Below are 57,671 nucleotides of genomic sequence, written 5' to 3'. Positions count from 1 at the left end.
TTCTTTAAGATTTCTCCATTTGGCTGCAGGTCCTGTCTAGTAAATTTGACCGGGAACGGTTTTCCCACATACATCAGCAGATATACTGTCAGGGAAACCATCTGGCCGATCCCCGTTGCGATCGCCGCCCCGGTAATCCCCATTGCCGGAAAAATGCCGATTCCAAAGATCATCAAAGGGTCCAGGATAATGTTAGCGATACAGCCGCAAAGCAGGCTTGTCATGGCAACCTTCATGCGCCCTACCGCCTGAAAAAGCTTCTCAAAAAATAATCCCACCATGATCACCGGTGCAAACGAAAAAGCAATGGAAGCATAGCGGATTGCCAGCGCCTTTACGTCTTCATCACCCGTAAACATATTTAAAAAATGCGGCATGACCAGAAGGGAAAGCACCGCCAGAACGACACCGTGGACCAGGCAGCAGAAAAGCCCCTGCCCCGCTGCATTTCCGGCTTTTTTCTTATTTCCGGCACCCAGATACAGCGATACCAGTGCATTGATGCCCACGCCAAAGCCAATGGCAGCAGCACTGATAAAGTTCTGCACCGGATAGACCAGGGAAAGGGCCGTCATGGCGTTTTCACTGATCTTTGCCACAAAAAAACTGTCGATAATGTTGTAAAGGGAATTGACCAGCATAGACACTACCATCGGCAAGGCCATCGACAACAGCAGTGGGAATACCGATTTTTCTTTCATATATGTATCTGTCATAGTAAACTCCTTTCGAAATTATAAGAGTACGCGCCACTGGCGCCTCCTCGATATACAATGCAAAAAAACGCCACACAGCATCCTCCCGTACGGGAAGGAGCTGTGTGGCGAAAATAGCTTGGCTTTACTAGAAAAGTCCACACCAGGTTTTAGGGAATCTGGCAATATTTATTTTTTAAAGGATGCTCTCTTACGCATGGTCGGATCCAGGATCTTCTTGCGGATACGCAGGTTCTCCGGGGTTACCTCAAGAAGCTCGTCGGTATCGATGAACTCCAGGCACTGCTCCAGGCTCATGATCTTCTTCGGAACCAGCTTCAATGCCTCATCAGCACTGGAGGAACGGGTGTTGGTCAGCTTCTTGGTCTTGCAGACATTGACCTCGATATCCTCGGTCTTCGGGTTCTGGCCGATGACCATACCGGAGTAAACCTTCTCGCCCGGTCCTACAAAGAGGATACCGCGCTCCTGGGCGTTGAACAGGCCGTAGGTGATGGTCTCACCGCTCTCGTAAGCGATCAGGGAACCGGTCTTACGGTAGCTTAACTCACCCTTGAACGGGCCGTAACCATCGAAAATGGTGTTGATGATACCGTTACCCTTGGTATCGGTCATGAACTCACCACGATAGCCGATCAGGCCTCTTGCCGGGATGGAGAACTCCAGACGGGTATATCCGCCGTTTGCCGGGCTCATGCCCTGCAGCTCACCCTTTCTGGAGGTCAGCTTCTGGATTACCGCACCGGTAAACTCCTCCGGAACGTCGATGTAAGCTAACTCCATCGGCTCTAACTTCTGGTTGCGCTCGTTGTATTTGTAAAGAACCTCAGCCTTGCTGACTGCGAACTCAAAGCCCTCACGGCGCATATTCTCGATCAGGACAGACAGATGCAGCTCACCACGTCCGGAAACCTTAAAGCAATCCGGGGACTCGGTCTCTTCTACACGCAGGCTGACATCGGTGTTCAGTTCGCGGAACAGACGCTCTCTTAAATGACGGGAGGTAACGAACTTACCCTCCTGGCCTGCAAGCGGGCTGTCATTTACCATGAAGTTCATGGCGATCGTCGGCTCAGAAATCTTCTGGAACGGAATGGATTCCGGATTCTCCGGGGAACAGATAGTATCACCAATGTGAAGGTCTGCGATACCGGATACTGCAACGATATCACCGATGGTTGCCTCCTGAACCTCTACACGCTTTAAGCCGTCGAACTGGTACAGCTTACCAATCTTCACGCGGCGCATCTTGTCCGGATCGTGATGGTTTACGATCACGCAGTCCTGGTTTACCTTGATGCTTCCGTTGTCGATTTTGCCGACACCGATACGGCCAACAAACTCGTTGTAGTCAATGGTGCTGATGAGCATCTGGGTATCTGCATCCGGGTCTCCCTCCGGAGCCGGGATGTAGTTTACGATGGTCTCAAACAGCGGGCTCATATCTACTTCCGGATCGTCCAGCTCTTTCTTTGCAAAACCTGCACGGGCAGATGCAAATACGAACGGGCAGTCTAACTGCTCGTCGGATGCGTCCAGATCCATAAACAGCTCTAATACCTCATCGATCACCTCGGTCGGTCTTGCTTCCGGACGGTCGATCTTGTTGATGCAGACGATAACAGACAGGTTCAGATCCAGTGCCTTCTGCAGCACGAATTTGGTCTGCGGCATCGGTCCCTCGTATGCGTCTACAACCAGGATAACACCGTTTACCATCTTCAGTACACGCTCAACCTCGCCGCCGAAGTCTGCATGTCCTGGGGTGTCGATGATGTTGATCTTCTTATCTTTATAAAATACTGCTGTGTTCTTGGAAAGAATGGTGATTCCACGCTCACGCTCAATATCGTTGGAGTCCATGACACGCTCTGCCACTTCCTGGTTTGCACGGAAAACGCCGCTCTGCTTTAACAGCTCATCTACCAGAGTGGTTTTACCATGGTCAACGTGGGCAATGATCGCGATGTTACGGATGTCTTCTCTCTTCATTTTCATAGTCGTAATAATCCTCTTTCTCTTTAAAAAAACTAAGGACTTGTTGCCAGGTCCTTAGTTTCACGTCATTCATCACAAGTTATTAATATAGCATTCTGGTGAACGGAATGCAAGCGTTTTTTCCTCAATTGCAGGGCTTTTTCTGTTTAAATTTTAAAACAGGACCAGTTCCCCGTCTGCAAAGCCATAATAGCATTCCTTTTCCCGGGTAATCACAGCTTTGCCGCCAGTCTTTTCGGTGATCTGGGCAACCAGGGAACCCTCTTTTTCGAGCGGCACCATGCAGACAACATCCACTGCATCGGTGTACTGGGTATCCAGAACCGGGATCTCCATCTGCGCATTGATGTACTGGATCTTGCCAATGCCATTGTAATCGGTATGGATCTTCAATTCCACACCCGGACATTTCTCCACGATCACGCTGTTTTTGAGTCCCTCCTGCACTGCGCCGGAATATGCACGCACCAGTCCGCCTGTTCCAAGCAGGGTTCCGCCAAAATAACGGGTCACCACGACACAGATGTTTTTCACTTCTGCACCCAAAAGCACATCCAGCATTGGGCGTCCTGCCGTCTGGGCCGGCTCCCCATCGTCACTGCAGCGCTGCACCTGGCCGCGCTCCCCGATCACATAAGCCGAGCAGTTATGCCGGGCATCCCAGTATTTCTTTTTCATCTCATCGATAAAAGCGACGGCATCTTCTTCGCTCTCTACCGGTCTTGTGGTAGCAATGAAGCGGGATTTTTTCTCGGTTAATTCCCCTTCTCCGCCCTCATAAAGAATTTTATATCGTTCCATCATGGGTATACTACTTCCTATCACCTGTTTCTTTTACGATTCGCTTCTCTCGTTCCCTATCATACCAGTAAAGAAGACTTCTGGCAAGAAGCAACATGACTGCCCATGTGTTTCGCAGACACCAACGGATTTTGCCGAAGCTTCGCACGGTTGAATTATCAGAATCATTTTGGTATAATGATAGACGGATTTTTATGTTGTTCACGCATGATACAAACAACATTTTATCCCTCATCAGCAGCTGTCAGACCTCTTTACAGCTGCCAGTACACATCCTGAAAAGGAGGATTCCGAATGAATTATGGAAAAAACGCTACAGAAAAGCGTTTGCAGGCTGCCGAGTCGCGGGGCCGGAAATACCGCTCCCGTATTTTTCTCACCTTTGCAAAAACCTGCTGCGTACTCTGTCTGTTCTGCGTTCTGGTCATATCCAGTATTGGCATCGGCATTGTCATGGGTATCATCGACAATTCCCCGGAGCTGAATGTGGACAGTATCGTACCCATCGGCTATGCCACTACCGTTTATGACAGTGCCGGAAACTTAACCGACACGCTGGTAACTGCAGGCTCCAACCGGGAAGAAGCCACCTACGACGAGCTTCCCCAGGACCTGATCAATGCCTTCGTTGCCATTGAGGATTCCCGTTTCTGGACTCACAACGGCATCGACCTGCGTTCCATCTCCCGTGCCGCAGTCGGCGTGCTGACCGGCGAGAACCGCGGAGGCGGAAGTACCATTACCCAGCAGCTCATCAAAAACAATATGTTCAACGGCGGCATGGAAACCAGCTTCGGTGCCAAGCTCGAGCGAAAGCTCCAGGAGCAGTACCTGGCACTCCAGCTGACAAAATCCATGGACCGCAAGCTGATCTTAACCAACTATTTAAACACCATCAACCTGGGCAATAACGCCCTTGGTGTCAAGGTTGCAGCCCGGCGCTATTTTAATAAGGATGTTTCCGACTTAACACTCTCGGAATGCACCGTCATTGCCGGCATCACCCAGAATCCGTCCCGCCTAAACCCGATCAGCGGGCAAGAGGCCAACGCCGAAAAACGGAAGGTGATCCTGCAGTATATGTTTGAACAGGGCTATATCACCAAGGCCCAGCAGGAGGAAGCCCTGGCAGACGATGTCTATGCCCGCATCCAGATGGTCGACACCGTTTCCAAAGAAAGCTCCACTCCATACAGCTACTTTACCGATGAGCTGACCCAGCAGGTAAAGGATACACTAATGGAAAAGCTCGGCTACACCGAGACCCAGGCACACAACCTGCTCTACAGCGGCGGTCTTCAGATCTACACCACCCAGGACCCTGCGATCCAGGCCATTGTAGACGAAGAGGTCAATGACCCTGCAAACTACTCTGCTGCCCGCTACAGCGTGGAATACCGTCTCTCTGTAACCCATGCCGACGGCACCACGGAGCACTTTTCAGAGAAGAATTTAAAATCCTGGCACGCTTCCACTCTAAACCCGGGATGGGACGGTCTCTACAACAGCGAGGCGGAAGCAGACGCAGATATGGAGGCCTATAAAGCAGCCATCCTGCAGGAAGGGGATACCGTAATCGGCGAACGCTCCAGCAAGGTACTGGAACCTCAGGTTTCCTTCGTCATCATGGACCAGAAAACCGGACAGGTGAAAGCGATCAGCGGCGGACGCGGCACCAAGACAGCCAGCCTGACCTTAAACCGCGCTACCGACACGACCAGACAGCCTGGTTCTACCTTTAAGGTCATTACTGCATTCGCCCCGGCCCTGGACACCTGTGGGGCTACACTTGGAAGCGTTTACTACGATGCTCCATTCACTGTGGGGACAAAAACCTTTAAAAACTGGTACAAGCAGGGTTATCTTGGCTACTCCAGCATCCGCGACGGTATCATCTATTCCATGAACATTGTTGCCGTGCGCACCATGATGGAAACCGTAAGCCCACAGCTCGGTGTGGAATACGCCAAGAACTTCGGCATCACCACCCTGACGGACACCGACATGAACGCAGCAACAGCCCTTGGCGGTATCACCAACGGTGTCACCAACCTAGAGCTGACCTCCGCCTTTGCCTCCATCGCAAACGGGGGACTTTATACCAAGCCGGTCTTCTTCACGAAGATCCTGGACCACGATGGAAAGCTTCTGATCGATAATGAGCCGGAAACCCACCGCGTTTTAAAGGATTCCACTGCATTCTTACTGACGGATGCCATGGAGGATTCCATGCAGCCTAACCACATTTTCGCAAGCTCCGGTGTCAGCGTCAGCTCCACCAGTACCCGCGCCGCACTGCCAAACATGTCTGCTGCCGGTAAGAGTGGTACGACCAGCAACAACAACGATATCTGGTTTATCGGCTATACACCTTATTACACTGCCGGTGTGTGGGGCGGCTGCGATGAGAACCAGAAGCTGACCGCACAGAACGGCGGAACCTCCTTCCACAAGGATATCTGGCGCAAGATCATGACCCGTGTCCACGAGGGATTGAGTGACCCGGGCTTCACCGTTCCGGACAGCATCGAAACCGCAGAGATCTGCCGTAAATCCGGCAAGCTGGCCATTCCGGGTGTCTGCTCCCACGACCCGCGTGGTGACGCTGTCTACACGGAATACTTTGCCAAGGGAACCGTACCGACAGAGATGTGCAACACCCATGTGCTCACAACCGTCTGCAGCGTAACCGGACTCCTTCCGGGCCCGAACTGCCCGAAGACCTCCCATGTGCGTATTGCCCTGCCAGCTGACGAGGAAGGCGAGACCGACGATTCCAAATACGCAATGCCAACCAAACGCTGCTCCGGCCACACAAGCGTTACCATCGATCCGTCCTATCTGGGACCGGACGATGCAGGCACCACCTCCGGAAGCTCTGGAAGCTCCGGCGGCTCCGGAACTGCCGTTCCAGGTCTTGGGCCTGGCGGTGCAAGCACCCGCCCTTCTTCCGCGGTATCGAATGGGCCTGGACGGGACTAGGTGTTGCTGACACTTCCGCATTGTGAACCATAGCGCCACTGGCGTCTCCATGATATCCATTTACACAAAAATGCAGGAAAACCACTCCGGCTTTCCTGCATTTTTTATATTGCATTTCTTATATTTCGAAACAACTTTTTTTATCGGTATTCTTTCGCAATCCTCCGTTTTATAACATGGTTCCAAGCGTATATCCAATGAGTGTTACCACAAGCGGTGTAAGCAGCATCATGATGATACCATATTTATATATCTGGTTCTTACTGCTGTATTCGTTGCCGTGGAGCATTGCAATGACTGCGAAGCTGGATGGCATCAGGTATGCAGCGGAACCACAGAAGCTGGTTACCATGGAGATTGCCACCAGATTGACCACTCCGGTGCTCATGCCAAGGGCAACTCCCAGACCGGTCATAACCGTGATCGTCGATACGTTTGACGCAAAGTTGGTCATAAATACTGCTGCATAGGCAATGATCAGAACCACCGCCATCGTCGGAACATGGCTGATCAGCGGGCTGATGTAGGCAGACATGAATGCATTCACTCCAGTTTCCTCTGCACAGATCACGCTTCCGAAATAAACACCGATGCTGATGAAGATCAGAATGCCCCAGTTGATATGCTTATTCACGATGTCACGCACATCGATCAGCGGCTTATTGTCAATGCTGATGATTCCCATCAATACAACGGATAAGGTCGCCCAGAAAGTGATTCCGTAGCTGTTGAGCGCCTTGACAAAGGCCGCATCCGGGATAAAGAGCTTTAAGAAGCCCGGGATGATCCACAGAAGGACAGTCAGGAAGAAGACAAATACAGTTACCTTCTCGCGCAGGTCCATTGGTCCCTGCTGGTCCAGAACCCGGCTCACATCAAAGTTTTTGAATTTGCCGAAGTCCGGCTTTGCGATCAGGCGGATGATCAGTGCCATGATTGCAAACAGAATAATGCCGGTCGGGATACCAAACAGAAGGTAGGTAAACAGGCTGATGCTCTGTCCTGTTGCAGACTCATACACGCCCAGTCCCAAAATAATCAGCGAATGGGAGATTGGAGTCATGGCACCACCAATATTGACACCAAACAGGGTAATGATATTGGTGATATGCGGGTAGCTGTCATCCTTGGAATAGCCAAGCTCCTGATAGATCCGGTTCACGAAGGCAAGCATAAATGCTGCTGCCGGAACTTGGTCGATAAACGCGCCAAGGATCATGCCCAGAACACCAAGGGAAATCGTGAAGGTCCATGGATTCCTGTTCACGAATTTCTGGCTCATGAATTTTGCAACCAGACGTGAGGTAAAGCCGGACTCATTCAGCGCATGTGTCATAATAAAGGTCATCAATACAAAATATACGACCCAGTTTCCAAGGCTTCCGCTGATGGCTCCGTTTAATGTGGTTGCACCAGTTCTGGACAGTAATACGACTGCCAGCATAGCCGGCCACACAGTATCAACCGCAGACAGCAGAATTACGGTGGCGATAAATACACCGATCACGCGGATACCGGCTGTTGTCATCGGCGCCGGTGCCGGCATCACCCAGAAAATTGCCACGATCAGAAAGCAGATTGCGATCTTCACCAGCTTTGCCCGTTCCATACTAAATTTCTGTGTCATTCTAACCCCTCCTAACATTCCGTGTTTTTACATTTTTTCCTTTGGAAGATCCCACTCACAGAACTTCCAGTACGGTGCATTGACACGTTCACGGTATGCGTCCATGTCCACTCCACGCCAGTCGTAAAAGCCCTCTCCCGCCTTCACGCCTGTTTTTCCTTCTGCGATCAGCTTATCGATACATTCCGGCACAGTCTTGGTATCGCTGATGACCGGGAACAGATTTTTACAGGTTGTCCGGTTCAGCTCCAGACCGCCATTATCGAAATGCTCGAAAATACCGATGGAGGTATAGCGCGGGCAGAAGCTGTACTGCAATGCCCGGTCGATGTCTCTCGGATCTGCCACACCCTCCTCTACTAGGGCAAGTACCTCTCTCCACAATGCGAACTGGAGTCGGTTTCCGATAAAACCCGGGGTCGGTTTTTTCAAAACAACCGGTTTTCTGTCTAACTCCTCCAGAAGCTGGTAGACGTATTCGATCACACCCGGAGCAGTCCGTTTTCCACCGCATAATTCAAAATAAGGGACCATATGTACCGGATTGAACGGATGCGTTACGATGATCCAATCGCCATATTTTTCACAGGTTTCTGCAAGAATATCCGGCACAATGGAGGAGCTTACCGAGCAGATTGCCTTCACATCCGGGCAGGTATCCTCCAGAATATGATAGATATCATGCTTGACATCCGGGTTCTCCAGTGCACTCTCAAAGACGATCTCCGCATCCGCCATAGCCTTATAGTCCTGTGAGATTACCAGATAAGTTTTGCAGATATCCACCTGCTCACTGGTCGCAAGCCCGTGTCCTACCAGACTTTTCCAGTGATTTTCATAATCGTTGCGGCATCTTTGTGCCGATGCTTCGCTGCGCGCATAAACCACCGTCTTAAACCCATGTCCCGTTGTCAGCACTGCCATGCTGGTCGCAATGATCCCGGTTCCGACAATTCCGATTGTGCGTACCTCTTTGCTCATAACATGTAACCTCCTTCGTTTTTATTTGTTAATTATTTATCACTATCAGCATCATATCATTTATTGCATGCATCTGCAATTCGAATTGCGTTGTCATCATTTCCAGAATGGAATAAATTGTTTTCTATACTCTTTCCATTTTGGAACAGATGCGCTATAATAAAAAATGTTTGCAACAATAATCTGACAGTTTATGAGAAGGTATCTTATGTCAAACATACGGTATTATGAGGAATTTGCCGCATTATCGCATTATTTAAGCTTTTCCCGCACCTCGGAGGAGCTTTGTGTGTCCTAGTCTGCCCTTTCCAAGCACATTGCTGCATTAGAGCAGGAGCTGGGGCTGACCTTGTTTATCCGCAATTCTAAAAACTGCGCACTCTCCGAAGCTGGCTATCAGATCTTACCCTATGTTGAAAAGATGCTGGAGGCACACCGGAGCATTGAACAGATCAGCAGGGAACAGTATCTGAAAAAAGAGCAGGCACGCAAAAACCCACAGATCTGCATTGCCTCCTGCCCACTGATCGGTGCCTACAAAATCGCCGATCTCATGGCACGCTTTAGCAGTCTCCACCCGGAGATTGCCGTAGGAACCTCGGAGTTTGAACCCGGTGTCATTCCCAAAATGCTGGACTCCGGCGATGTCGAGCTGGCCTTTGTCCGCCCATTCCGCAGCGGTATGTCTGCGTATGACGCAATTGAGTTTGTGCGGGAGGACATCATTGCTGTGCTTCCAAAAAGCCACCCTCTTTCAAGAGAAACCAGCATCCCTCTTTCCGCCTTAAGGAACGATCCCATGATCCTCATCGGGGAGCAGGCAGAGCTTCACTATGTCTGCATGCAGCTTTGCCTAAAGGCCGGGTTTACGCCGGCATCCCGCTTCAATGGGCTCAGGCCCGACAACATTATGGCGCTTGTCTCACTGAATATGGGTGTCGCATTGCTGTCGCAGAATTTTTACGAATACTACAAACGGGAAAATACCGTTGGTGTTCCCATTACCCCAACGGTCTCCACCTCGATCCGGCTGATCCGCAAAAAAGGGCGGAAGCTTTCCCGGCCAGCCCAGATTTTCTGGGATTTCATCAATCAGGGTTCTCAAAAAACTATAAAATAATCAATCAGGGGGTATTCACATGCAAAAGAAATTTGAATCCGGTACCTTTCTTCCGGACAGTCTCATCTCCTGCCGCACCCTTTACAAGGCAAACGGCTTCTCCAATGATGACATGTCCCGCCCGATCATCGGTGTCTGCAATTCCTTTACCGACATTGTCCCGGGCCACCGCCACCTAAAAGAGCTGGCAGAGCAGGTCAAATACGGCGTTTACCGCGCTGGCGGCACTCCGGTAGAATTTGGCTGCATCGCAGTCTGTGACGGTGTCTGCACTACCCACAGCGGTGCCCGCTACTCTCTCCCGTCCCGTGAACTCGTGGCAGACAGTATTGAAACCATGGCACTTGCCCACCGTCTGGACGGTCTGGTGCTCATCGGCTCCTGCGACAAAACCGTTCCCGGCATGCTGATGGCAGCCGCAAGACTGGACATTCCATGTATCTTCCTCGCAGGAGGATGCATGCTCGGCGGCCAGTCCTTCGGCGGCAAGCGCAAATCAGACTCCACCTCCATCGAGGAGGCTTACGGTATGTACCAGGTAGGAAAGATCGGCCACGATGTCCTGGAGGATATCACGGAGCTGTGCTGCCCGACGGTCGGCTCCTGCCAGCATATGGCAACCGCAAACTCCATGTGCTGCATGGCAGAATCTCTCGGCTTAAGCCTTCCGGGCTCCGCAGCGATCCCGGCTGTATACAATGACCGTCTGCGTGCCGCACTGTTGTCCGGCGAGGCCGCTGTTCATATGGTACTTGAGGGCATTACCTCCCGCGATATCATCACACCGGAGGCAATCCGCAACGCCATCATGGTGCTCATGGCAACCGGAGGCTCCACCAACTGCGTCATCCACACTCTCGCCATCGCACATGAGATCGGACTGGATTCCAAAACTGTCATGGGATGGTTTGAGGAATACGGAAACAGCATCCCGCTGATCTGCCGCATCAACCCGGCATCCAAGGAATTCGACGCCGAAGACTTCTACAAGGCCGGAGGTATCCCGGAGGTTCAGCGTCAGATGAAGCCACTTTTGTATAACGACTGTATGACTGTAACCGGCAAGACCATCGGCGAAAACGCCGCCTCCTGCCGCAGCCTGTATCCAAAGAACCCGGATGTCATCACCTCCTTAGAGAAGCCATTCTCAACCCTTGCAGGTCTCGCCATCATGCACGGCAACCTTGCACCTGACACTGCCGTGGCAAAGCCTGCCGCTGTGGCAGAGGAGGTCCGCCACTTTACCGGAAAAGCCATCTGCTTTGACAGCGAGGATGCTGTCAGCGATGCCATCGCAAAGCAGCTGATCAAGCCAGGACACGTTGTGGTTGTCCGCTACGAGGGTCCGAAGGGTGCACCTGGCATGCCGGAAATGTTCAAGCCTATGAAGCTGCTCTACGGCCAGGGCTTAAATAAATGCACCGCCCTCATCACCGATGGCCGCTTCTCCGGCACCAACAACGGCTGCTTCGTCGGCCATATTTCCCCAGAAGCTGCTGCTGGCGGTCCGATTGCCCTCATTGAAGACGGCGATGAGATCGAGATCGATATCCCGAACAAAAAGCTGGAGCTTCATGTATCCGACGAGGAGCTTGCACGCAGAAAGGCGGCATTCCACTATGAGCCACAGCCAGTAGAAGGATACCTGAAACGGTATGCACTGCACGCAAGAAGTGCTGACCAGGGCGGAATCATCATCGATTAAAGTACATTTAGCAATTTAAGTATATGACAAGGGCCGTGTGAGTTGCCGAAAGGTAACTCACATGGCCCTATTAAAGTTAATCAAATTGTTATTCTTTCATTTTAGGTTTGAAGATCAGCGCCCCCAGATACCCAAACACCAGCGCTGCTGCGATTCCGGCGGAGGCAGCTGTGAGGCCGCCTTTGAAGATTCCAATGCAGCCTTCCTCTCCGATTGCCTTTGCGACCCCCTTCCACAGCGTATTGCCAAATCCAAGGAGCGGTACACCTGCTCCGGCTCCGGCCCATTCCAAAAACGGTTCATAAAGTCCAAGCCATCCTAAAATGGTGCCGCTTACAACCAGAAACACCATCACCCGGCCCGGCATCAGCTTCGTCCGGTCAAGCAGGATCTGCACAAGGGCACAGATCACGCCTCCCACAAGAAAGGCCCGGATCAGTTCCATTACCACACTGCCAGATGCACTGCCCATACTGCTACCTGCAACATCAGCCAGCATGCTGATCATATGATTGATATCATTGTTCATCGTATCGTTATCCCTCCATCCGTTCCAGCACAACTGCGTGGGCAATTCCCGGAATGCTCTGTCCTTCATTATAGCTTACGGTGGAAAGCAGTGCCCCGGTCGGCACAAACAAAACCCGTTTCCATTCCCCACGCTTCAGCTTTGGAAGAATCTTTGCACACAGCGTTACCGCCGCGCAGCCGCATCCACTTCCACCTGCGTGTACGTCCTGCCAACCCCTGTCATAAATTTCAAGACCGCAATCCATATGGCGTCCCGCAAGCTCCTGGCCGCTGCTCTTCATAAAATCGAGAAGTACCTTTTGCCCGACTGCCCCCAGATCCCCGGTGATAATCCTGTCATAATAGGAAACATCCACACCAAAATCCTCCAGATTCTGACAGATGGTGTTCCAGGCCGCCGGGGCCATGGCGGCGCCCATATTCATGGAATCCTTCGTTCCCATATCCACCATTTTCCCGGTTGTGATCCCGGTTACCGCAATACGTGGCGCTGGCAGGTTTCCGGCTTTTTCCCCACGTTCCAATACTACCGCCCCACAGCCGGTCACTGTCCACGATGCGCTCTGTGCCCTCTGGTTTCCATATCCAAGCGGAAAACGGAACTGTTTTTCTGCTGTCGCAAAGTGGCTGGATGCCATTGCAAGGACCCGGTCTGCATGTCCCGCATCCACACACATCGCCCCAAGTCCCATGGCTTCTCCCATCGTAGAACAGGCCCCGTAAAGCCCAAACAGCGGAATTTCCAGATCCACCGTCCCAAAAGAAGTCGCGATCAGCTGCCCCAGCAGATCCCCCGCAAAGAGATAGCGCACCTCTCTCCGGTGAATATTTCCCTTCTCCAGCGCCAGATCTGCCGCCTGCTTCTGCATGGCACTCTCTGCCTGTTCCCAGTTTTCCATTCCAAACATCTCATCCTGCTCGGTGACATCAATCCCGCCCGATAGCGGCCCCTGCCCTTCCTTCTTTCCCGCGACCGAAGCCCAGGATGCCACAAAAGCAGGATGCTCAAAACGCAAGCTTGCTTTTCCCACCTGCATAAAAAAACTCCTTTCCTGCGCCATTCATTCTGAACATAGTATGCGCAAAAAAGGAGTTTTTATTTTAAATTTCTATATATTATATAACTATTGTAGATTTTAATAGGCCCGTATGAGCTGCCGAAAGGCAGCTCATACGAGCCTTGTCACATATTTTAATTGTTTGCAGAAAGAATCTGGCGGATGATCAGTTCCTGTGCTTCTTTCCATTCATCGCTCATTCTTACGGTAAATCCATGATGGCTCTCCCGGAATCTGCGCATTGTCACGGTAACACCGGCCTCAACCAGTTTTCTTCCGTACTCTTCATTCGCAAGACAGAACGGACAATTCTGCGCATTGACAATCAGCGTTTCCGGCTGATTCTCCATCATGTCCGCAGTCGCGAATACCGGTGATACAAATGGCTGTTTTAAGAGTTCTTCGTCTCCATCCGCATAAAGCATGGAAAACGCCTGGGAGCGGTCTGACTTTCCGCTTGTATCGGTCATTGGCATATAGTTGTCATTTGCTGCATAGTCGAGCACCTGTAAGCATACTTTAAAATCCTTTGTCTGTGCGGCTTTCAGGGAGATTGCTGCTACCAGACAACCACCTGCGCTGTGTCCACCAATGGAAACCTTTTTCGGATCAGCCCCCCAGGATTCACACTGTTCAAATACCCACTTTACAACGCGGTAAGACTGTTCAAACGCAACCGGATAAGCATGATCTAAAGAGCTTGCGTAATCAATATCTACAACAATTCCATGAATCCGCGCAGCCAAGTGTTCACAATACAGATCATCATCCCCGTCCTGAAGGAAAATGAATCCGCCGCCATGCATGTTGACATGAACCGGGCATCCGTTTTTCCGGTCTTTTGCCATTGTGATATAACATTTTACCGGAACACCCACAGATGGAACTTCAACCACAACTTCTTTGCGTTCCGTATACTGTTTCCACTGTTTATAATCTTCCGGAATTACACGGCCTTCACGTCCCGTTTTTTTTCTTCCTCCGGTTCTGTCGAGAACTGCCAGCCATTTTTCTCTCTCTTCTTTTGTTAATGCCATCTTTCTCTTCCTCCTTTTATTTGCTTAACCATATACCGGGAAAAACAGATTTGTACTGAAAATCAATGTTGCAACAGCAATAATCAGATATGGAATGTTAAATTTCAACAGCTTAATCGGATCGTATTTACCAATTGCATAAACCATGGTTCCGGCAGCGCAGCCAGTTGGAAAAGCAAGCGCAAACCAGGAAGCAACATTTACAACCAGCACTACCGCCCTCGGATCCATACCACCAGCCAATGCAGTACTTGCCGCGATCGGAGTTAATACTGCCATGCTTCCGGTGTTGGATAAAAATGTTGTCATAACTACGGTTGTTATTCCAAAAACAGTTAAAACCTTAAGACCACTTGGGTTTTCCCCAAGAATTTTCAATACAAAATTTCCAATTGCTTCTCCTGCACCAGAAGAGCTAAGGGCCGAAGACATAGCCAGCATGCCGGCAATCATCCATACCATATCGCTTGTCATGATTTCTACAACTTCTTCGCGTTTCATCGTCTTTGTATAGATGATCAGCAGCACACCTACAACAGAAATCATATATGCCTGATTTCCAAGTAAATCTGAAAAAAGGAATCCAATCACTACCGCAAAAAATACTGCAAATACAATAAATTCCTGAAATCCAGAAATTGATGTTTCTTCTTTCTGTGCGCTCTGGTTTGTTTTTACCGCCGAACTGTCCAACGTAGTTTTCGGTAAAAGTCTCCACGCAAATAAAGAATACACTGTTAAGGCCAATGCCGGAATGATAGCTACTTTTGTCATATCAAACATGCCAAGTGTCTGTGCCGGGTCTGTCACCATACCTTCATAGTAAGCGTTGGCCTGCATCGGCAATGCGGCACCCATTCCAACAGGGAACCGTCCGGTCCATGCACAAAGCATTGCAACAATCAGATACAGCATTCTGGACGAACACACCTCTCCATCATCATCCAGAGTCTGAACAAAAACAAACATGATCGTGAGAACTGCAACCTGTCCCATAACCTGACACAACAGTATCGTAAATCCGAACATGGCCAGCATCAGGATCAATCCGCTTTTTCCTTTCAGGTGGTTGATTCCTGCTTTTATTTTTCTGGTCACACTTGTCTTTCCAATTGCGTTTCCTACTACCATTACCGTTGCAACAAGAATGGTATTTTTATTGATGATGCCAGAAAACGCCGTCGTGAAATCCAGCACTCCGGTAAGTACCAGAATTGCAACGCAGGTCATGGCAGTTACGCCATACGTAGCTTTTTGCAGTAAAAACATGATGATCATAAAGATCAGCACGCCAACAACAATATACAGATTCATATTCTCCATCGTATCTCTCCCTCCAATATTTTCCTTTGTAATTTTTCACCACATTCACACTCTTATTTCATTCATCTGCAGATATCAAATTCCTCCTTCGCATTATTATCATGTGGTGTAAGCAGGAACTTTAGTTTTATTTTATGCTTCCAACTGACGATTGACAATCGCACGAAGCTTATATAAACTATGTATAAAAGTTATGGAAAAGGAGTCTTTATGAAATTAGAGCAACTGCCTTATATTTTAGAAATCGCTTCCTGTCAGAATCTTTCCGGTGCCGCCCAAAAACTTGGAATCTCTCAGCCCGCGCTGAGTAAATATCTTTCCAATCTGGAAGGAGAACTTGGTATGGAATTATTCCGGCGCTACCGGAAAAAGCTATATCCTACCCCTGCTGGTTTTCTTTACCTTGATATGGCACGGCGTATGCAGGAAATTCAGGAAAAAACCCTCAGCTCCATGAACCTTTTGCACACTGCCCAGACAGAGTATCTCTCCATTGGTATTTCTCCGCATCGTGGTGCCGCTGAAATAGCAAAATTGTATCCACTTTTTATCCATCAGTTTCCGCAAATCAGACTGTCTATTCAGGAAGGTTATACAAACCAGCTTCGGGAATACCTGAAAAACCGGCAAGTATCCCTGATTGTCAGCACCGCCCTGAAAAATGACCGCGATCATTTCTTATTTGCCCCCATCCATCACGAAGAGCTTTTGCTCGCAGTTCCGCCATATCACCGCATGGCCGGGAAAGCTTCCGCAAATCCTGATTTCCCCGCAACTGCCAGCCTGAACCAATTTGCAGATTCCCCATTCATCATGATGACACCTGACACTTCGATTGGTCAGGTATGTGCCGAACAATTTGCCCGCTGTGATTTTTCGCCTATGATTGCATATCAGACATCCAATGTTACCATACTTTCCACTTTGATCCGTTCCGGACTCGGTATCGGAATGCTTCCAAGTCTTTACGCAGCACAATGCACGGATCTGTATTTCTTCCGGATTCATTCTTCCTTCCGGATCACATCCGGGATTCTCTGGAATTCCAATCACCGTTTAAGTTTTCCAGAGCGCTATCTCATCTATCTTCTTACAGAACAGTTGTCTGTAAATCCGTTATATCAGATGGAATGTGATCCCCTGATTGAAAAATTCCGTGAAGAATTTATGAATCAAGCAGATAGAAAAGACAAGGACTGATTTGAAATGGATATAAAACAATTAGAATATTTGATTGACATTGCAGAATTAAAAAGTGTAACCCGGGCTGCGGAAAAAAATTTCATGTCGCAGTCTACACTTTCCAGAGAAGTAAAGATTTTAGAAAAGCGAATTGGTGTGAACCTGTTTGTCTGGGATAACCGGGAAATGCGCCTGACAGAGGAAGGGATTCTTTATCTAAACGGAGCGCGTGAGCTTCTGCAGGAATATAAAAAAGGAATGCAAGCACTGGAACGACTGAAAGCAAAACAGCATCAGGTCATCCATCTGATCTTATCTCCAAAAGTACAGTATTTTTTCCGCTCCCATATTCAGCCCGAATTTGTCAGACAATTTCCACACACCTCATTGGAAGTTACGGTCGGATCTGTTTCTATGGCTGAAGAATATCTGGAACATGGATTCGCTGATCTCGCAATTACAGCTACCCACACACCAGAAAAGTTCCAATCAGAAGCAATCCTTCTTCATCGGGAAGCTTATTTTCTGGCACTTCCAGAAAGCCATCCTGCTGTTTCTGCTATCCGAAATCAAACATTTTCGTTCACTATGCTCGATCAGACCCCTTTTCTGCTGACCAAAGGAAACAATGTTTTTCGGAAAATGGAACAGGACGCTCTTTCCTGCAATCATTTTTTCCCTTCAATCACCTACGAGGTTGAAACACTTCATACCATTCGAAAAATGATATCAGAAGGATTAGGTGTTGGATTTCTCCCGGAAGATCTGACCAAAGACGAGCAGTTAAACCTTTGCTTTTTTCCGTTAAAACCTGCTATGCATGTCAGCACAATACTTCTGCTTCCACGTACCGGCATTCACAAAAACAGTACACTAGCACTCAGGCAATTGATTTTACAAAAATTCCTGTATTTTGGGAAATTCAATCAGCAATAATCCTGTATACTGCCCAATTACAGAATAAAAATATTGATAACTTAAAGGGCCGTGTGAGTTGCCTTTCTCAGCTCACGCGACCCTTGTCATATTTTAAATTGTGAATTTTACGCAGCCAGCGCTTCCTTCTCTCTCTTCGCTGCCTGATATCCCAGTACGCACACAGCGCCTACGAGAACCAGTCCGATGAGGTCAGTCAGGCTGCCCGGTACTAAAAGGGTAAGTCCTCCAACGATGCAGAGGATTCTCTCCCACCACTTCATGTTGCGGAATACGAAACCGCTTAAGCCGGCTGCCACACCAAAGATACCGATGATGCTGGTAATGGTGATCATAACAACCTCCGGGATGGTGGTGTTGATGAACAGCATTGCCGGGTTCATGGCGATGATGTACGGTACGATAAATGCTGCGATGGCAAGACGGCTTGCATTGAATGCGGTCTTCATCGGTCCGGCCTTTGCGATGGCGGCGCCTGCGTAGGCGGCCAATGCAACCGGCGGGGTGATATCTGCAACGATACCAAAGTAGAATACGAAGAAGTGTGCTGCAAGCATCTCAACGCCGATTTCCGGGCTCATGAGGATCGGGGCACAGGTTGCTGCCATAATGCAGTAGGTTGCGGTGGTCGGAACGCCCATACCAAGAACGATACAGCAAAGCATGGTCAGAAGCAGTGCTACGATCATGACACCGCCGGATGCGGATACAATGGCACGCAGGAGCTTGGATGCAAGACCGGTAGAGGTGATGCAGCCCGCTACGATACCAGCCATGGTACATGCAGATGCTACGGTGATGGTTCCCTTGCCGCCTGCCTCCAGCGCATCGATGATCTTGCTTACGTTGATGCGGTTATCGGAGTTGAACAGGCCTACAACGATGGTTACCAGGATTGCGATTGCTGCGGAGCTCTGCATGGTACGGGTACCATTGGATACCAGAACGACCAGAACTACAAGCGGAGCCAGCAGATAAATCTTGCGGATCAGATAGCTGAATTTCGGAAGGCTTTCTTTGTCAAGTCCCTTTAAGCCAAGCTTCTTTGCTTCCAGATGTACGGCAATGTAAATGCCTGCAAAGTACAGGATTGCCGGAAGGATTGCTAAAACTGCAATGCGGGAGTACGGAACACCGGTGTACTCTGCCATAAGGAATGCGGCTGCGCCCATGATCGGCGGCATGATCTGTCCGCCGGTGGATGCTGCTGCCTCAACAGCGCCTGCAAAATCCGGTTTGTAGCCGGTCTTGATCATCATCGGGATGGTGACGGAACCGGTGGTTACAGTGTTTCCTACGGAAGAACCGGAAACCATACCGCACAGTGCGGAAGAAATAACGGCTACCTTCGCCGGGCCGCCGCAGGAGGAACCTGCCACGCAGTTTGCAAGGTCAATGAAGAATGCGGAAATACTGGTCCGCTCCAGAAAAGCACCAAAGATAATGAATACCACAATGTATTTCTGACATACATTGATCGGAGTGTTCATAACACCGTTTGTGGTGTAGAACAGATCGTAAACAACCTTACCAAAACGGACATTTGCAAAGGTGTAGATCAGCAGTGCACCGACTACAAACAGGATCGGCAGACCAACACACCGACGGCAAAGCTCAACCAGAACAAGAATGGCAACGATGGCCAGAGCCAGCATAAACGGGTCTTTGGAAATGACACTGTAGCTGGTTAACAGGATTTTCTGTGCGTTTGCTGCAAAGTAAAGAAATGGACCTGCGCCTGCGACCATCAGTACAACATCGTACCACGGAATGTAGTTTACACGGACGTGCCCTTTTTTGACCGGATAGTTTAAAAATCCGATGATAATGATCATAGCCAGAAACAGTGTCAGGCGAACCTCCGGAAGACTCTTATCTACCAGGGTCAGGTAAATGCAGAACAGGGAAAATGCTGCCATCAGGAAACGGATCACGGCTTTCGGCTTTCCTTCCCATACACGGACGTTCGATTCCCTGTCATATTTTTTCATCACCGCATCGACATCCTCTGCGGTTCCGGTTAAACCGTCAGCTGCCGGGGCACTGTCCACAGCGGCTGTATGTTTTTTGTTCAGAAAGCTCATAGTCGAATCCCCTTCCTATTCTTATTCAGGCGCTTCCTGGATTCGGAAACGCCTGATCATCCTCATTTTGGATCAGTCTCACCTGGCCCTGCATGAAATGCGCCAGCCAGATGATACTTTTCCACTGCTTCCTATTTGGTCGGAACAGTCAGGCCTTTTTCTGCGAAGTATTTTGCAGCGCCAGCGTGATACGGAACTGCGGTTACAGATGCTGCAAAGTCAAGGTCCAGCTCATTCTTCTTGTCGTGTCCAAGTGTGTCGATGCTGTCGTAGATACCTGCTACTACGTTGTAGATATCGTTCTCATCTACATCGTCCTGCGCGATGATAACTGCGCCGACTGCAACGGTGGTTGCGTCTTTCTCAAGACCGTAAGCATCTTTGGAGATCACGTTCTTGGTGTAGTAAGGAGAAGTCTCCTGAAGTTTTGCGATGTGCTCATCGTCTAACTCTACCAGATATACGTCTCTGGTTGCTGCCAGGGAGGTCACTGCGGTGGTCGGTGCACCTGCTACGATGAAGGCTGCATCGATCTTGCCGTCCTGCATGGCCTCTACGCTGTCACCGAAGGACTGGTAGGTAGGTTTGATGTCGTCGATGGTTAAATCGTATGCGCCTAAGCAATCCAGAGCGTTGAAGTAAACGCCGGAACCGGAATCACCAACGGATACGGTCTTGCCCTTTAAGTCTGCCACGGTTTTGATCTCCGGGTTGAGGGTTACGATCTGTACCTGCTCCATGTAAAGCGCTGCCACGGTAGAGAAGCCGTCGATCTTTGCGCCCTCAAAGAGGTTCGTGCCGTTGTAAGCGTATGCCATAACGTCGGACTGTACAAAGCCAAGCTGTGCGTCGCCTGCGTCCATAGCCTCGATGTTGCCCTTGGAGCCTTTGCCAACGATCGCGGTTACGGTGGTGTCGGTCAGGTCACTGATCTGTCCTGCGATCACGCTTCCGAATCCGTAGTAAGTACCCTGGTCACCGCCGGTGGTAAAGATCAGCTCTTTGCCGCTTCCAGCCTGACCGATCTTGTCAGCCGGTGCAGCTTTGGTGTCTGCCGCGCTGTCTGCTGCGGTGGTATCTGCCGCGGTGGTAGATGTAGAAGCGGAACCGCCGCAAGCGGTGAGGGATAATGCTGCCATCATAGATGCCATAACCAATGCCATGTTCTTTTTCATAATCGTGTCCTCCTCGGGTTTTGTTTTTACAGCTTACAATGCCTCTTTTCTGCTGTGTTTTTCTCAACTTGGTGCCAATTATAGCACAGGGATTTTTAAATATCAAGCTAAATATTGTAATTATTACAGCTTTTTAGTTGTACTTTTCCATATTAAACTGCTAAACTAATTGAGATTGACGAAAATTTGTATAAAAAAGAGCCTGTGTGATGTTTTCTCACACAAGCTCTTATCTTCTGAAATAAACTGTAAATTTTTATTTAAACCGCACAGCAGTTCCTAATTCTCACACTTAGTCCAGCTCAAACGCGCCGGTATACAGCTGATAGTAAGTACCCTTCTGGGCAATCAGGTCGTCGTGATCACCACGCTCAATAATGCGTCCGTGGTCAAGAACCATGATGGCCTTACTGTTACGGATCGTGGACAGGCGGTGTGCGATGACAAGCACGGTTCTGCCCTCCATGAGGTTATCCATACCCTGCTGTACCAGTGCCTCGGTACGGGTATCGATGGAACTGGTTGCCTCGTCTAAGATCATGGCAGGTGGATCCGCCACAGCCGCACGGGCAATGGAGATCAGCTGGCGCTGTCCCTGGGACAGGCTTGCTCCGTTTCCGGTCAGCATCGTATTGTAACCGTCCGGCAGACGGGTGATGAAGCTGTCTGCATTCGCCAGCTTCGCTGCCGCGATGCATTCCTCATCGGTAGCATCCAGACGTCCATAACGGATATTCTCCAGAACGGTTCCGGTAAACAGGTTGACCTCCTGCAGTACCACACCTAAGGAGCGGCGCAGGTCTGCCTTGCAGATCTTGTTGATGTTGATGCCGTCGTAACGGATCTTTCCGTCCGGAATATCATAGAACCGGTTGATCAGGTTGGTGATCGTGGTCTTTCCGGCACCGGTCGCACCAACGAATGCAATCTTCTGTCCCGGCTTTGCAAACAGGGAGACATCATGCAGCACCAGTTTCTCCGGAACATAACCGAAGTCCACATGCTCCAGACGGATATCGCCCTTTAACTCGGTGTAGCTTACAGTTCCGTCCGGACGCGGATACTTCCATGCCCAGATATGGGTCGGGTGATCGGCTTCCACCAGTTCCCCGTTCTCATCGTGTTTTGCGTTGACCAGGGTAACAAAGCCCTCGTCCTCCTCCGGCGTTTCATCGATCAGCTCGAAGATACGTCCTGCACCTGCAAGACCCATCGCGATCAGGGCTACCTGGTTGGAGCTCTGTCCCACGGTCTGTGCCAGCTGTCTGGACATGCCGAGGAAGGTGATAATGATGCCGACAGACACCGGGCTGAAACCGCTAAGGGTCAGGTTCGGAGCCTTGCAATATACCATCAGACCGCCTACGATCGCCAGGACCACATACATCAAGTTACCCATATTGCCCAGAATCGGCATCAGCGCGTTGCCGTACTGGTTTGCCGTCTTACTGTCGCTAAACAGCTGCTCATTGTACTTTAAGAAGTCCTGCTTTGCTTCTTCCTCATGGCAGAAGACCTGGACAACCTTCTGACCGGACATCATCTCCTCGATGAAGCCCTCTTCCGCTGCCAGGGAACGCTGCTGGTACATCATGTACTTGGAGCTCATGCCGCCGTACTTCTTTGTTACGGTCAGCATCGCTGCCACAAACAGGCATACTACGATGAACATCGGAATGCTGAAGCTGGTCATCATGACGATCATCACTGCGATGGTAAGGATGGACTGGAACAGCATCGGCATACTCTGGCTGACCATCATACGGATGGCATCGGTATCGTTGGTATAGGTACTCATGATGTCGCCGTGTGCATGGGTATCAAAATATTTGACTGGCAAAGTCTGCATCTTGGTGAACATATCCACACGGAAGTTCTTTAAGGTACCCTGGGTGACGGTCGCCATAATGCGGGTGTAGATCAGGGATGCGCATACACCAAGTGCATAGATCAGAGCCATGCTTCCAAAGATGGAAACCATCTGCGGCCACACGCTGTCCATGCCGTTCTCCACACCAGGAAGAATACACTGGTCGATCAGCGCCTGAATGTAAATGGTCTGTCCGACGGAAGCGACCGCCGTAATGATGATGCAGACCATAACCGTGATCAGATGTGCCCGGTAATGGGAAAATAAATATGCCATCAGGCGTTTGAAGGTGCCCGGCTTGATGCCGGAGCCATTTGCGTTTCTCATTTGTCTCATCCTCTTACGCCTCCTTACTCTTAGTCTGGGAATCAAAGATTTCCCGGTAAATGCCGTTGAATGCAACTAATTCGTCGTGGCTGCCCTGCTCAACAATACGTCCGCCGTCCATGACCAGAATGAAATCTGCATCCTGCACGGAAGAAATACGCTGGGCAATGATGATCTTAGTGGTATTCGGCAGTTCCTCGCGGAATGCCTTACGGATCAGGGCATCGGTCTTGGTATCGACTGCAGAGGTCGAGTCATCCAGAATCAGGATGCGCGGCTTCTTTAACAGGGCTCTTGCGATACACAGACGCTGCTTCTGACCGCCGGATACGTTGGTACCGCCGCGCTCAATGTAGGTGTCATAGCCGTTCGGGAACTGGCTGACAAACTCATCGGCCTGGGCGAGCTTACATGCGTGGATGATTTCTTCATCAGTCGCGTTCTTACTGCCCCAGCGCATATTTTCTTTGATGGTGCCGGAGAACAGAACGTTTTTCTGCAGGACCACGGCAACCGCATCACGCAGGGATTCCAGATCGTACTCGCGCACATCTTTTCCTGCGACCTTTACGCTTCCCTTGCTGACATCGTAAAGTCTGGAGATCAGCTGGATCAGGGATGTCTTGGAAGAACCGGTTCCTCCGATGATGCCGACCGTCGCACCAGACGGGATATGCAGGTCAATATCAGACAGCGCAAACTTTTTGCTCTTCTCGGAATATTTGAAGGAAACATGATCGAAATCCACGCTTCCGTCTGCAACCTCAGTTGCCCCGTTTTCCGGGGAAGTCAGGCTGCTCTCATGGTTTAACACTTCTGCGATACGCTCTGCACACTCGGAAGCCATGGTTGTCATGATAAATACCATGGAGAGCATCATGACGGATGCCAGGATCTGAACACCGTAGCTGATCAGGGAAGAAAGCTGTCCGGTCGTCAGCTCGGTCGCTCCGGAATTGACGATCATCTGCGCTCCGATGTAGTACACCAGGAACATGGACAGGTACATGCAAAACATCATGGTCGGGTTATTGAATGCCAGGATCTTCTCAACAAAGGTGAAGTCCTTGCGCACCTCTTCTGCCGCCTGGTTGAACTTCTCGGTCTCGTAGGATTCACGGACAAAGGATTTTACCACACGGATACCGGCTACGTTCTCCTGCACGGAGTTATTTAAGGCATCGTACTTTTTGAAAATGCGCTTGAAGATCGGATGCACATGGGTGGCAATTCCAAACAGTACGCCTGCCAGAATAGGCAGGATACATAAGAAGATCAGAGCCATCTTCACATTGATGGTCATCGCCATGATCACGGAAAAAATAATCATGAGCGGGGTACGCACAGCCAGACGGATTAACAGCTGGTAAGCGTTCTGTACGTTTGTAACATCCGTTGTCATACGGGTTACCAGGGACGATGCGGAAAATTTATCGATGTCCGCAAACGCAAAATCCTGGATTTTAAAATACATATCCTGTCTTAAGTTTTTCGCAAAACCACAGGACGCCTCTGCCGCGTTTCTCGCAGCCAGCACACCACAGCCTAAAGACATGGTTGCCATGACCAAAAGGACCAGGCCATACTGTAAGATTGGTGTCATGGTGTCGGCAGACAGATGATCGATCAGCTTTGACATCACCAGCGGGATCATACACTCCAGTACAACCTCGCCTGCTACAAAAAGCGGTGATAAAAGAGACTGTTTCTTGTACTGCCGTACACTCTTCAGTAAAGTTTTAACCACTGCAATTCCTCCTTGTTTCCCTTGTAAATGATTCTGTTGCCGTTCACGCATACGTGAACAACAAACATTACTCTGCCAGATTTTTCAGCATTTTGTCTGTCACAGAAAAAAAGACCTGCATCTCTTCCTCTGAGATACCGGCTATCAGCTTTTGATTGAGCTTATCAAGACCTTTCAGCACGCAGTCCTTATACTGCAGCGCTTTCTCGGTCACCACGATCTTTTTTCTTCTTGCATCGTACGAAACCGGCTCCTTGCGGATCAGCCCCCGCTGCTCCAGCTCCTTTAAGAGCGCAGTAGCCGTGGGTGGTCTGAGTCCGAATTCCGCCTCGATGTCTTTCTGGAAAACATCGCTTTTCGTATGCTCTGCCAAAAGAAAATGAAGTGTGCGTCCCTGCGCTCCACTGAACATCCCGGAGCCGAAGGCCGCACACATCTCTCTGCTGATTCCGTTTGACAAACGTTTGATGCTGCGCATGGCAATTTTTTCTTCCTGCTGTTTCATTGCACCTCATCATGTTGTGTGACTTTGCAGCCGCCTCTTCGCCTTGCTTTTTTCGAAGCAGGTCTTGATGTTATCTCTGTCGGCCGCATATTTTATTTAGTTTCCTAAGTATGTTAGGACATTATCGCTAATTTGTCAATCGGAAATTTGTGAACTTTTTATGAAATCATACCAGGGGCAAAAAGTCTGGAATCCGATTCAGGCTTACTTGCAAGAGGATTGTGGACCTTTTACTGCTTTTCGTTTCTACGTTTCTGGTCCAGATAAGAAACCGCAGACAGTGCCGCAATATTTCCCTGCCCGGCCGATTTGATATACTGGTAAGGCCGTCCTGCAATGTCACCGCAGGCAAAGCATCCAGGCACATTCGTCTCCATCTGCAGGTTGACTGCCACATGGTTTCCATCCATTTGAAGTCCCGGTACCAGGTTCTTCGGAGACACACTCTCCCTTAAAATAAAAATGCAGTCTGCCGGATAACTTCCGGCACTGGTCACCAGTGTATCCGCCTTCATGCCGCCGGTAATCTCCTTCGGCACTCCGTTTACTACCGTAATCTTTTCCGAAACTTCCACCGGCTCCTTGTACATTGGGAAATAATACACCTTTTCTGCAATGTCAGCCAGAAAATCGGCTTCCGCTTCCTCGGATTTCTGATATCCGATCACGGCTACCGTTGCACCACGGTAGAGCGGCGCGTCGCAGGTCGCGCAGTAGCTGACGCCGCGGCCCAAGAATTCTTCTTCTCCCGGAAGCGGCTTGCCAAAATTAACGCCGGTTGCCAGAATCACAGTATCCGCCTCGCAGATGTCCTGTCCCACCTGCAGGGAAAAATAATCGCCCATTGGATAGATCAGATTCACCCGGTCCTCCACGATCGGGATCTGCATCCGCTCAATGTGTTCCTCAAATGCCTTTCCAAGCTCTGCCCCGCTGATCTCCGGGAACCCAAGATAGTTCTGGATTTCCTGCGCTTTCTGTACCTTACTGCTCAGATCCCGGCTTCCTACTAATAAAATCTTCTTTTTGCGGATGGCCGCCGTGACTGCCGCGGAAAGTCCCGCCGGGCCAGTGCCAATGATGGCGATATCGTAACGTTCCATATATCTATGTTCCTCCTTGCTGTCTCTGTGCCTATTATACACAGAATTGTTTTCTTCTACAAGCATCTCGCCAGGTAATACCCAAGCTCCCGCCCCAGCGTCTGCGCGATGCTCAACCGAATGTAAGAGACGCAGATCTTTTCCAAAATCATCATCATGCCCCTTGTGGCAGAGCTGGTTATAGCGTTCCACCTCTTTCAGAAAGTTCTCACGGTCTGCCTCGTCTTCAAATAAAAGTCCGGCAAGCTCTTCCAGGGTATCGGCGCAGTAAAGCGGACGTTTTTCCCAAGCCCGGTCCTTATCCAGGATTTTATTGCCTTTTTGGTTTTTCGCGTTCTCAAGCGCCGTATTCAGCCGCTTCCATTCTTCTTCATCTGTATAGTCAAGCAGACCATGGCACGGAGTCTGGAACGTAACCTGCTCGCGGATCGTATCATCAAACACCGCCCACAAATTTCCGTTTGGCTGATGTGCACCCGGAAGCGCCGCCAGGATATGCGTTCCAAACGCTTCATCCGAGTAGCGTTTTCCATGCTTATTCACCCGCAGTACCGGAGTGGAACCGATCAGTCCAAATCCTGGGAACGAATAATTGCCGCCCATCGCCGCATGACTTCTTGGCTCCAGACGGCCACCTGCCCATAATCCCATGCAGATTCCGCTTCCGTCCCAGCCGTGACCGGTGAAATCGCTTTCCTCTTCCGTGAGATCTGCGGTTTCCGTGAGAAGATAACGGCACATTTCTGCATTTTTGCTGTAGTCCCCCGCTGCAATGCCATGCTCCTTCTGCCACCTGCTGTTGATGTGCCCGATCTCCCCGATTCCAAGCACCCACTGTGTTTCCCGTTCCTGCTGCTCTAAGACGATTACACTGACACCTGCCTCCGCTGCCGCGCGGGCCGCACAGGTCCCTGCATGCCCTGCCCCGATGATCACAATATCCGAATCATATGTCTCAGAAACCGCATCTGGTGAAATCGTTTGCGGCTTTATTGCCCATGTCTCGTTCATAGTATTTTCTCCATTCTTTAGATCTTTTCCGCAGACCGCACAAAGTTCTTGTGCGGAACCCCGATCATACTGCGCAGGGTATTTCCGGCTCTTTTATAGATTAAATAGGTGATCATGGATGTAACCCCGTGCTTAAACAGATTGAACGGAAATACCGAAAACAGCATCAATGTCGGCAGATCCGTGATCATCGGATTGATCGCCGTTCCCATTCCAATGATCACATCCATCGGCATTCCATATAATTTGGAATACAGAGGGAACGCAAGGTAAGCATTGATGAAAATAAATACGATACTGACCAGGACCGAAGAAACAGCCATAGCCACAATTACGCACAATGCAGTGGATTAGTTACCTTCTGGTAACTATTGGAGGCAACGATTACTGATAAACAGTCATTTTCTGTCAGCACGGGAAAATACATATCTGGTGATCAACTATCATTTTTGTAAACTGTTGAAATTTTTTCAAAAATTCGAAAAAAGTACTTGCGCATTTTTCAATTTTATAGTATAGTATGTTCTTGTCGGCGGGAGTGCTGGAATTGGCAGACAGGCTAGACTAAGGATCTAGTGGCAGTTATGTCGTGTGGGTTCAAGTCCCATCTCCCGCAGGTATGCAGAAGTGGCGGAATTGGCAGACGCGCACGGTTCAGGTCCGTGTGGTAGCAATACCTTGTGGGTTCGACTCCCATCTTCTGCATTGCAGAATCAGCGGACGCGCCACTGGCGTCTCCTCGATATGCTGAGCAAAATGAACCATCGTACAGATTGTACGGTGGCTTTTCTGGCTTTTCTTTTTTATTTTCTTGACATATTTCTATATGCACCATACAATAATAACACCAGACAGACAACAGTGTGTGCCTGTCCAAGCGTTGAAGCATAACAGCGTACCGGAATGCCTTGTTATGCTGAGCTTTCAGTAGGGGTTGTGCATGAACCTCAAACCGGAGTAGGCTCTGACCGAAAGAAAATGCTGAAAGGAGTGGGTGTCGCGCTAACTAACGTGCGACACCCCCCTTTTTTTATTATTTCTTTATGATACTTTCCTTAAAACAAATTCCCCTATCACGATATTTACAACCGCAATCACCAACGCAATTCCGATCACCATCCAGTCACTGCTCAATGTAACCAGCGGCATCACAGCAACCAAAACTGCAGACATTGGTGCAAATATACTTGCAGCGATTCCAAAGGAATCATATGCAGAGGTTTTTGCATCTGGATCAACACATCTTCCAAGAGCAATTCCTGTTGTGGAAGATCCAAGGCACTGGCCAAACATACAGCACATGGTTTCAAACCAGTCCTTCTTCAGCCATCTGCTTCCAAAGAAAAAACATGAAACAATGGTAAATGCAACGATTACAATAGACATGATAATGATAGGAACAATAAAGGAAGCAAACAGCTTTACATTTAAGGTTGCTACCGCAGCCGTTACGCAGATTTCCAATGCAACACCAGAAATCGTATTAACGCTTTCATGATCAATATAACCACTCGTATGTGTGCGTGCCATAACAAACTGCATGATCACAGCACCAACCATTCCATGTAAAAATCCCGGAAAATTCTTAAACAGCGGAATATAATTCGCAATCCATGCAAAAATCTTATCACCAATAAAGATACAAAGCATGATGATTGCAAACTGCAGGGCAAAGGAGTTGATACTTCCACCCGCTACTACAGACTTTCCGATTTCTTTTTGCTGTTCTTTCGGAATTACACCACCATATAAAGTGGCATCCTTGGAATCCAGTTTGATTGTCTTAGCCCAGCCTTTCCGGACACCAATGTTTACAATTATCATGCCAACGATCATTGCCAGCATCAGGCCAAGCGTTGCCATAATGATACCAAGGTCAAGTGCACCGGTATACCCATAGTTTTCATAAAACTCTCCGGCACTGGAGGCTGCACCATGTCCGCCAAAAAACGCATAGACACTTAAAATTCCCCAATGCTCCGGAAGTACCGTCCAAACTTTGGATAACAGTAAGCCGACCAGCAGGCCAAGACCCATCTGTCCAAAATAAACCAGACACTCTACATTTGTGACTGCTGCATATTCTTTCAATTTTCCTCTGGTAATTTTTGCTTCCAGCATCATGGCCGTCATAACGATCACGATCATAGGGCTTGCCATCTGGCCAAAGGTTTCCGGGATCTCTATGAGTCCCAGACATTGTGGTCCCAGCACCAGCGCAACTACACCGCCTAAAACCGAAGATGGAATAAACAGCTTTTGAAATGGCTTTACAATTTCACGCAGAACAAAGCCGATGAGCAAAAAGACCAATAACAACATCAGATCCGAAAATACCGTATTAAACATAAGCCTTCCCCCTAGTACATTTTATACCACGATACCTGCTGCAGGTTTTCCTTCCAGTACATTAATCACATTTTCCACTACTTCCATTCCGGTACGGTACAAAGCTTCTTCCGTGTTTCCGCCAATATGAGGAGTTGCGGAGAAGTTTTCCAGGGTAAGCAGCTTACTGTCTTTCGGCAATGGTTCTACTTCAAATACATCAAATGCTGCCGCTTTTAGCTTTCCATCTTTCAATGCTGCATACAGATTCTCCTCATTAACGATCTTTCCTCTGGCTGCATTGACCAGGATCGCCCCTTTCTTAAAATGGTCAAACATTTCCCCACTGACCAGGTTGATCGTTCCCTTCGATAACGGGACACTGACACTTACAAAATCACTGGCCTCCAGCAGCTCCTCCAGTTTTTCACACTTGATAAAGCCTCTTTTTTCTGCTTCTTCCTTCTCCACGAACGGATCATATCCATAGACCGTAGTGCCGAATGCTGCTTTCATCATTCTGGCAACTCTCTGGGAAATATTTCCCATTCCAATGAGTCCTACCGCCTTTCCGCTCACATCATTTCCCTGTAGATCCGGCGGTGCGATGCGCTTAAACTCACCTCTTCTTAGTTTCGCATTACACTCGTAAAAATGACGGCTCATAGCAATAAAGGAGCCCACAACATATTCTGCAACAGAATTTGCATTGGAGGTCGGCGTGTTCAATACCCGTACACCATTTCTTTTTGCCGCATCCAAATCGATAATGTTCATGGCAATTCCATGTCTTCCGATTACCTTCAGGTTCTTTGCCTGGTCGATCATTTCTCCGGTAACCTGTGTTCCACGGACAATGATCCCATCCTGCTCTTCGATCCGGTCAAAATCGGTCACCACATCTGCGTATTCCTTTAAACGCTCTACTGCTGCCGGATGAATAAATTCATTTAAATAGATTTTTTTCTTCATAATTACAGTTCCTTTCTGCCTTTTCTAAGCAGTTTTACACTTCTTCCCTGCACGCTTCCCCAGAAGCCATTTTGCATATTGTTTCAATTCCACATCTGGCCATATTCACTACAGATTCATTCGTGTAGAAGGCCATATGCGGAGTCATGATCACATTGCGAAACTGTCTGAGATAAAACAGGTTTCTCTGGGCCAGAATCTCAATTCTGTGGTCTCCATGAACAATTCCTGCCTCTCCTTCCACCGTGTCCAGGCCAAGTGCTCCGATCTTTCCACTTTCAATCCCCTGGATCAGTGCCTCTGTATCTGCCAGTTCACCTCTGGCGCAGTTGATCAGGATCACGCCATCCTTCATCTCATGTAAGCTCTCCTGGTTGACCATATGTCTGGTCTCCTCAAAAAGAGGCAGATGAAGGCTGATGATATCTGCCTTCTGATACAGCGTATGCTTATCCACATACTCCACATACGGTTTCACTTTCTCATTTGGGAACGGGTCATACGCAAGAATTTTACAGCCAAAGCCACTCAGATACTGAATCACGCGAAATCCAATCTGGCCAGTTCCAAGGATTCCTACTGTCATCCTGCTCAAGTTACGGCCCTTAAGGCCGATCAGGTCAAAATCATTGACCTGGCCGCGCCAGAGCTGCTGCTTATAATTACGCAGGCACATCAGCATGAGCATAACCGTAAACTCTGCAACACTGTCCGGTGGATATGTAGCATAGGAGACGCGGATCCCAATTTTTTTCGCATGCTCTATATCGATATGGTTATAGCCACGTGTTCTCGTTGAAAGGAAGCGGACACCATATTCATAATAAGCATCCAGCATTTTATCACTGATATAGCTTAGCCCGCTGATGGTAACTCCAAGACAACCTTCCACTTCAAAGGCATTTTCCAATGTAGGCTCTGCCCACACAAGCTTAAGATCTATCTGTTTTTCTTCTGCTGTTTCCTTCAGAACTACTTCTTCGTCTTTTTTGACGCAAAAGCTACAAATTTTAATTTTTTCCATGCCAACCTCTACCCCTAAATAATTTCAAAACCACACTTTTCGATATTGGTCTTGATCATGTTAAATCCAGGGCTATTCTCCCATTCTCCATCATGGATGATCTGGTCGAATTTTGCTTCCCGTTCCACTACGCCCATGGCTTTTTTCAGCAACTCCTCTGCATCCTCCGGACGGACTACCAAAACGCCATCTTCATCGCCAATGATGATATCTCCAGGACGTACTACCTGATCACCACAGGAAATGTAGGTATTGATCTCACCGAAGCCATTTTTGTACGGTCCACGCGGGGTTACACCCTTGGAATAAACCGGAAAATCATGCGTATTTAAATAATCCACATCGCGGCAGCAGCCATCTACCACAAAACCAGCCACATTGCGGCTTACTGCGTACTGATACATTAAATCACCGCAGACGCTGTGGTTTAAATCACCGCAGGCATTTACCACGATCACATCGCCAGGCTGTGCCAGGGAAATCGCATAGTTAAACAGCAGATTATCTGCGATCGCGCCTTTCACAGTCAGCGCAGTTCCCAATATCTTTTTGCACTTTCCTGCCGGCTTGATGGAGGAATGCATGCAGAACAGTCTGCCCATGCAATCTGAAATATTGGCTACCGGAATATCGCGAAACGCTTCCACAAGACTTCTGTCCGGTCGTTTAAAATCCTTATAAATTCTTAATCCAGGTGTTGACATATGATAATCTCCTTTTCTCATGTTTATTAACTTCATAAGAAATATATCTGAGCTCATGTTGTATTTCTTTTTGTTAGTTTTATATTAACAAACCATGTTTTATTTGTAAAATCGAATTATTTTGCACAATTAATAACCTTTATGTTATAATTCTTTAGAAGAAGAAAACACATGGAGAATTGATATGACAGATACCCAGATCAACGCATTTCTGGCCGTTGCATACTTTGGCAACTTCACCAAAGCCGCAAACAGCCTGTTTATTTCAGAGCCCGCTTTAAGCCGGAGCATAAACCTGCTCGAAAAAGAAATCGGCTGCACGCTGATCGAACGCAAAAAGGGCGGCCGTATCCAGACACTCACGACTCAGGGAAAACACTTTCTGCAGATTGCAGAACGATGGAAGATTTTATTAGAAGAATCCAAAGAATTGTCAAATTCGAATACCTCAGAGGTACTCCGTATCTCTGCAACGGAGAGCTTCAGCAACTACCTTCTGCCCCCTGTTTACGATAGCTATCTGACTTCGCGCCCAGCTTCACGGCTTATGATCGATACCTATCACACGCAGGAGCTTCACTCACAGATCATTCATAATTCCTGTAACATTGCACTGGTCTCCTACCTCTCAAACAGCAAGCACATTGAAAGCACGGAGCTTTTCCGCGAAAAGATCGTGATCATATGTCCGGTTGGAATGTTTTCCAAACCAGAGATCCATCCCTCCGATCTGGATGCATCCCAGGAGATCCTGTCCTCCTGGGCCCCGGACTACCAGGCCTGGGGTGAATTCTGGTTCGGCTCAGATCTCCAAACCAGAATCTATCTCCGCACCCTGTCCCAGGTACCCCACTTTATCCTGCAGTACCATATGTGGACTTTCATGCCTGTCTCAGTGGCCAACTATTTCGCAAGCCGTTACCCGATCGCGGTCCACAACATCTTAAATGGACCGCCGGACCGCATCTGTTATGCCCTGCAAAACAGACTATACTACCATACAGATTCCGACCTTATCATCAGTCTCATACGGGAAGAAGCTTCTAAGATAGAAGGGATCACGCTGTCCACAAGCTGATTTTCCAGAAATAGAACTATACTATTTTGAAACAACGGGCGATCATATAAAGAATCCCTAAAATCCAGCTCGTCAACACCCCAAACAGGATCACCGGCCCGGCAATGGTAAAAATTTTACATCCAATCCCGAATACGTGTCCCTCGGCCTTGTACTCAATAGCCGGGGCCACCACCGAGTTCGCAAAGCCGGTGATCGGCACCAGGGCTCCTGCACCGCCCCACTTCACGATCTTCGGGTAGATGCCAAATCCGGTCAGCAGCACACTCGCCAAGATCAGTTCGATCAGCATCCAGGTCTGTGCCGCTTCCTTTTCCATTCCCAGATACTTCATCATAAGCATCACAGATGCCTGTCCGACCGTGCAGATGATGCCGCCTGTCACAAAGGCATGCAGCATGTCGCTCCCAAGTTCATTGACCGGCGTGATCTTTTTAATATATTCATCGTAAGCTTTTTTGTTTAATTCCATTTGGTATTTTCTCCTTTATTACTATGTGCGGTTCAGGCACGCATTGTGCAGACAACAACGAATTTCGAAACAATATTCACCTTTCTGATTCATTCTGCAGACATCCCGCACAAAAAATACGTCAGTGCCCCGGCAAGCTTTCCCAGAGCGATCGACAGAATCAGATACTGCAGCCCCACCGCCAGATAGAGCCGACGGCTGATGACCGGCAGTGCCTTTAATGTTTCCGAGAGTGACATGACAAGACACCCAACGAAGATCCCGACGGCCATGCCAAAGGTTCCCAAAAACAGAGAAGACAAACCGAAGAACGGAACCGGGAATTCATACAGATCCGCAAGGTTTCCAAGCACACCTCCTGCAACAATCACGGTTCCGTAAAGCATGATATGCTCCTTCGTACCAGTTTTCCCGATCAGCCGCGGAAACACGCCGATGATCACCAGAAACGCAAAGACTCCTGCTGCGATCACGCCTCCCGCGCTGATGCCGATAAAAGCCAGAGCTGCATTCTGGATCATTCGCATTCCCAGACTAGGTAACATCGATTCCGCGCTCCTTTCTGGAATCATTCTGGATCACGGTCTTGCTGATGTTATCCTCATACAGCCGCATCTCCACCTCCAGCGGAGTCGGGTCCGTATTCAGCTTCCACTTTGCGAAATGATTGAAGAACGCGATGATCCCTACTGCAAGTCCCACGGAGTACGAGAGTTCCAGAATCGTGCATCCGGGCGATTCCTGCCCGGTAACAAGACGGTAAACTTCACCAAACACGGAAGTCACACTCACGTCGTTGTTAAAGGTCATGATTGCAAACGCTGCCCCGCAGAAACAGATGATGCAGACAAAGATGGTCTTGCACCACTGCCAGAACAGATTCTGCTTCACCTGCGGCTGATAGTCGATGATGAATTCCACTTTTCCCACATTGTTGACCGTGACTGATGAATCGGCAGCTTCCAGGATCCGGATCACATCCAGCGCATTTTCCACATACCGTTTTCGTTTTTCTTCCCGGATTGTTTTGATCTTTAAGCTGGCACAGCGGTTCTGCACATGCGTGTCGCTGCAGTAAACCTCCGCCACATCCTTCACCTGAATGTCTGGCTTATGGACCTCTGTGATCTCGCGCAGATTCAGGTAGACGGTGTGCTGCGCGCTCATACAGCCACCTCACAGACACAATCTAATACGTCTTCCAGATTCTGCTTCTGTTCATCACTTTTATTCTCTCCAAGTTTTGTTTTCTGTACTTCCTGCCACACCAGGGTGCCATCCGGTTCTTTTTTCTCAGGTCCACGATAAAAGCAAAGCCAGCATACTGCTAACACCAGAAAAACGGAAAGCATCAGCACTAGAATTTTGAGCTTACATTGAAAAATTTTCATTTTTACGCATCCCTTCCCAGCCAAAATCTTTGTAGCATAATCATTGCTACCTTTCTGGGGTTCAGTATGCGCAGCTATGCCCCCAGATATTCCCGCATCTGCTTCAAAATCCGCTTTTCCAGCCGCGATACCTGCACCTGGGAAATGTTTAGATCCGCAGCGATCCGCGTCTGGGTCTGATTTTCAAAATAGCGCCGCACAATGATCTCCCGGTCTTTTTCTGGCAATTTTTCCATCAACTGGTTTAAGACAAGCCGGTTCATAAGCTGCTCCTCATTTTGTGTTCCATCCGGAATCCGGTCCATCAGGCGCAGTCCTCCATCGTCTCCATTTCCAGACTCCCGGTACAGCGATTCCACCTCAGCTCCGGCTCCCATGCAGGCTGCAACTTCTTCACAGCTGATATCCAGCTCCTTCGCAAGTTCCGAAAGTCCCGGTTCCCGCCCATACCGCGCTGTGAAAGCTTCCCGTGCTTTGTGGATGCGAAGTCCAAGCTCCTTCATAGAACGACTCACGCGGATCATGCCGTCATCACGCAGAAAGCGCCGGATCTCGCCAGCGATCATTGGCACTGCGTAAGTTGAAAAACGTACCTCAAACCCCAGATCAAACTTGTCCACCGCCTTTAAAAGGCCGATGCATCCGATCTGGAACAGATCCTCCAATTCATGTCCCCGTCCGTTGTAATGTCTTGCCACACTCCAGACCAGCCCCACATTTCCCATGACCAGCCGCTCCCTCGCTTCCTCATCACCGGCATGGGCACGCTGCAAAAGCTTTCTTGTGTCATCCATACACATTCACCTGCCGATTTGTTTTCGCATAATAACCTTTGTCCCCTTGCCCAGCTCGGACTCCACATGGACCTGGTCCATGAAGGCCTCCATAAAGGAAAATCCCATACCGGATCGGGTTCCTGTCTTGTCCGTGGTAAACATGGGTTCCATAGCCTTCTCCACATTCCGGATTCCCACGCCATAATCTTCCACCACCACCGTCAGTTCCTTTCCCTCTGTCTCCACTTCCACTGTGATGATGCCGCTTTCTCCACCATAACCATGGATTTCCGCATTGGTCACCGCCTCAGAGACAGCTGTCTTCACATCGTCGATTTCCTCCAATGTCGGGTCCAGGCGACTCATAAACACTGCAACCACGACCCGGGCAAACTCCTCATTTCTTGAAAGGCTCTCCAGTTCCATCCGAAAACGCTCCATATATTCCCATCCTCCCGTTTTTCAGCTTTTCGATTCTTTTGTCACAACCTGTCCCAGCTTTCCACGTACTGTTTTCCATTTTCTCCTGCCCAATCCAGACAGCTGTTTTTTGCAGTCATTTTCGTGCATGGGCTCTCACCCTGCGATCGCCGCTTCCTTTGTATCAAAATATTTCATAATCCGGCCAATCCCTCCGATGGCCAACACGCGCCCTACCTGGGCATTCACTCCATAAATTGTCACCGTGCCGCCGCTTCCCGCCATCTGTTTGTAGCGGTTCAATAAAATCCCGATTCCGGAGGAATCCATAAATTCCGTTCTGGAAAAGTCAAACACCACCTTGTTGATATAATTTTCCGATAACAAAAGATCGGTCTCATACTTTAAATTCCGGCAATTATGATGGTCTAACTCCTTTGGAAGATGAATTATCAGGGTCTGCCCGTGCGCCTCATAAGAAAAAGTCTGTTCGTACATATATAAAACTCCCTTCCTTTCCGAAAAATAAATCCACAACAGCGATGTGGCTGCTCAAGCTTCCCTCAAAAACAACACTCGCACCACTGGCACTGCTTCTAATATCCACTACAACAAAAAAGGTACGGCAGAGCACACATTCTGTGTATTCTCTGTCGTACCTTTTCTTATTTTTTAATTTAGTACCCTCTCTGGGTCTTCGCATCGTCCACATAATCCGAATTCGGATAATTCATGATGATGTCCGTAAAATACTGGGTCGCGGTCTGCTGGTCTCCGGCCGTCACATATGCCATACCCAGCTTGTAGATCACTTCCGGGTTGTCCGCCTTGATCTGCAGGCTCTTCTGGTAATATTCCTCAGCCTTTGCAGCATCTCCTGCCGCCAGCATTTCATCGCCCATGTTCATGAGTACTGTGTAACCATTTTCAGCCATATCCTTCTGGATCCATGCTACCGTTTCATTCAGCACGCCGTCATTTAATACAGACCAGTCGGTATCCACATACAACAGCACAGCTGTCTGCTGGTCTTCATCCCGGTATGCCTGCAGGATTTTCACCAGGTTCTGGTACTGCGCCAGGGTGCCTCCACTGGAATTCTGCAGAGTCTTTAAATTTTCCTCCGCCTGATCCTGTGCACTCTTCGCTGTCTCCACCTTCTGGTTTAATCTGTCGATCTCCAGATTTTTCTGGTTTAACTCCTCCAGCGTATTTTTCAGTTCCTGATTATGCTTCGCATTCAGGGACTCGGTACTCGCTGGCATGACCAGAAAGAAGATGACCATGGCACCAAGTACCAGGCCGACCAGGATATTTAATACTGACTGCCAGCCGGTATTTTCCTTATAGCTTGGCGGCATGATGATGTCATCGTCCTGCATCTGCCGGTGGGAAAAGGCATTCTGCAATTTCCGTTTTTCCACCTCAGCCTTGCCGGTATTGTGCTTGGCGATGTCCATGTAATGGAGCACCCACGGGTTGTAGCGGTCAATCTTTAAAGCCTGGTACAGGCACCGTCCCGCCTTGATATAATCCTCATGATGGAGGTACAAAAGCGCAAGCAGTTCCTGTGCCTTGACATACTGCGGGAATTCCTCTACCATGCGCATCAAAAGCAGGACAGCCAGATCCTCGTTGTCGTTCTGGGCATAGATCAGTGCCTGATTATACTTCTTCGCAGCCTGATCCGCCAACTCCAGATACCCTCTTGCCGCATGGACTTTACGCAGATATTCTTCTGCCAGGTTGTCCTGCTCCTGCAGGTTTAAGCTGATGACCCACTGGGTCAACGCCGCACCTACCTCGCCAATCTCATTGTAAATAAGGCCCAGGAGATTTCTCGCATCGGTCTGATATTTGTCAAACCGGAGACTCTTTTTCAGCGCAGTAACCGCGCCGGACAGATCCCGGCTTTTTGCTTTTTCCAGACCAATGTTATAATAGGCATTGGCAATCTGCCGGTTTTTCGTTCCTGTTTTCATATTCGTTTTTTGTTACTCCCTGTTTTTCAGCAGTTCCACCATCAGATCTGTCATATCGGTCAGATCCTCTTTCACAATCTGCGTTTCCACATCACCGACTTCCAGACTCGGCTGGAAGCGTGCGATCTCTTCTTCAAAATCCAGCATACAATTTCCTTTCGTCGTTTGCCGCCACCTGCAATCAGACAGCTGACAGCAGAAATGTTACTGCCCCACATACTCGCCCCGCAATGAAATTCCCCAATGCTTTTCCATGCGCATTTAACATCCGCGCTGCTTCAGGGTTTCCAGAATTTCCCCGATCAGATACAAAGAGCCCACCATATACAGGTGTTCTCCTTTCTTCTTTTCGGAAAGTGCAAAATCAAGCGCTTTCTTTGTGGAATCAAACGCAGTGACATGGCTGCATCCGGCTTCCTCAAACTGACGCGCCAGGGCATCTGCCTGAAGTCCCCGCTCACTCTGAAGCTGCACCACCGTAACCGATTCTGGAGAAAGTTCACCGCAAAGCAGCCGGATCATCTCACGGTAATCCTTGTCCGACACCGCCGCAAATAAAAGATGAATCCCCGGCTGCTGGCACAATGTCTCCTGCGGATCCATCTCTGCCATCTGCTCCTTCACTGCCTGGATAAATGCACGGATCCCGCCCGGATTGTGTGCACCGTCCACCCAGACATCAGGAGCAACCTGCTGCATCCGGCCATTCCAGTGCACCGAAGCCAGCGCTTTTTTGCACACGGCATCATCCACACCGGTAATATCCAGTACCTCCAGTACTTTCACCGCCAGTGCCGCATTCATAGCCTGGTAAGGCGCCGCAAAGGAAACCTCCCGGTACGCACCTTCTGCCGTAAGTCCATAAGCTGCGCAGCCAAGCCTGTCCGCAGCTGCCGCGATCACGGCTCCTGCCGCCTTGTCGTTATTATCATACACAAGCGGCACCCCCGGCTTGATAATCCCGGCTTTTTCTGCCGCGATTTTCTCCACGGTATCACCCAGATACTGCGTATGGTCGAGACTGATCGAGGTGATCACACAGGCTAACGGATGCCGGATCACATTGGTCGTATCCAGCCGTCCGCCCAGTCCCGTTTCCAGGACGACAAAGTCCGGCTTTTTCCGTCCGTATAAATCCATTGCCATCAGGAATACAAACTCAAAGAAGGTCGGGTGCGAATAGCCCTTTTCCATCATTTCGTCAGTGACAGCCTTTACCCGGGCGAAGCTTTCCGAAAAGTCTGCCTCATCAGCCGGTTTTCCATCATAAAGGAACCGCTCCTTCACGTCCACGAGATGCGGGGACACGAACGTTCCCACATGATATCCGGCTTCCATGAGAATGGCTGTCAGGTCCGCACACACCGAACCCTTTCCGTTGGTTCCTGCCACATGGATGATGTTTAATGCTTCATCCGGATTTCCCAGCTTTTCCAGAAAATCCCGGACCTCATCCAGCGTATTTTTCTTTTTTGTCCAAAGCGGGATCCCCAGCAGGTAATCCCGCGCATTCTTGTCTATCATTGTAATCTATGCCTGTCCACTTAAAATTATGAACGATTGCGAAATTTATTTTTGTTCCACTTCACGCCGCCAGTTACTGCAGCTGTGCCAGACGTGCCTTTACTTGCTCCATCATCTGGGTGTATTTCTCCAGCTTAGCCTTCTCCTCGTTGATCTTTGCTTCCGGAGCTTTGCTTACGAACTTCTCGTTGGACAGCATGCCGTTTACACGTGCAAGCTCCTTGGTGAGGCGCTCTTCCTCTTTCTGCAGGCGCTCAACCTCTTTCGCGATATCAACCAGCTCTGCAAATGGCATATAGATGGATGCCTCCGGAATTACAACGGATACTGCGTCATCGGCAATGCCCTGCTTATCCTTCTGTAAGAATACCTCGCTTGCATAGCCCAGGGTTGCGAAGAATACCTTGCTGTGCTCGAAGATCTGAAGCAGCTTCTCATTTTCAGAAACCACATAAACCTTTGCTTTCTTGCTCGGTGCCACGTTCATGGAAGTACGCACGTTACGGATCGCACGGACTGCCTCTTTGATGGTCTCCACGGCATACTCATCCTGCTCAAAGTTCCACTCTGCCTTGTACTCCGGCCATGCAGATACCATGATGGACGCTTCCTCGTCCTGCAGATTGCAGAAGATCTCCTCGGTGATGAACGGCATATACGGATGCAACAGCTTTAAGGAGTTGATCAGAACGGTCTTTAAGGTCCACAGTGCTGCTGCCTTGGTGCTGTCCTCGTCGTTCCACAGACGCGGTTTTACCATCTCGATGTACCAGTCACAGAACTCTTCCCAGATGAAGTCGTAAACCTTCTGCAGGGCGATACCAAGCTCGAATTTATCCAGGTTCTCGGTGACATCCTTCGCAAGGGTGTTAACCTTGGACAGGATCCACTTATCGGCCATGGTCAGGTCAGATAAGGAAACATCGTGTACCGGAGCCTTCTCCATATTCATCATGATGAAACGGGATGCGTTCCATACCTTGTTTGCGAAGTTACGGCTTGCTTCCACTCTCTCCCAGTAGAAACGCATGTCGTTGCCCGGTGCATTTCCGGTGATCAGCGTCATACGCAGGGCATCTGCGCCGTACTTGTCGATAACCTCAAGCGGATCGATACCATTGCCAAGAGACTTACTCATCTTGCGTCCCTGGCTGTCGCGTACCAGACCGTGGATCAGGACGGTGTTGAACGGACACTTGCCGGTCTGCTCATATCCGGAGAATACCATACGGATAACCCAGAAGAAGATGATATCGTAACCGGTTACCAGCACGTCGGTCGGGTAGAAGTATTCCAGCTCCTTGGTTTTTTCCGGCCAGCCCAGGGTAGAGAACGGCCACAGTGCAGAGGAGAACCAGGTATCCAGGGTATCCTCATCCTGCTTTAAGTGGGTGCAGCCGCACTTCGGGCACTTCTCCGGCATGGATTTTGCAACGGTGATCTCGCCGCACTCCTGGCAGTAGTAAGCCGGGATCCGGTGGCCCCACCACAGCTGTCTGGAGATACACCAATCACGGATTCCCTCTAACCAGTGCAGATAGGTCTTTCCAAAGCTCTCCGGAACGAACTTTAAGTCGCCGTTCTTCAATGCTGCGATCGCCGGTTTTGCCATCTCATCCATGCGGACGAACCACTGCTGTTTTACCATCGGCTCAACGGTGGTCTTGCAGCGGTCATGGGTTCCTACATTATGGGAATGCGGAACAACCTTAACTAACAGCCCCAGTGCCTTTAAGTCTTCTACCATAGCCTTGCGGGCCTCATAGCGGTCCATACCGTCATACTTGCTGCCCTTGCAGTCGATGGTCGCATCGTCATGCATGATGCAGATCTCAGCCAGGTTGTGGCGGCGTCCAACCTCGAAGTCGTTCGGGTCGTGAGCCGGGGTGATCTTCACACAGCCGGTACCAAACTCTTTGTCTACATATTCATCCGCAATCACCGGGATCTCGCGGTCAGTTAACGGAAGCTTTAACATCTTGCCGATGATATCTTTGTAGCGCTCATCCTCCGGGTTTACTGCAACTGCGGTATCACCAAGCAGCGTCTCCGGACGGGTGGTTGCGATCTCAACGAAACGGCCTTCCTCGCCCACGATTGGGTAATTGATGTGCCAGAAGAAGCCATCCTGCTCCTCATGCTCTACCTCTGCGTCGGAAATAGAAGTCTGGCAGACCGGACACCAGTTGATGATACGGGAGCCCTTGTAGATGTAGCCTTTCTCGTACAGCTTTACAAATACCTCAAGCACAGCGTCAGAGCAGCCCTTGTCCATGGTGAAGCGCTCTCTGTCCCAGTCAGCGGAGGACCCCAGCTTATGCAGCTGCTTGATGATGCGGGTGCCGTACTCCTTCTTCCAGTCCCAGCATGCCTCCAGGAATTTATCGCGTCCCAGATCGTGCTTATCGATGCCTTCTTTTCTCAGCTTGTCGATTACCTTCACCTCGGTTGCGATTGCTGCGTGGTCGGTACCCGGCTGCCACAGCGCCTCGTAGCCCTGCATTCTCTTGTAACGGGTCAGGATGTCCTGCATGGTGTTATCCAATGCATGACCCATATGCAGCTGTCCGGTAATGTTCGGCGGTGGCATAACGATGGTAAAGGGCTTCTTGCCCTCTCTCTTTCCGCGCTCAGCATCTGCGTGGAAGTACTTGTTATCCAGCCATTTCTGATACAGCTTTTCCTCAATGGCAGAAGGATTGTAATTCTTTTCCAGTTCTTTCATGATCATTTCCTTTCCTTATGTCTAAATGTGTAGAAATCCTCTTTTCCACGGCAGCTCTCCGGAACAATTGCATTTCTTCTATAATAAATAAAGAAAGCCCTTTATACAGAATCTGCGTTCTGCATAAAGGGCGAAAAGTTCCGCGGTACCACCTTTGTTTCTCACTTTGTCACTGCTGCCAGAAGCAACAGCTGTCTCCTTAACGCGGATCAGACGGGAACCCCTACTTCGTCTAAATCCAGACTGCAGGGTCCTCTTTGAAACACTCCGCACTCCAGATATGATTCAGGATTCCGGCTCCGAAGCTACCTTCCGTGCGCGCCCTCTGAAACCATCTTCCAGCCGATGGACGGTTCTCTCTGACAGAAGCTTACGACGTACTCCTCTTCTTCCCAGCCTGTTTGCATATCGTGAATATTTTAAAGCAAAGAAGCGGAAGTTGCAAGGGGTTTCTGGAAAATTTATGATTCTTTTTATTCTTTTCCAAAACAAACAGGAAAACGCAAAAAAGGCAACCCGTTTTTCACAGATTGCCTTTCTTTCGTAGTAGCGGAAGGGAGATTTGAACTCTCGACACCACGGGTATGAACCGTGTGCTCTAGCCAACTGAGCTATTCCGCCATATTTGGTTTTGGTATGGGGCCTATAGGGCTCGAACCTATGACCCTCTGCTTGTAAGGCAGATGCTCTCCCAGCTGAGCTAAGACCCCATATCGTCTGTCTGAGTGATGTCTCACTCAACAGTGCTTACGTAGTATAACCTTTATTGTTCTAATTGTCAATACTTTTTATACAATTTTTTTATTTTCTTTTTTTCACATTTCCGATAGACATGGAACTGCTGCGAAAATGGATCACATAGCTTTATGCGTTGCTCTGCCTAGGCGATCTCAAACAGTACAATCCGCTCCCTTACATCCTTCCCGTCAAACAGATCCCGGCAGTCGATCTCATCCGCGAACATCAGCTCATCCACGGTCATCAGATAGGCCATATACTCGTCGGACGGATAATAGAAAAACAAGCGGATCTCTCTTGGATTTTCATACCAGGAATCCAGAATCCGCCGGACTACTTTCTTTAGCAGCTCCACAGAAAACGGGTTAAAGAAATAAGCGCGGTTCACCGTTTCCGGCACCTCATACGCTCCTGCATCGGCCAGGACAAACTCCGCCCGGCTTCCAGAAACCGCTGTTTTCTGATTTTCTGCAGCAGCCTCATAGATACGCGGATCATATTCCACACCAATGCTGTGGCAGCGGGTCTGGTACGATAAGTAGCAGTCCACCCGTCCCTTTCCGCAGCCATAATCCAAAAGGACATCCCCTTTTCGGATCCACCCACTGTTTGCCAGACGCTCCAGTACCGCATACGGTGTCGGCTCATAAGGATAACGGTATTGGTCCGCATTGGAATCGTCCCGTCCCATCGTTTTGATTTTCAGCAGACGGTCCCACTGGTTTTCTTCCTGTTCTGAATATCTTCCGCTCATGACCAGCCCTTCCACACATCCGGCTGATAGCCGATCGTAGACTGCTTACCATTTCGCACGACCGGAGTTTTGATTACCTGGGGATTTTCCAGGATCTTCTCCAGCTTATCCTCTGCTGCCAGATAGCGGATCAGCGCCAGCGTATCCTGGTCTTTCGCATCCGGATTCAGCATGGCTTCCATGCCGCCGTTTACCTGTGCTACAGAGTTGAATTCGCCCTTGCTCATGCCCTTTTCCTTCATATCTATAAACTGAAACTTAATCCCGCGCTCCTTGAAAAAACGCTCTGCCTTGCGGGTATCGCTGCACTTTTTTGTGCCGAAGATCTGAATATTCATTTCGATCTGCCTTTCTATTTCCTTAATCTGTTTCTTCTTCCAATGTTCCAACTTGCTGTCTTCCAACAAAACAACTTGTCATTTTGTTCTGTTCTCAAAAGCAAACTGAACCGTTTTTTACTTTCAAAACTTCTCTGATAATGCTTCCGGCCAGATATCTCCTTCATCCAGCCCCTGCTCTGTCAGCCACGCATCCTCCACCGATACATACCGCTCGGTTCCATCCTCCCGGGTCAAAGTCACAGAAACCTTCGGAGACTGCCCTGGCAGCAGACCTTCACAGCCATAATCCCCATCAAAAATATGTTTGATCTTCCACATGTTCTTTTCCTGCCTCTTTGTTATCTTCACTGGAAATAAGTATAATGGAAAAACAACTTTCCCGCAAGAATATTGTAAATTTGACATTCCCTGCACCTGCCGTTATAATCAAGTCGGACACGGACAAACTATACTTTCTGCTTTGTCTTTTCCGCGGCAGCCGCATCATGCGGCCTGTTTCCGCACACGTGTCTGGCAACCTCATACGACTACATTACTGTTCATGCGCAATGTCAGTAACATAACCACCAATGATAAGGAGTTTTCCCATTGATCACCATAGAAAAAAAGCTCCGGCTTCCCGACACCTACCCGTTAGAGCGGATCGGAAAACTGGAGGATCTTCTCTTTTTTGATATCGAAACCACCGGCTTTTCCGGTGACCGCTGCCAGCTGTACCTGATCGGCTGCACCTATTACAAAGACAATACCTGGAACCTGATCCAGTGGTTTGCGGGTACCAGGGCAGCTGAGGAAGACCTTCTTCACCATTTTTTCAAATTTTTGGAACAATACAAAACACTGGTACATTTTAACGGTGATGGGTTCGATATTCCGTTTTTATTAAAACGCTGTAAACATTTCAATCTGCCCTACAGCTTTGACAATGTAGCCAGCTTTGATATCTATAAAAAAGTAAAGCCGTACCGGAATCTTCTGGGGCTGGACAGTTTAAAGCAGAAATCCATCGAACAGTTTCTAGGAATTTCCCGCACCGACAAATACAATGGCGGACAGCTCATTGAAGTCTACAAAGACTATCTGATGACTCACGAAGAAGGTCTGTACGACCTGCTCATCCTGCACAACGAGGACGATTTAAAAGGCATGCCTTCCATTCTTCCGATCCTGAATTATCCGGATCTGTTAGAGCATGCTTTCACACTGAAAGAACAACAGATCGTGGACGAGTCCCTGGCAGACGGACAGATTCGCCATCTCTTAAAGCTCACCTGCCAGAGTCCCTATTCCATTCCGGTTCCGGTCCAAGCAGCGATGCCGCCAGCCAGATGCCGGATTGAACAGGATCAGGTTACCTTTTTTGTCGAACTGACCGAAGGCACCCTTAAGCATTTTTATCCGGACTATAAAGATTACTATTATCTTCCGTTTGAAGACCGCGCTGTCCACAAAAGCATTGGTGCATGCGTGGACAAAGAAGCCCGCATCAAGGCGACAGCCTCCAACTGCTATACCAAAACCACCGGATTTTTCCTGCCCCAGTTTGAGGCGATCTGGGAACCCGTCATGAAGCAGGAATACAAAGATAAAGTGCTTTACGCTGCACTGGGCGATGTGTATCTGGCCGATGAAGCGGCCCTGCAGAAATACATAAAAGCTATTCTTTCCTACTTAAAATAACAATTTAAGTATATGACAAGGGCCGTGCGAGTTGCCGAAAGGCAACTCACACGGCCCTATTAAAGTTAATCAAATTGTTTATTTATTGAATCTCCAGCATCTTCTGCCTGATTTTCTGTTCAATCTCCATAAAGCATTCGATCAGGATCGGGTTGAAGGTTCCGCATTCTCCATTCAGGATCATCGCGATTGCTTTCTCGTGGCTGAAGCCCTTCTTGTAGGCACGCTCACTGATGAGGGCATCGTAAACATCGGCCAGGGATACGATCTGGGCGGAAATCGGGATTTCGTCTCCGACCAATCCATCTGGATATCCTTTTCCATCATAGCGCTCATGATGCCAGCGGCAGATCTGATACGCGATATCAATCAGCGGTTCGTCTTTATAGCGTTCCATCTTGCTCAGCATAGACGCACCGATCAGGGTATGCTTTTTCATTTCCTCGAATTCTTCTTTTGTCAGTTTTCCCGGCTTATTTAAGATTTTCTCGTCAATACCGATCTTTCCGATGTCATGGAATGAAGATGCGGTAGAGATCATCTGGCAGATTTCCGGTGTCAGGCGGTACTGGTCTGTCTTTTGCAGGATTCCTTCTAACAGCATTTCCGTGAGGACTTTGATGTGCAGAACATGAAGACCGCTTTCTCCGTTTCGGAATTCTACGATCTGGCTTAAAACCTCAACCATCATCTGGTTGTTCTTTTCTTTTTCATGGATCTGGTCGGATACCAGGGCGATCAGGCGTCTCTGTTTTGCGTAAAGCTTGATCGTATTAAATACACGCTGACGGACCACGTGGTTGTCGAACGGACGGCTAATGTAGTCCGATACGCCTAACTGAAATGCTTTGCGAATAAAGGCATCCGACTCTTCACTTGAGATCATGATGACCGGGATGTCTTCGATCCAGCGGTTCCGGTTCATGCTCGCCAGCACCTCGAAGCCGTCCATGACCGGCATGACAATATCGAGGAGGACTATGGAAATTTCCTTTCCGTACTGTCTCAAAAGTGCCAGACATTCTTCTCCGTTCTCAGCTTCGACAATGTCAAAATCGTTCTCCAGCATGGTGATGAGGATGTCACGGTTCATTTCGGAATCATCGACCACAAGAATCTTCTGCTTGTGCATATCCCCGTTCTGGTTCAAACGCCTTGCCTCCTGCTCCGTCACGACCATGTTTTTGTTGTTTTTGGCCTGATACATCAAGTGATCGGCTCTGGCTACTGCCAGTTCGATTTTCTCACTCTGGCAGAGAACGCCTCCGATGCTGATAGAAATCTGCAGCTTGGTGTAGCCCGGAATATTAGCCTCATGAACACGGTGCTTGATCACCTGAAGCTTTTTATTGAAAACTTCCTCACTGATATCTGGCATAACCAGAAGAAACTCGTCACCGCCGAAGCGGACCAGACAATCGGATTTGCGGGTATGTTTCCTGATCACATCGGCCACGGTGCGCAGCGCCATATCCCCCGCATTGTGGCCATAGGTGTCATTGTATAATTTGAAATCATCCAGGTCAACAAGGGCAATTCCGGCATTCCACTCCCGCTCTTTCATTTCATCTTCGTAATAGCGCCGGTTGTAGGCATCCGTGATCGCATCCTTGTAGAGCTTGTCGTTATAATGGACAAACAGGTCCACCAGCTTTTCATGGTTCAGCTGCCCAAAGGACCACTCATTGTCCAAACGGCGAATCAGTTCCATGACATACTCTTTCCTGCCAATCTCTACATACCGGGCGATCAGCTGATACAAAACATCGTCGAAAACCTCAAGTTTTCCACGTTCAGTCCTGCTGGCTGCCGCATTCGCAACCACACAGTTCTGGCACTGCTGCTCCATTTCCCGGAAATTACAGGCTTCACCCCCCTCAGATCCTTCTCTGCATGTCTCCCGGATCCGGTCTGCTTCTTCTACCGGGAACAGCCGGACCGCCTGGAATATCTTTTTAAAATTTTCCATTTCCTTCTCTGCCTGTCGGGCTGTCATCTTTTCATCTACTGCCATATATGCCCCGCCTTTACATGCGCCGGATCTCTTAAAATTCCTTTGATCTGCGTTAACTATTATATCTATGATAACATTTCACAAAGGAAATAACAACCCGCTATTGTGTCATATTTCGACGGGTCATGATAAAATGTAGCACTTATTCCATGGATTCCAAAAGGAAATGTGTTTCATTTCTGCCACATTGCATGAAGATCAGTAACACAAAAACTACTGTTTATGTAGCGCCTCGCACATCGTCTGCACATAGGCCTTGATATGCTCTGGCGCATCGGCTCCGTACTCTTTGTGTCAGGCATTCCAAAGCATGTTCCCTGCTTTTTGTTTTTCCTCCGCAACGCGATTTCGCATTTCGCGATAAATCTTTTGGAAAACAAAAAGCAGATATTCCACATCGGAATATCTGCCACCAATCTGTCTCATATCCGGGTACGGAAACCTTTCTTGCCAAGCTGTTTTAGAAGCCCAGAATCTTTGTTTCGATACCCGTATCCATTAACGCTGGAACACGGCCTCAGCTACTTGCGAAAGCGTTCGCCTGGCGTCTCACAAACCCATTCCAAAAGAAGCTTCATACAATCTGTCAACTATTAATTTTACAGATTATTCTCCAAATACAGCCTTATAGTCTGCCTGAAATTTCTCAATGCCCTGATCGGTTAACGGATGCTTGGTCATCTGAACCAGTACCTTATACGGAACAGTTGCGATATCAGCACCTGCCTTTGCGCAGTCAATGACATGGATCGGGTTACGGATGCTAGCTGCGATGATCTCGGTCTGGATATCGTGCATCATGAAGATCTCGGTGATCTCGTTGATCAGATCGATACCTGGCATGGAGATGTCATCGAGTCTGCCCAGGAACGGAGATACGTAGGTTGCACCTGCTCTTGCAGCTAACAGTGCCTGTGCTGCGGAGAAGATCAGGGTAACGTTGGTCTTAATACCCTCTGCGTGCAGAACCTTAACAGCCTTTAAGCCCTCTACGGTCATCGGGATCTTAACAACCATGTTCGGATGGATGGCTGCGATCTCACGGCCTTCTTTGATCATGCCCTCTGCGTCGGTGGTAGTTGCCTTTACCTCACCGCTGATCGGTCCGTCTACGATGGAAGCGATCTCTGCGATAACCTGGTTGAAGTCACGTCCCTCTTTTGCGATCAGGGACGGGTTTGTGGTAACACCACAGATAATGCCCATATCGTTTGCTTTGCGGATCTCGTCTACATTTGCGGTATCTACGAAAAATTTCATGATTAGAAATCCCCCTTATTATTTATAATATTCTAAGAAAATTGTACTACCCGTCTGCAAATTTTGCAAACAGAATTTTCTTTTTTCGTACAATTTTGCCATAATTTATGAATTTTTGTTCGTGACTAGGAAGGCACTGAACAGTTATGAATTTTTATTACTTCTGGCCATAATAAGCATTCGGGCCATGCTTTCTCATAAAGTGCTTGTCCTGCATGCACTGCGGTGTGCGGTTATCTGCATTCGGGTTGATGAGCTCCGTCATGAAGTTCATCTTCGCAACCTCCTCCAGTACCACAGCATTGTGGACAGCCTCAGCCGCATTTTTGCCCCAGGTGAACGGACCATGGTTCTTGCAGAGAACAGCAGGTACATACATCGGGTTTTTGCCCTTGAAGGTTTCCACGATAACGAGGCCAGTGTTCTTCTCGTAGCCTTCCTCAATCTCCTCTGCGGTTAAATTTCTTGCACACGGGATCTCGCCATAGAAATAATCTGCATGGGTGGTTCCGTAGCACGGAAGTCCTCTTCCTGCCTGTGCCCATGCCGTTGCATGCGGGGAATGGGTATGTACAATGCCGCCAATCTCCGGGAATGCTTTATAAAGCTCTACATGGGTCGGGGTATCGGAGGAAGGATTCATGGTTCCCTCTACCCGGTTTCCGTTTAAATCCATAACTACCATATCTTCCGGTTTTAACAGATCGTAATCGACACCGCTCGGTTTGATCACGAACAGGCCGCTTTCCCGGTCAATTCCACTGACATTTCCCCAGGTATAGGTGATCAGCCCGCGCTTTGGCAGCTCCATATTTGCTTCATATACCTGCTGTTTTAATGCTTCCAGCATACCTTTTTTCCTCCCATTTCTTACTGCTTTTCCAGCAGCTCTATTCTGTCCGGACCTGTCTCTGGTTTCTTCTGGTCTTTCTCTGGTTTTTCTGCTTTATCCTTTTTCTCTTTTCCTTTGCAGCTTTCCCAGCCTTATTGTAAGAGTGCCCGGATCAAAAGGCCAGAGGAGGTTGTCACCTCCAGCCCCATTCCAAACCTGCATGTCCTTCAAGCCTTCTCCGGCATTGCCTCCACGGCTGCCCGCTCAACCGGCAGACCTGCATGGTAGCGTACCATAAATTCATCAAAGCCCTTGACATCGTCTGCATCCGGCTCTACGACTGTGCCGTGCTGGCCGCCAAATACCTTATTCTCCAGATATGCATCCAGAGTCTCACCGTCTTCCTTCCATACACGGTAGGATGCAAGCAATGCTGCGCCCCATGCGCCGCCCTCTCCGGCTGTCTCCATGACCTCGACTGGAACCCCGGCTGCTGCTGCCATGATCTTCTGGCCCACGCCCTTAGTCTTAAAGAGACCGCCATGTCCTAACAGGACGTCCAGCTTAACCTGCTCTTCGCGGAACAGAATGTCAAGACCGGTCTTTAATGCGCCAAGGGAAGTATACAGATGGGTCCTCATGAAGTTTGCCAGATTGAATTTATCGTCCGGGCGACGTACAAATAACGGGCGTCCCTCTTCGAAACCGGTGATGTGCTCACCAGAGAAGTAGTTGTATGCCAGAAGTCCTCCGCAGTCCTTATCGCCCTCTAAGGCCTTGTTATAAAGAACACCAAACAGGCGGTTCATATCGACCTCCATGCCCATGCTCTCCATAAACTCTTTAAACAGGTTTACCCATGCATTTAAGTCAGAAGTGCAGTTGTTGCAGTGTACCATGCCTACCAGGTCTCCGGCCGGTGTGGTAACCAGATCGATTTCCGGGTGTACCTTCTTTAATTCTTTCTCCAGAACGACCATTGCAAATACGCTGGTGCCTGCGGATACATTACCGGTACGCACCTTAACGCTGTTCGTTGCAGTCATGCCAGTACCTGCATCACCCTCCGGCGGGCACATCGGGATGCCTGCCTCCAGGTTTCCGCTTACATCCAGAAGCTTTGCACCTTCGGCTGTCAGGGAACCTGCATCCTCACCGGCAACCAGAGCCTTCGGCAGGATGTCGCGAAGCTTCCACGGATAGCCCTTCTCTGCTACCAGTGCATCGAACTTTTCTACCATCTTCTGGTCAAAATCGTGGTTGTGGATGTCAACCGGGAACATACCTGCTACATCACCGATGCCCAGGACCTTCTGCCCGGTCAGCTTCCAGTGTACATAGCCTTCCAGGGTAATCATATAATCGATATCCGAAACATGCGGCTCTCCGTTTAAGATCGCCTGATACAGATGTGCAATGCTCCAGCGCTGCGGGATCGGATAAGAAAACAGCTCTGTCAGCTTCTCGGAAGCCTCTCCGGTGATGGTATTTCTCCAGGTACGGAACGGAACTAAAAGCTCTCCGTTCTTATCGAATACCATATAACCATGCATCATGGCACTGATGCCGATGCCGCCTACTGTATGCAGTGTTTCGCCATACTGGCTCTTTACATCCTCTGCCAGCTTTGTGTATGCATCCTGGATGCCACTCCAGATATCCTCTAAGGTATAAGTCCAGATACCATCGGTTAAGCGGTTCTCCCAATCATGGGCACCGGATGCGATGGGCGTGTGGTCCTCTCCCACTAAAACAGCCTTGATACGGGTGGAACCGAACTCAATACCGAGAGCGGTTTTCTTTTCCCGGATCCACTGTGCGATTGTCTCTTTGTTTGCACTCATGCGTATACCCTCCTTGCATTTCAATGGTTTTATTTTACTACTTTTTCACAAAAAAGTCTTGTGTTTTTCGTCTGTTTTTCCCATTTTTTCCACAATGTTGTACTTTCTCTTGCCTAATTTCAAAATCCTGTCATGTATCTTTGTATAAATATTGTCGTAATTTAGCAATTTTTGCTCATTGAAAAGACAACTTTCTCTGATCAGATAACCCGGCGCACGCAAAGGATCGTCCGGTATGTCGCATAGCTCGTAATGATCCCGTTTTTCGTATTGCTGGCATGAACAATTTTTCTTTTTGCTTCTTCAATCTGACTTTCTGTGCCAGCCAGAGTGTTCTTTATCACCGGTGCGGGCTGACAGATTGCTGATGCAAATTGCTGTGGCGGGCGTGGCACAGATTGGTAATCCCACATGTCAAATGTCTGTGACAGCCGTGGCACTGTATGGCACGATTCTCCTGCGTATGCCTGCGACGGCAGCACCGGCTGCTCCAGCTGCACCGTTCTTCTGCCTGCTGCACACCGACATGCCATCAAGTACACAGGGAAGCAGACGGTTTCCCGCATCCTTCTGAAAAAGAAATGCACCACGGATCTTATCCTCGGTTCCAACTACGCAGCTGACATCCAGATCATAATCCTCCTGTTCTTCGGACAATGCCTCTCTCTTCTTTTTTCTTTAAGTCCGAAACCAGATGCTTCCATCTTTCTCCCGGCAAATCCCGGAGCGGCCACGCCGTCTTTCCTGGCATTTTTCCGGAAAAGACCGGGCTGTTTCCGATATCGCCCAACGTTTCCAAAAGCTGGTAATCGTCCCGGAACTCAAATATAAAACCCCAGTCCTCCAAAAATGCACAAAGCTGATTGTATTTTTCTGAAATTTGAAAATGCATCTGCTGTATCTGCCGTGACCGTAACGATTTCCCTTTCTTCCCTGTACTCTGGTTTTTCCATCGTTTTCTCCATTCTACTGATTATTTCGTTATCTGCAATGCAGTGATGTTTCTTCTATGTATAATGACACATCAGGTCCCAATCTGTCCCAAAGTTTTTGTTAAAAAATGACAATTTTTCTCAGATTGTTACTACCCAAAAAAGGATGGATTCGCCATCACAGCAAATCCATCCTTCTTATTCTCCTGTGTACAAACTTTTTATCCTGTTTCGTTGCACTGCAACAATTTTATTTGATAAACAGGCTGTTTACATCCAGTGCCTCATCGATCATGCCGGACTCCAGCATGAAATCTGCAGTCTTCTGGAATCCACCGATGTCGTCCTCGCTGATATTCAGGGAGAAATCGTAGTAGTCATACATCTCTCTGACTGCTTCCTCATCCAGATCAAGCTCTTTTGCCACAATGCTCATAGTCTCGTCCGGGTTTTCCTTCATGAAATCCGCAATCTCCTGCTGGGATTTTTCAAGCTGCGCGATCACCTCCGGATGCTCATCATAGAACTTCTGGGTGGTAGCCACTGCGATGATCGCCTTGATGAGTCCCTCTCCATCGGTTACCTTGTGGTAGCCCTGTTTGTCAGCATTGTAGGCAACCGAACCAGCTAACAGTGCTGCGTCTACGCTGCCGCCATCCAGGCCTGCCTTCGCATCCGGGATGCTCATGCTCACATAATTTACATCATCTATGCTCATGCCAGCCTGAGCCAGGTAAGATACTAAAAGCTCATGCAGGTTTGTACCAGCCGGACCTGCAATGGTCTTGCCATTTAAGCTCTCCGGAGTAGTCAGACTCTCGTCCTTGGAATACATGCAGAATGCCTTCGGGGAGCGGCTGTACATATTCAATACTTTAATATCCGCGCCATTTGCTGCAGACAGGATCACAGAGGTTGCGCCAACTGCATATAAAACCTGCACATCGCCAGATGCCAGCGCCTGTGTCTGGTCTGCGCCGGAGGTGATCTCCGCGTACTCGGTGGAAATGCCCATCTCACCGAAATCCTTCTCAAAGATTCCCTGGTTCTTCTCAATGATCGTCGGCACATTCAGCGGAGACGTTACATAAGTAAATACCAGCTTGTCCAGATCAGATCCTGCCGCTTCGCTTTTCTCTGCCTCGCTCTCTGCGGCATCTGTTTCTGCGCCTGTTTCCTGCGCAGTACTTTCTGCAGCACTTTCAGCTGCCGTTGTCTCAGCCTCTTTCTTAGAACTTCCGCAGCCAGTCAGGGACGATACTGTCATGCATGCAGCAAGTCCCAGTGCGATCCATTTTCTCATAATGTTGTTTCCTCCTCAGTCACATAAAATTTAGATTGTTTATAATATCCCGTTTCAGGGAAATAAAACCGTCATTCAGAAGATTTCTCTCCTCTGCCGGTGTCTCCACCGGATACACCTTTTTCACCAGGCCCTTTTCGATCACTACGATCCGGTCTCCCAGGATCAAAGCCTCATCAATGCTGTGTGTCACAAACAGGATGCTTCCCTGTTTTTCTTTCTGCACCCGCAAAACCTCCTTCTGCATCTGTGCCCTCGTAAAATGATCCAAAGCCGCAAAAGGCTCGTCCATCATAATAAAATCTGGTTCATATGCTAACGCCCTTGCGATTGCCGCCCGCTGCTTCATGCCTCCGGAAAGCTGGGATGGAAAGGCTTTCTCAAACCCAGAAAGGCCAACTGTATGGATCAGCTTCCGGATCATTTCCGGATCCTGCCTGTTTTTCTTTACGCCAAACACCACATTGTCCCAGACATTCAGCCACGGCATCAGCCGCGGTTCCTGGAAGACAAACGCAGTCTTATGGTTTCCATCCCACAAAATCTCACCGCCATCCGCTTCTTCCAGCCCGCCGGTCAGGCGCAAAAGCGTCGTTTTTCCACAACCGCTCTGTCCCAGGATCACCGTGATCGTTCCAGCTGGAATATCCAGATCAATGCCATTTAACACCGGGACGGTTCGGTCCTCAACCTGGTAGGATTTCTGTATGTTTTTTAATCGAATTCCTGTCATTGCTGCCATGTTCTCCATTTTAACTATTTTTCACTATCCGTCCCTCTCACGGTTGCCAGGCACCAGCTCGTGACGAATCCAAATAACCAGTCTGTCAGATATCCGACCAGTCCGATCACCAGAATGCCAACAATGACCTTATCGGTCCGTGACATCTGCTGGGCAAAGAGGATCATATGCCCCAGTCCCGTGGATGCCGCCACCATCTCCGCTCCGATGATCGCACGCCAGCTGTAGCCCAGGCCAATACGCATCCCCACCAGAATGTCTGCCATCGCATACGGCAGTACGATCCGGAAAAACTTCTGACGTTTCGAATATCCAAACATCGTCCCGACCTCCAGAAGCTTTTTGTCACAGCCGGTAAAGCCTTTCACGATATTTAAATACATCGGAAAAAACGAAGCCAGAACAATGATCACTGTCTTGGTCGTCTCCCCAATCCCACACCACAGGATCAGAAGCGGGATCATGCTCAGCGGCGGTACATTGCGGAAAAACTGCACTGCATGCTCATAAAAACCGGAAGTTGCCGGAAACAAAGCACGGAGCATGCCAAGCACAAATGCCAAAACAAAGGCGATAGTAAATCCTTTGATCACGCGCAGAAAGCTGATGCCAATGTCCCGCGCAAGTTCTCCGCTCTGCAGCATCTTCAAAAAACTTTGAAATACTTTTTGAGGTGACGGAAGCACATAAGCACTTAAAAGCTCCATGCGGCACACCAGATACCAGGCCGCAAAAACAACAAGCACACCAGCAACAGGCTGAAGAAAGGATAACGGAATGCCGCTCCTATCTCCCTGTTTTTGCCGGAAAGCACGGTCGGTGCGAATGTATGCTTTCTTTTTTTCCTTCATCGTACTCCATCCCCCATATGACAACCCTGGCTGCAGTAAAGCAATTCCAGAAGCAGCGGATCGCGCTTCATTTTGCCATATCCTGAATCTGAAACCTTTTTCCGTCTTTCAGATTCTCTTTCTGCTTTCTGTCCTGCAGCTTCTCCTTCTGATAAACCACCTGCCACCGCCTCACCGCTCTGCTCCAGATAAGTCTCAATCTCTTCTCTTCCGCTTAAGCTTACCACCGGGACCTTAAGATCTGCAAAAAATCCTGGTGGAATCGGGCTGGCCTCCGGTGCATCTTCCGGTGTCTCGCCAAGCTCAGCAAGGAAATCCTTCCAGCTCACAAAACGGGTCCGCGGCAATTCTAACGCATTCCCCTGCTCTGCCAGAATGCGGCAGGGTGTCGTGATAATCTTGTCTCCATCTGCCAGATCGCTTCTGGCACTGAGTTCCCTGGCACAATGGATCAGGATTGGCTCAATGTCCGCCACCTGAATGGGAACCCCCTTTTCTTCCTTATACCGCTCAATCAGATTCACAGCCTCCGGACACCTGGCATCCGCCACCATTCCGTTTGCATGATTCATCAGATTCTCATATTGTTTTTTCACGCTGCTGCACCAATCTTTGCAGCAGCGCACCTGCGTAAGATGATGCTCTGTTAAAATCCGCTCTAAATTCTGCTCCGATATCATACGCTCCGATACCGGATTGATCCATAAATATGTCAAATAATCTTCCTCTTGTTGTCTCTCTGTGTTAGTTCTCCGTTTTTCTCCATTCTCAATTTTCCGAGACATTTCTGGATTGCCGGAGTTCTCCTATAATTAGCTCTTGCTAACCGTGCTGATAAGCATACCAAAGTTATAGGCAATTGTCAATTTGTATTTTTCTCACTTAGCGAGCTCCTAATGAATATAGAAAAAAGCCAGACAAACCTGTCTGACTTCAACCTTATGACCTCGCCGGGAATCGAACCCGGGTTTACGCCGTGAGAGGGCGTCGTCTTAACCGCTTGACCACGAGGCCGTATTTAAATTTTAGAGGCATGTACCCTCAAAACCACATATTGAATTTCATCCGTTTTCTTCGTTTTCGCGGTTATGAATAACCGCTCCCTAAACCATATTGGATAAGCCCTCGACCTATTAGTGACAGTCAGCTGCACGTGTTACCACGC

General features: G+C 49.0%; 51 protein-coding genes, 5 tRNA genes and 2 pseudogenes (1 of these 58 running past the window's edge). 10 read left to right on the top strand and 48 right to left on the bottom strand.

Annotation, left to right across the window (positions count from 1 at the left end; all coding sequences use genetic code 11):
• The 3 genes from DW922_RS12815 to DW922_RS12805 all read right to left on the bottom strand — a co-directional run.
• A protein-coding gene (locus tag DW922_RS12815) for an MATE family efflux transporter (RefSeq protein WP_118726781.1) crosses the window boundary here: on the bottom strand, positions 1–716 show its 5' portion. Its footprint begins 628 nt before the window's first position; only the first 716 of its 1,344 coding nucleotides appear in the window; the start codon lies at positions 714–716; its stop codon lies off the left edge, out of view.
• 168 nt (positions 717–884) lie between these two features.
• A complete protein-coding gene (typA, locus tag DW922_RS12810) occupies positions 885–2,714 on the bottom strand; it encodes a translational GTPase TypA (protein WP_118726780.1) in 1,830 nt (609 codons plus the stop codon).
• A 153-nt stretch (positions 2,715–2,867) separates the two neighbouring features.
• Positions 2,868–3,518, bottom strand: coding sequence for a YigZ family protein (locus tag DW922_RS12805; RefSeq protein ID WP_118721188.1), 651 nt, complete (start codon positions 3,516–3,518; stop codon positions 2,868–2,870).
• A gap of 291 nt (positions 3,519–3,809) precedes the next feature.
• Here DW922_RS12805 and DW922_RS12800 point away from each other — a divergent pair, with 291 nt between their 5' ends.
• Entirely contained in the window at positions 3,810–6,497 is a 2,688-nt protein-coding gene (locus DW922_RS12800) for a transglycosylase domain-containing protein (RefSeq protein ID WP_118721189.1), read from the top strand.
• A 169-nt stretch (positions 6,498–6,666) separates the two neighbouring features.
• Here the strand turns inward: DW922_RS12800 and DW922_RS12795 are convergent, their stop codons facing one another.
• Complete coding sequence (locus tag DW922_RS12795) at positions 6,667–8,124, bottom strand: SLC13 family permease (protein WP_195715066.1); 1,458 nt, start codon at positions 8,122–8,124, stop codon at positions 6,667–6,669.
• A gap of 27 nt (positions 8,125–8,151) precedes the next feature.
• Positions 8,152–9,105 (bottom strand): 3-hydroxyacyl-CoA dehydrogenase family protein, encoded by a 954-nt coding sequence (locus tag DW922_RS12790; protein WP_118726778.1) that lies wholly within the window; start codon positions 9,103–9,105, stop codon positions 8,152–8,154.
• A gap of 310 nt (positions 9,106–9,415) precedes the next feature.
• Here DW922_RS12790 and DW922_RS18425 point away from each other — a divergent pair.
• From DW922_RS18425 to ilvD, 3 genes and pseudogenes are all read left to right on the top strand, one after another.
• Positions 9,416–9,487, top strand: a pseudogene (locus DW922_RS18425) (hypothetical protein); the annotation flags it as partial.
• A 39-nt stretch (positions 9,488–9,526) separates the two neighbouring features.
• A complete protein-coding gene (locus tag DW922_RS12785; protein WP_347560315.1) occupies positions 9,527–10,225 on the top strand; it encodes a LysR family transcriptional regulator substrate-binding protein in 699 nt (232 codons plus the stop codon).
• A 19-nt stretch (positions 10,226–10,244) separates the two neighbouring features.
• On the top strand, positions 10,245–11,930 hold the full coding sequence (ilvD, locus tag DW922_RS12780; protein ID WP_118726776.1) for a dihydroxy-acid dehydratase: 1,686 nt from the start codon (positions 10,245–10,247) through the stop codon (positions 11,928–11,930).
• 88 nt (positions 11,931–12,018) lie between these two features.
• Here the strand turns inward: ilvD and DW922_RS12775 are convergent, their stop codons facing one another.
• The 4 genes from DW922_RS12775 to DW922_RS12760 all read right to left on the bottom strand — a co-directional run bounded on the left by DW922_RS12775 (position 12,019) and on the right by DW922_RS12760 (position 15,879).
• A complete protein-coding gene (locus DW922_RS12775; protein ID WP_118721215.1) occupies positions 12,019–12,375 on the bottom strand; it encodes a SpoVA/SpoVAEb family sporulation membrane protein in 357 nt (118 codons plus the stop codon).
• A gap of 91 nt (positions 12,376–12,466) precedes the next feature.
• Entirely contained in the window at positions 12,467–13,498 is a 1,032-nt protein-coding gene (locus DW922_RS12770; protein ID WP_118726775.1) for a stage V sporulation protein AD, read from the bottom strand.
• A 155-nt stretch (positions 13,499–13,653) separates the two neighbouring features.
• Positions 13,654–14,556 (bottom strand): alpha/beta hydrolase fold domain-containing protein, encoded by a 903-nt coding sequence (locus tag DW922_RS12765; protein WP_118721196.1) that lies wholly within the window; start codon positions 14,554–14,556, stop codon positions 13,654–13,656.
• A gap of 24 nt (positions 14,557–14,580) precedes the next feature.
• Positions 14,581–15,879 (bottom strand): SLC13 family permease, encoded by a 1,299-nt coding sequence (locus DW922_RS12760; protein ID WP_243032215.1) that lies wholly within the window; start codon positions 15,877–15,879, stop codon positions 14,581–14,583.
• Between the two features lie 210 nt (positions 15,880–16,089).
• On the opposite strand from DW922_RS12760, the gene DW922_RS12755 reads away from it, so the two are divergent.
• Complete coding sequence (locus DW922_RS12755) at positions 16,090–17,079, top strand: LysR family transcriptional regulator (protein WP_195715065.1); 990 nt, start codon at positions 16,090–16,092, stop codon at positions 17,077–17,079.
• A 6-nt stretch (positions 17,080–17,085) separates the two neighbouring features.
• Positions 17,086–17,997 (top strand): LysR family transcriptional regulator, encoded by a 912-nt coding sequence (locus tag DW922_RS12750; RefSeq protein ID WP_118721198.1) that lies wholly within the window; start codon positions 17,086–17,088, stop codon positions 17,995–17,997.
• 107 nt (positions 17,998–18,104) lie between these two features.
• On the opposite strand, the gene DW922_RS12745 is transcribed toward DW922_RS12750, so the two are convergent.
• The 8 genes and pseudogenes from DW922_RS12745 to DW922_RS12715 all read right to left on the bottom strand — a co-directional run bounded on the left by DW922_RS12745 (position 18,105) and on the right by DW922_RS12715 (position 28,142).
• On the bottom strand, positions 18,105–20,081 hold the full coding sequence (locus DW922_RS12745) for a TRAP transporter fused permease subunit (protein ID WP_118726773.1): 1,977 nt from the start codon (positions 20,079–20,081) through the stop codon (positions 18,105–18,107).
• Positions 20,082–20,212: 131 nt separating this feature from the next.
• Positions 20,213–21,256 (bottom strand): TAXI family TRAP transporter solute-binding subunit, encoded by a 1,044-nt coding sequence (locus DW922_RS12740; protein WP_118726772.1) that lies wholly within the window; start codon positions 21,254–21,256, stop codon positions 20,213–20,215.
• 292 nt (positions 21,257–21,548) lie between these two features.
• On the bottom strand, positions 21,549–23,462 hold the full coding sequence (locus DW922_RS12735) for an ABC transporter ATP-binding protein (protein ID WP_118541154.1): 1,914 nt from the start codon (positions 23,460–23,462) through the stop codon (positions 21,549–21,551).
• A 4-nt stretch (positions 23,463–23,466) separates the two neighbouring features.
• The gene (locus tag DW922_RS12730) at positions 23,467–25,200 is read right to left on the bottom strand and encodes an ABC transporter ATP-binding protein (RefSeq protein ID WP_207666303.1); all 1,734 of its coding nucleotides are present in this window, start codon (positions 25,198–25,200) and stop codon (positions 23,467–23,469) included.
• A 67-nt stretch (positions 25,201–25,267) separates the two neighbouring features.
• A complete protein-coding gene (locus DW922_RS12725; protein WP_118721201.1) occupies positions 25,268–25,705 on the bottom strand; it encodes a MarR family winged helix-turn-helix transcriptional regulator in 438 nt (145 codons plus the stop codon).
• A gap of 230 nt (positions 25,706–25,935) precedes the next feature.
• Complete coding sequence (locus tag DW922_RS18115; protein WP_118721202.1) at positions 25,936–26,808, bottom strand: NAD(P)/FAD-dependent oxidoreductase; 873 nt, start codon at positions 26,806–26,808, stop codon at positions 25,936–25,938.
• Positions 26,809–27,537: 729 nt separating this feature from the next.
• Positions 27,538–27,819, bottom strand: a pseudogene (locus DW922_RS18110) (FAD-dependent oxidoreductase); the annotation flags it as partial.
• Between the two features lie 17 nt (positions 27,820–27,836).
• Positions 27,837–28,142: an ECF transporter S component gene (locus DW922_RS12715; protein WP_118726770.1), complete on the bottom strand. Its 306-nt coding sequence runs from the start codon at positions 28,140–28,142 to the stop codon at positions 27,837–27,839.
• 209 nt (positions 28,143–28,351) lie between these two features.
• Between DW922_RS12715 and DW922_RS12710 the strand changes: the two genes are divergently transcribed.
• Both DW922_RS12710 and DW922_RS12705 read left to right on the top strand, forming a co-directional pair.
• Positions 28,352–28,435 (top strand) — tRNA-Leu (locus tag DW922_RS12710).
• A 5-nt stretch (positions 28,436–28,440) separates the two neighbouring features.
• Positions 28,441–28,524, top strand: a tRNA-Leu gene (locus tag DW922_RS12705).
• A gap of 336 nt (positions 28,525–28,860) precedes the next feature.
• Here DW922_RS12705 and DW922_RS12700 read toward each other — a convergent pair.
• From DW922_RS12700 to DW922_RS12685, 4 genes are read right to left on the bottom strand one after another with little or no spacing between them, the layout of a single operon-like run.
• Positions 28,861–30,168, bottom strand: coding sequence for a sodium/glutamate symporter (locus tag DW922_RS12700; RefSeq protein ID WP_118726769.1), 1,308 nt, complete (start codon positions 30,166–30,168; stop codon positions 28,861–28,863).
• 21 nt (positions 30,169–30,189) lie between these two features.
• Entirely contained in the window at positions 30,190–31,119 is a 930-nt protein-coding gene (locus DW922_RS12695) for a hydroxyacid dehydrogenase (protein WP_118726768.1), read from the bottom strand.
• Positions 31,120–31,153: 34 nt separating this feature from the next.
• On the bottom strand, positions 31,154–32,143 hold the full coding sequence (locus tag DW922_RS12690; protein ID WP_243032214.1) for a D-isomer specific 2-hydroxyacid dehydrogenase family protein: 990 nt from the start codon (positions 32,141–32,143) through the stop codon (positions 31,154–31,156).
• A gap of 14 nt (positions 32,144–32,157) precedes the next feature.
• Positions 32,158–32,847, bottom strand: a complete 690-nt coding sequence (locus tag DW922_RS12685) for an RraA family protein (RefSeq protein WP_118726767.1) — start codon at positions 32,845–32,847, stop codon at positions 32,158–32,160.
• Between the two features lie 184 nt (positions 32,848–33,031).
• On the opposite strand from DW922_RS12685, the gene DW922_RS12680 reads away from it, so the two are divergent.
• Positions 33,032–33,925 (top strand): LysR family transcriptional regulator, encoded by an 894-nt coding sequence (locus DW922_RS12680; RefSeq protein WP_118726766.1) that lies wholly within the window; start codon positions 33,032–33,034, stop codon positions 33,923–33,925.
• Positions 33,926–33,941: 16 nt separating this feature from the next.
• On the opposite strand, the gene DW922_RS12675 is transcribed toward DW922_RS12680, so the two are convergent.
• The 16 genes from DW922_RS12675 to DW922_RS12600 form a co-directional block, all read right to left on the bottom strand.
• Positions 33,942–34,397 carry a SpoVA/SpoVAEb family sporulation membrane protein gene (locus DW922_RS12675; RefSeq protein ID WP_118726765.1) on the bottom strand — a complete coding sequence of 152 codons (456 nt, stop codon included), beginning with the start codon at positions 34,395–34,397 and terminating at the stop codon, positions 33,942–33,944.
• Between the two features lie 89 nt (positions 34,398–34,486).
• Complete coding sequence (locus DW922_RS12670) at positions 34,487–34,942, bottom strand: stage V sporulation protein AB (protein ID WP_347560313.1); 456 nt, start codon at positions 34,940–34,942, stop codon at positions 34,487–34,489.
• Complete coding sequence (locus DW922_RS12665) at positions 34,932–35,564, bottom strand: stage V sporulation protein AA (RefSeq protein ID WP_118726764.1); 633 nt, start codon at positions 35,562–35,564, stop codon at positions 34,932–34,934. The genes DW922_RS12670 and DW922_RS12665 overlap by 11 nt, the downstream gene beginning before the upstream one ends.
• A complete protein-coding gene (locus tag DW922_RS12660; protein WP_118726763.1) occupies positions 35,561–35,788 on the bottom strand; it encodes a hypothetical protein in 228 nt (75 codons plus the stop codon). Before DW922_RS12660 ends, DW922_RS12665 begins: the two co-directional genes overlap by 4 nt.
• A gap of 74 nt (positions 35,789–35,862) precedes the next feature.
• Positions 35,863–36,582, bottom strand: a complete 720-nt coding sequence (locus DW922_RS12655) for a SigB/SigF/SigG family RNA polymerase sigma factor (protein WP_118726762.1) — start codon at positions 36,580–36,582, stop codon at positions 35,863–35,865.
• 6 nt (positions 36,583–36,588) lie between these two features.
• Positions 36,589–37,005 carry an anti-sigma F factor gene (gene spoIIAB, locus DW922_RS12650; protein WP_118541168.1) on the bottom strand — a complete coding sequence of 139 codons (417 nt, stop codon included), beginning with the start codon at positions 37,003–37,005 and terminating at the stop codon, positions 36,589–36,591.
• Between the two features lie 135 nt (positions 37,006–37,140).
• On the bottom strand, positions 37,141–37,482 hold the full coding sequence (locus DW922_RS12645) for an anti-sigma factor antagonist (protein WP_118708230.1): 342 nt from the start codon (positions 37,480–37,482) through the stop codon (positions 37,141–37,143).
• 179 nt (positions 37,483–37,661) lie between these two features.
• Positions 37,662–38,966 carry a tetratricopeptide repeat protein gene (locus DW922_RS12640; protein WP_118726761.1) on the bottom strand — a complete coding sequence of 435 codons (1,305 nt, stop codon included), beginning with the start codon at positions 38,964–38,966 and terminating at the stop codon, positions 37,662–37,664.
• Positions 38,967–38,978: 12 nt separating this feature from the next.
• Positions 38,979–39,113, bottom strand: a complete 135-nt coding sequence (locus DW922_RS18315) for a hypothetical protein (protein WP_279221191.1) — start codon at positions 39,111–39,113, stop codon at positions 38,979–38,981.
• 114 nt (positions 39,114–39,227) lie between these two features.
• A complete protein-coding gene (locus DW922_RS12635; RefSeq protein WP_118721208.1) occupies positions 39,228–40,490 on the bottom strand; it encodes a folylpolyglutamate synthase/dihydrofolate synthase family protein in 1,263 nt (420 codons plus the stop codon).
• Between the two features lie 73 nt (positions 40,491–40,563).
• Entirely contained in the window at positions 40,564–43,215 is a 2,652-nt protein-coding gene (locus tag DW922_RS12630; RefSeq protein WP_118726797.1) for a valine--tRNA ligase, read from the bottom strand.
• A 547-nt stretch (positions 43,216–43,762) separates the two neighbouring features.
• Positions 43,763–43,836: transfer RNA gene (locus DW922_RS12620), tRNA-Met, on the bottom strand.
• Between the two features lie 16 nt (positions 43,837–43,852).
• Positions 43,853–43,925 (bottom strand) — tRNA-Val (locus tag DW922_RS12615).
• Between the two features lie 170 nt (positions 43,926–44,095).
• Positions 44,096–44,707, bottom strand: a complete 612-nt coding sequence (locus DW922_RS12610; RefSeq protein WP_118721209.1) for a methyltransferase domain-containing protein — start codon at positions 44,705–44,707, stop codon at positions 44,096–44,098.
• Positions 44,704–45,045 carry an arsenate reductase family protein gene (locus tag DW922_RS12605; protein WP_118541177.1) on the bottom strand — a complete coding sequence of 114 codons (342 nt, stop codon included), beginning with the start codon at positions 45,043–45,045 and terminating at the stop codon, positions 44,704–44,706. Before DW922_RS12605 ends, DW922_RS12610 begins: the two co-directional genes overlap by 4 nt.
• Positions 45,046–45,168: 123 nt before the next feature.
• Positions 45,169–45,366 carry a hypothetical protein gene (locus DW922_RS12600; RefSeq protein WP_118721210.1) on the bottom strand — a complete coding sequence of 66 codons (198 nt, stop codon included), beginning with the start codon at positions 45,364–45,366 and terminating at the stop codon, positions 45,169–45,171.
• A gap of 270 nt (positions 45,367–45,636) precedes the next feature.
• Between DW922_RS12600 and DW922_RS12595 the strand changes: the two genes are divergently transcribed.
• Positions 45,637–46,728 (top strand): ribonuclease H-like domain-containing protein, encoded by a 1,092-nt coding sequence (locus DW922_RS12595; protein ID WP_118726759.1) that lies wholly within the window; start codon positions 45,637–45,639, stop codon positions 46,726–46,728.
• Positions 46,729–46,810: 82 nt separating this feature from the next.
• On the opposite strand, the gene DW922_RS12590 is transcribed toward DW922_RS12595, so the two are convergent.
• From DW922_RS12590 to DW922_RS12535, 11 genes are all read right to left on the bottom strand, one after another.
• A complete protein-coding gene (locus DW922_RS12590) occupies positions 46,811–48,742 on the bottom strand; it encodes a diguanylate cyclase (RefSeq protein ID WP_118726758.1) in 1,932 nt (643 codons plus the stop codon).
• A 606-nt stretch (positions 48,743–49,348) separates the two neighbouring features.
• Complete coding sequence (gene fsa, locus DW922_RS12585) at positions 49,349–50,002, bottom strand: fructose-6-phosphate aldolase (protein ID WP_118541187.1); 654 nt, start codon at positions 50,000–50,002, stop codon at positions 49,349–49,351.
• A gap of 157 nt (positions 50,003–50,159) precedes the next feature.
• On the bottom strand, positions 50,160–50,852 hold the full coding sequence (locus DW922_RS12580; protein ID WP_118726757.1) for an L-ribulose-5-phosphate 4-epimerase: 693 nt from the start codon (positions 50,850–50,852) through the stop codon (positions 50,160–50,162).
• 209 nt (positions 50,853–51,061) lie between these two features.
• Complete coding sequence (locus DW922_RS12575) at positions 51,062–52,678, bottom strand: FGGY-family carbohydrate kinase (protein ID WP_118726756.1); 1,617 nt, start codon at positions 52,676–52,678, stop codon at positions 51,062–51,064.
• 414 nt (positions 52,679–53,092) lie between these two features.
• The gene (locus tag DW922_RS12565) at positions 53,093–53,335 is read right to left on the bottom strand and encodes a hypothetical protein (RefSeq protein ID WP_118726755.1); all 243 of its coding nucleotides are present in this window, start codon (positions 53,333–53,335) and stop codon (positions 53,093–53,095) included.
• On the bottom strand, positions 53,310–53,570 hold the full coding sequence (locus DW922_RS12560; protein WP_118726754.1) for a hypothetical protein: 261 nt from the start codon (positions 53,568–53,570) through the stop codon (positions 53,310–53,312). The genes DW922_RS12565 and DW922_RS12560 overlap by 26 nt, the downstream gene beginning before the upstream one ends.
• 290 nt (positions 53,571–53,860) lie before the next feature.
• Entirely contained in the window at positions 53,861–54,913 is a 1,053-nt protein-coding gene (locus tag DW922_RS12555) for an NrtA/SsuA/CpmA family ABC transporter substrate-binding protein (RefSeq protein WP_118726753.1), read from the bottom strand.
• Between the two features lie 19 nt (positions 54,914–54,932).
• Positions 54,933–55,646, bottom strand: coding sequence for an ABC transporter ATP-binding protein (locus tag DW922_RS12550; RefSeq protein ID WP_118726796.1), 714 nt, complete (start codon positions 55,644–55,646; stop codon positions 54,933–54,935).
• 23 nt (positions 55,647–55,669) lie between these two features.
• Positions 55,670–56,506 carry an ABC transporter permease gene (locus DW922_RS12545; protein WP_118721436.1) on the bottom strand — a complete coding sequence of 279 codons (837 nt, stop codon included), beginning with the start codon at positions 56,504–56,506 and terminating at the stop codon, positions 55,670–55,672.
• Entirely contained in the window at positions 56,503–57,222 is a 720-nt protein-coding gene (locus DW922_RS12540; protein WP_118708210.1) for a hypothetical protein, read from the bottom strand. The genes DW922_RS12545 and DW922_RS12540 overlap by 4 nt, the downstream gene beginning before the upstream one ends.
• Before the next feature lie 226 nt (positions 57,223–57,448).
• Positions 57,449–57,520: transfer RNA gene (locus tag DW922_RS12535), tRNA-Glu, on the bottom strand.
• Positions 57,521–57,671: the final 151 nt, after the last annotated feature.

The organism is Clostridium sp. AM42-4 (genome assembly GCF_003480105.1).
Classification (GTDB): Bacteria; Bacillota; Clostridia; order Lachnospirales; family Lachnospiraceae; genus Brotaphodocola.
This window is presented reverse-complemented; position numbering and strand designations above follow the sequence as displayed.

Coding starts and splice junctions, on each gene's coding strand:
- DW922_RS12805 (WP_118721188.1), bottom strand. CDS start 3,518: ATGATGGAACGATATAAAATTCTTTATGAGGGCGGAGAAGGGGAATTA.
- DW922_RS12785 (WP_347560315.1), top strand. CDS start 9,527: ATGCTGGAGGCACACCGGAGCATTGAACAGATCAGCAGGGAACAGTAT.
- DW922_RS12605 (WP_118541177.1), bottom strand. CDS start 45,045: ATGAATATTCAGATCTTCGGCACAAAAAAGTGCAGCGATACCCGCAAG.
- DW922_RS12630 (WP_118726797.1), bottom strand. CDS start 43,215: ATGAAAGAACTGGAAAAGAATTACAATCCTTCTGCCATTGAGGAAAAG.
- DW922_RS12695 (WP_118726768.1), bottom strand. CDS start 31,119: ATGAAGAAAAAAATCTATTTAAATGAATTTATTCATCCGGCAGCAGTA.
- DW922_RS18115 (WP_118721202.1), bottom strand. CDS start 26,808: ATGGAACGTTACGATATCGCCATCATTGGCACTGGCCCGGCGGGACTT.
- DW922_RS12560 (WP_118726754.1), bottom strand. CDS start 53,570: ATGCATTTTCAAATTTCAGAAAAATACAATCAGCTTTGTGCATTTTTG.
- DW922_RS12715 (WP_118726770.1), bottom strand. CDS start 28,142: ATGGCTGTTTCTTCGGTCCTGGTCAGTATCGTATTTATTTTCATCAAT.
- DW922_RS12750 (WP_118721198.1), top strand. CDS start 17,086: ATGGATATAAAACAATTAGAATATTTGATTGACATTGCAGAATTAAAA.
- DW922_RS12665 (WP_118726764.1), bottom strand. CDS start 35,564: ATGAGCGCGCAGCACACCGTCTACCTGAATCTGCGCGAGATCACAGAG.
- DW922_RS12795 (WP_195715066.1), bottom strand. CDS start 8,124: ATGACACAGAAATTTAGTATGGAACGGGCAAAGCTGGTGAAGATCGCA.
- typA (WP_118726780.1), bottom strand. CDS start 2,714: ATGAAAATGAAGAGAGAAGACATCCGTAACATCGCGATCATTGCCCAC.
- DW922_RS12685 (WP_118726767.1), bottom strand. CDS start 32,847: ATGTCAACACCTGGATTAAGAATTTATAAGGATTTTAAACGACCGGAC.
- DW922_RS12575 (WP_118726756.1), bottom strand. CDS start 52,678: ATGAGTGCAAACAAAGAGACAATCGCACAGTGGATCCGGGAAAAGAAA.
- DW922_RS12670 (WP_347560313.1), bottom strand. CDS start 34,942: ATGTTACCTAGTCTGGGAATGCGAATGATCCAGAATGCAGCTCTGGCT.
- DW922_RS12580 (WP_118726757.1), bottom strand. CDS start 50,852: ATGCTGGAAGCATTAAAACAGCAGGTATATGAAGCAAATATGGAGCTG.
- DW922_RS12735 (WP_118541154.1), bottom strand. CDS start 23,462: ATGAGACAAATGAGAAACGCAAATGGCTCCGGCATCAAGCCGGGCACC.
- DW922_RS12675 (WP_118726765.1), bottom strand. CDS start 34,397: ATGGAATTAAACAAAAAAGCTTACGATGAATATATTAAAAAGATCACG.
- DW922_RS12725 (WP_118721201.1), bottom strand. CDS start 25,705: ATGAAACAGCAGGAAGAAAAAATTGCCATGCGCAGCATCAAACGTTTG.
- DW922_RS12645 (WP_118708230.1), bottom strand. CDS start 37,482: ATGTACGAACAGACTTTTTCTTATGAGGCGCACGGGCAGACCCTGATA.
- DW922_RS12740 (WP_118726772.1), bottom strand. CDS start 21,256: ATGAAAAAGAACATGGCATTGGTTATGGCATCTATGATGGCAGCATTA.
- ilvD (WP_118726776.1), top strand. CDS start 10,245: ATGCAAAAGAAATTTGAATCCGGTACCTTTCTTCCGGACAGTCTCATC.
- DW922_RS12800 (WP_118721189.1), top strand. CDS start 3,810: ATGAATTATGGAAAAAACGCTACAGAAAAGCGTTTGCAGGCTGCCGAG.
- DW922_RS12655 (WP_118726762.1), bottom strand. CDS start 36,582: ATGGATGACACAAGAAAGCTTTTGCAGCGTGCCCATGCCGGTGATGAG.
- DW922_RS12545 (WP_118721436.1), bottom strand. CDS start 56,506: ATGAAGGAAAAAAAGAAAGCATACATTCGCACCGACCGTGCTTTCCGG.
- DW922_RS12775 (WP_118721215.1), bottom strand. CDS start 12,375: ATGGAACTGATCCGGGCCTTTCTTGTGGGAGGCGTGATCTGTGCCCTT.
- DW922_RS12690 (WP_243032214.1), bottom strand. CDS start 32,143: ATGGAAAAAATTAAAATTTGTAGCTTTTGCGTCAAAAAAGACGAAGAA.
- DW922_RS12590 (WP_118726758.1), bottom strand. CDS start 48,742: ATGGCAGTAGATGAAAAGATGACAGCCCGACAGGCAGAGAAGGAAATG.
- DW922_RS12610 (WP_118721209.1), bottom strand. CDS start 44,707: ATGAGCGGAAGATATTCAGAACAGGAAGAAAACCAGTGGGACCGTCTG.
- DW922_RS12640 (WP_118726761.1), bottom strand. CDS start 38,966: ATGAAAACAGGAACGAAAAACCGGCAGATTGCCAATGCCTATTATAAC.
- DW922_RS12770 (WP_118726775.1), bottom strand. CDS start 13,498: ATGCAGGTGGGAAAAGCAAGCTTGCGTTTTGAGCATCCTGCTTTTGTG.
- DW922_RS18315 (WP_279221191.1), bottom strand. CDS start 39,113: ATGCTGGATTTTGAAGAAGAGATCGCACGCTTCCAGCCGAGTCTGGAA.
- DW922_RS12660 (WP_118726763.1), bottom strand. CDS start 35,788: ATGAAAATTTTTCAATGTAAGCTCAAAATTCTAGTGCTGATGCTTTCC.
- fsa (WP_118541187.1), bottom strand. CDS start 50,002: ATGAAATTTTTCGTAGATACCGCAAATGTAGACGAGATCCGCAAAGCA.
- DW922_RS12680 (WP_118726766.1), top strand. CDS start 33,032: ATGACAGATACCCAGATCAACGCATTTCTGGCCGTTGCATACTTTGGC.
- DW922_RS12700 (WP_118726769.1), bottom strand. CDS start 30,168: ATGTTTAATACGGTATTTTCGGATCTGATGTTGTTATTGGTCTTTTTG.
- DW922_RS12555 (WP_118726753.1), bottom strand. CDS start 54,913: ATGAGAAAATGGATCGCACTGGGACTTGCTGCATGCATGACAGTATCG.
- DW922_RS12600 (WP_118721210.1), bottom strand. CDS start 45,366: ATGTGGAAGATCAAACATATTTTTGATGGGGATTATGGCTGTGAAGGT.
- DW922_RS12760 (WP_243032215.1), bottom strand. CDS start 15,879: ATGGAGAATATGAATCTGTATATTGTTGTTGGCGTGCTGATCTTTATG.
- DW922_RS12755 (WP_195715065.1), top strand. CDS start 16,090: ATGAAATTAGAGCAACTGCCTTATATTTTAGAAATCGCTTCCTGTCAG.
- DW922_RS12790 (WP_118726778.1), bottom strand. CDS start 9,105: ATGAGCAAAGAGGTACGCACAATCGGAATTGTCGGAACCGGGATCATT.
- DW922_RS12765 (WP_118721196.1), bottom strand. CDS start 14,556: ATGGCATTAACAAAAGAAGAGAGAGAAAAATGGCTGGCAGTTCTCGAC.
- DW922_RS12550 (WP_118726796.1), bottom strand. CDS start 55,646: ATGACAGGAATTCGATTAAAAAACATACAGAAATCCTACCAGGTTGAG.
- DW922_RS12635 (WP_118721208.1), bottom strand. CDS start 40,490: ATGATAGACAAGAATGCGCGGGATTACCTGCTGGGGATCCCGCTTTGG.
- DW922_RS12745 (WP_118726773.1), bottom strand. CDS start 20,081: ATGAGCTTTCTGAACAAAAAACATACAGCCGCTGTGGACAGTGCCCCG.
- spoIIAB (WP_118541168.1), bottom strand. CDS start 37,005: ATGGAGCGTTTTCGGATGGAACTGGAGAGCCTTTCAAGAAATGAGGAG.